Here is a 57,671-nt window from a genome sequence, read left to right as displayed (position 1 = left end):
GCCGACAGCGCCGACAGCAGCGCCGCCGACTGCGCGTGCGAGCGGTACAGCACGGCGATGTCGTGCGGATCGACGTCGCGCTTCATCGAATCGGCGATGGATCGGGCCACGGCCGTGGCCTCGGCTTCGTCATCGTCGAACCCGCGGACGGTGGGGACGACGGCCTCGTCGTCGCGGGCGGCGACCAGTTCGAGGGCGCCCGCGCGGCCGCGCATGAGGTCGTTCGCGACGGCCAGCACCGGCGCACTGGAGCGATAGTTGCGTTCCAGGCGCACCACGCGCGCGTCGTCGTGGGTCCGCTCGAAGTCGAGCAGGTAGCGGGCATCGGCCCCGGTGAACGAATACACCGTCTGACTGGCATCGCCGACGACGCACAGGTCGCGGCGGTCGCCCAGCCACAGCTCGAGCAGGCGGTTCTGCAGGGGCGAGACGTCCTGATACTCGTCGACGGTGAAGTGCCGGTACTGCTCGCGGACGGCGGCGGCCACCCGCGGCTCCGCCTCGATCATGCCCGCGCAGGTGAGCAGCACGTCTTCGAAGTCCATCTGACGCCGCTCGTCCTTGAGCTTCTCGTACGCCCGCTGCAACGCGACCACCTGATCGACCCCGAGTCGACCGACCCCGTCGGGGCGCTCCGCGGCGTACTGCTCGACCGAGCGCAGGGTCACTTTGCGCCACTCGATCGAGGCGGCCACATCCCGCAGGGTCGCCGTGTCGGGCGCCAGCCCCACCCCGTCGGCCGCGTGCGCGAGCATGCGCACCTTGTTGTCGATGATCGAGGGTGCCTGGTCGCCCGCGAGGGTGGGCCAGAAGAAGTTCACCTGAGCCAACGCCGCAGCGTGGAACGTCCGCGCCGAGACGCCCGTCACCCCGAGCGCCCGCAGCCGCCCCCGCATCTCGCCCGCCGCCTTCGAGGTGAAGGTGACCGCCATGACCCGCTGAGGCGAGTAGGCGCCCGTGTCGACGCCGTGCGCGATACGCCGGGTGATGACGCGGGTCTTGCCGGTCCCCGCGCCCGCGAGGACGCACACCGGTCCGCGCAGCGCGCGCGCCGCCTCCAGCTGGTGCTCGTCGAGTCCGTCGAGGGGGCCGGTCACGCGTCGCCCCGAACCCAGCCGTCGATCAGACGCCGGGCGATGGAGGCGGGTCCGGGCAGCTGCACCGATCCCTCGCCGCGCAGGGCGGCGGCGATCTCGCCGCGATCGAACCAGCGCACCTCGACGATCTCGTCGCCGTCGGGTCGGGCCTCGGCGACGTCGACGGCCCGGGCCCGGAAGCCCAGCATGAGCGACCGCGGATACGGCCAGGCCTGGGAGCCGCGATACGCGATGTCGCGCAGGCGCACACCCGATTCCTCGGTGACCTCGCGCTCCACCGTCTCTTCGAGCGACTCCCCCGCCTCGCCGAAGCCCGCGAAGCACGAATACCGGTCCCCACCCCAGGCCGCGTTCGCGCCGAGCAGCACGCGGTCGTCGTTCTCGCCGCCGGTGACCAGCACGATCACCGCCGGGTCGGTGCGGGGGAAGTGCTGGCGGCCGCACGAGGGGCAGTGGCGCGACCATCCGGCCTGTCCGAGCAGGGTGCGGGCGCCGCAGGCCGGGCAGAACGGCGCATCGCGCAGCCAGCCGGCCAGAGCCACGGCCGTCGTGAGCACCTCGGCCTCGGCGGCGGGCAGATCGCCTCCCCCGCTGCGCAGCGCCATCCATGCGGCGTCCGGGATGCCGTCGAGCTCGGCGTCGTCGGCGAGCACGGCCAGGAGCACCCCCGCACCGTCGGCCGTCCTGCCCAGGAACGCCCACTCGAGCGCGTTGACGATTTCGGGCACGCTCACCAGTCGCAGGTGAGCGTCGGCGACGGGCGCCGCATCACGTCGGACGGCCAGCACGCGCGTATCGGCCGCCTCACGGAGGGAGTCGAGCAGATCGACGCGATCCCGCTCGATCGCCGATCGGTCGAAGGCCGAGCCGATCGGGTGGTCGTGCGACGTGTGATCGTGCGGCGAAGACGCGGGAAGCGGCATCGAACACCTCTCTCAAGGGCGTGGCGCGGGCGGGTGGGCGAGGGCCCGACCTACCCTGGGGGCATGGCACGCTCGCCCCTCATTTTAGCCGCGTCGGCGACGGCGGCACTGCCGCGCACCGCCATCACCCGCGTCAGCATCCTGACCGAGAACGCCGGCGGGAGGTTCGACACCGCCCTGGCGCGTACCGACGACGGACGGGAGCTCGTCGTGCGTATGCCGGCCGGCGACGACGACGGCGCCGACCTCGCCGCCGAGGCGCGCGCGCTTCACGCGCTCACCCCTGGTGTGCGTGCCCTGCTGCCCTTCGCGGTCCCCGAGGTCGCCGGCGAGAGCGGATCCGGCGCCCAGCGCGTGCTCGTGGTCGGGCACATCGACGGCTATCGCATCGACCCCGCGCACCTGCCCAAGGGCCCGGGGTACGCACCGGCGATCGGCGCTGCCCTGGCCGCCGTGCACGCCCTGCCCGTGTCGATCGTGCGCACCGACGGCCTGCCCGTGCGCTCCGCCGATCAGACGCGCGACGACGTCCGGCGCCTCCTCGACCGCGCCGATGCCACCGGCCGGGTCAGCGACGGCCTCATGCTGCGCTGGCGCCGCGCTCTCGAGGTCGACGACCTCTGGCGGTTCGAAGCGGCGGTCGTGCTCGGCGGCGCGACGAGCTCGTCGATCCTGCTCACCGACGACGACGACGGCGTGCCGCATGTCGTCGGCCTGCTGGACTGGGCGGGATTGAGCGTGGGCGACCCCGCGGTCGACCTGCGCTGGCTCGCCTCGGCCCCGCTGGCCACCGATGACGTCTACGCCGGTTACGCCTCCGGTGCGGAGCGCTCCCCCGACCCCCTGCTGCGAGAACGCGCGCGCCTGTACGCCGAACTGGAGTTCGCGCGCTGGCTCGTGCACGGCCACGACGCGGGGGAAGCCGACGTCGTCGCCGACGCCGTCGCCCTTCTCGACGCCCTCGCCGAGGGTGTGCGTGGAGACCACATCGTCCCCGACTCGCGCAGCGACATCGACGACGCCCTCGCCCTGGTCGAGAGCGTGCCCCCCCTGTCGGCGCCCGGGTCGGTCGACACCTCGATGCAGACCGACGCCTACGACCCCGAGGCGCTCTCGCTCTACCTCTCGGCCGAACGCGATCGGGCCGCGGCGGCCGAGGCCCTCGCCGACGCACTCGCCGCCGACCAGGATCCGGATGCCGAGACGGGGGCCCTCTCGTTCACCCCGCCCACCCCAAGCTCGACGGACGAGTTCTCCTCACCCGAGCCCGGCGCGACCGAGCCGATCGATCTCGACGGGTGGACCGAGACGCCCGGCACCGCGCCCGGACAGGCGCACGCGGGAGCCGACGAGCAGGCGAACGTCTCACCCGCCGCCGCACACGGCGACGGCGCGCTCCCCGGCTGGGCTCGGCACGACGAGCCGGCGCTGCGGGGCGGTGCCGTCGACACCGACCATGACGACACCGACCACGATGATGAGGAAGACGCTGCGCGCGCCAGCCGTGCGGCCCTCCGCCGTTGGGGGGTTTCGGGCGACGGGGCGTGACGCGCCCGCGCCCGTTTCGCGCGGCCTCAGCCGTCGCGCCGGCCCGCGCCTGCTCGGTGTAGGCGACCCGCTCGCAAGGCGCTCACCGTGATTGACCGGCCGGAGTCGAGCTCGCTGTGAGCGAGCCGCTCGCGCACTCGACACGTCCGCGCCGTAATCGATGAACGCGACCGGCCCGCGCCGCACTGTACGCGCGCCCCTCCCGCGCCGCCGCCTCAGCCGCGCAGCACGAGCTCATCGCCGACGTAGAACAGCGCGACGTCGATGCGGTCGAGGTCGATGCCGTGCTTGGCGTGATACGCCTCGCGGTAGAGCTCGAGCTGCACCATGCGCGCGGTGCGCTCGGCCTCGGTGCGCGGCGGACGACCGGTCTTCCAGTCGACGATCTCGTAGCGGTCCCCACGCCGGTAGACGGCGTCGAGTTTGCAGATGACGACGTGTTCGCGGCCGTCGAGCCGCGTCGTGACGAAGTCGATCTCGGTCTCGACCTCGAGCGGCATCAGCGGCGCCCATTCCGACCGCTCGAAGCACGCGCGCAGGCGCTCGAGTTCGGCCGCGTCGGCGGCCGATGCGCCCGCCTCGTCGTCGACCCACAGCGCGTCGTCGTCGAGGCCGATCCCCGCGCCCACCAACCCCGATCGCTGTTCGACCCAGGCGTGGAACAGGGTGCCCAGGCGCGTCTGACGGTAGGGGCGCTCCGGGAGGGGCCGGCGGAGCGCCTCGACCGCCTCGCCGTAGTCGGCGACGAAATCCTTGAATCGAGATGCGGGGATGCGCGTGGGCGCGGGTGTGTGGGCCGGACGCAACCGGTCGGCACGCTCAGCGAGAAGCAATGCGAGGTCGGGATCGGCATCGACCGGTCCCGACGTACGCGCGGCGTTCACCGCGGCCGCGGCAGCCGAGACGGCCGTGCGACGAGACCCGAGCGGGTCGAGCGGCCAGTGCAGCAGACGGCGCTCCCCGTCATACGGATCGTCGCCCGGATCACCGATCTCGAGGTCGATGCCGAGCGCATCGGTCGCCTCGTCGAGGAACACGCTCGGGCGGCGCGGACGCTTCGTCCCCGACCAGCTCGATCCCGAGAGCATCAGATGGTCGCGGGCACGGGTGAAGGCCACGTAGGCGAGTCGGCGATCCTCGTCGAGTTGCCGCGCCCGGTTGTCGGCGACGAAGGCGTCGATGGCGGCCTTGAGGTCTTGCTGGGTCTCGGCACCCCGCCACCCGAACACGGGAAGCCAGGCGGAATCACCGCGGAACTCCGCGGGAAGGATGCCGAACCCCAGCCATCCCTTCGTGTCGCGTGCCAGCGACGGGAGCTCGTCGGTCACCAGGCGCACCACCGAGACGGCATCCCACTCGAGCCCTTTCGAGCCGTGGATCGTGAGCAGTTGCACCACGTCGTCTTCGGGCGGCTCGGTGCGCGGGGCGAACTCATCGGCCTGCTCGGCGTGATCGAGCCACGCGAGCAGGCTCGACACCGACCCCGACTCGTCGGCGGCGAGGAAGCCGCGGATCTCGTCGACGAACGCGCGCAACTGCGCCGAGGCGATGCGGGCGGGGCCGCGCGATTCGTTCGCGGCGAGCTCGATGTCGAGACGCAACTCGACCTCGATCAGTCGCAGGAGCTCCGGGATCGGTGCGCCGACGCTGCGCCGGAGCGCCGCGAACACGGCGCCGGCGTCGCGCAGCCGCGCGCGCCCCTCGGGGGTGATCTCGGCCAGCCAGCCGTGGCCGTCGGTCTGACGCGTGAGGAAGTCGAGCGCGTCGACGAGTGAGGCCCGGTCGGCCCCCGGCGTGGAGCGCAGTCGGTCGACGACCTCGGGGGCGAGAGGCTGCAGGCCGACGTCGTGCGTGGCGAGGCGTCGTGCCAGCTGCGCCAGGGCGCGAAGATCGGCCAGGCCCACGGCCCACCGCGGGCCCGACAGCAATCGGATGAGCGCCGACCCGGCCTCGGGGTCGCTGATGACCCGCAGGGCCGAGACGACGTCGACGACCTCGGGGGTGGTGAGGAGCCCCCCGAGACCCAGGATGCGATGAGGGATTCCGCGGCGACCGAGCGCGTTGCCGAAGCGCACCATGTGCTTCTTGCTGCGGAAGAGGATCGCGCCCGTCGTGGGGCGTCCCTCGGCCGCGCGGGCGGCGCGGACCCCGACGAACCACGACGCGACGCGATCGGCTTCGGCGTCGAGGTCGTTCTCGAAGACCACGTCGACGACGCCCGCCGGCGCGCCGGGGCGCGGGGCGAGTTCGCCCACCTCGACCGCCGCGCGCGCGGCGAGGGGGGCGAGGACCGCGTTGGCCGCCCGCAGCACCGCCGCGCTGTTGCGCCAACTCGTCAGCAGCGCGAAGTGCCGGCATCCCCCCTCCGGGGCGAATGCCGCGGGGAATCCGCCGAGGTTGCCCGCACTGGCGCCCCGCCACCCGTAGATGGCCTGGTGGGGATCGCCGACGGCCATGACCCCGGTCCCGCCGAACAGCGTCGCGAGCAGGTCGGTCTGCACGACCGAGGTGTCCTGGTACTCGTCGAGGAGCACGACCCGATACCGCGCGCGGAGTTCGGCGACCACCGCCGGGTGCTCCCGGGCGATGCGCAGCGCGCCCGCCACCTGATCGGCGAAATCCATCACCCCGACGCGGGCCTTCTCGCGGTCGTAGTCCGCGGCGAGGGCGGCGAGAAGCGAAAGCGCCGACACTTTCGCCGCGGCGTCGCCCACCTCTTTGTAGACGCTCACGCGGGCCGACGTCGAGGGGCGCTCGACGATGCGCGCGAACTCGTCGGGGAACGCGGCGAGACGCTCGAGGTCGACCAGGTTGTCGACGCCGTCGCGCGCGATGCGCAGGGCGGCGTCGATCAACGTGCGCGGGGATTCCTGTCGCTCCTCGAGTCTCGGGTCGTCGGAGGCGAACACCACGCGCCGCATGAGCAACCAGGCCGCCGACTCCGACAGCACCGCCGATTCGGCGTCGCGACCGATGCGCACGCCGTGCTCGCGCACGATCCCGTCGGCGAAGCTGTTGTAGGTCGAGACGGTCGGCCGGTGCAGCAGCTGGTCGCCGTCGTGGGCGTCGTCGGCGTGCGCACCGACCTCGGCGGCCAGCGCGTCGAGCGCCTCGCGACGAGCGGCATCGCCGCGGGCACCGTCGAGGGGGGCCAGGTCGGCGAACACCGAGAGCCGACCGGACTCGTGCAGGGCCGGGAGGAAGGGCAGCAGCCCGCGCGCCTCGAACTCGGCCAGTCGCTGCAACCGGCGCTGGATGCGCTCGGCGAGCTCACCCGCGGCCTTGCGGGTGAAGGTGAGTCCGAGAATCTCGTCGCGGCGGACGAGGCCGTTCGCGACGAGCCACACCACGCGTCCGGCCATCGTCTCGGTCTTGCCGCTGCCGGCGCCCGCGACCACCAGCGCCGGGGCGAGTGGGGCTTCGATCACCGACGTCTGTTCCGACGTCGGCGGGAACTGCCCGAGGGCGGCGGCGATGACCGCCGCCGAGACGGTGTCGCTCACGAGGCGCTCACCGCCGACACCGTGTGGATGCGGCACAACCCGTACGAGAACTCGTCTCGGCAGTGCACCTCGTAGGGCGCAGCGAAGCTCGTGCCCCGCATCACACCGACGGCGCGCTGCACGCGGCTGACGAAGTCGGCGCGCTGCGCGTCGTCGAAAGGCTTCTGCAAGGGCTCGGCGTACTCTTTCGTCGCCGCCGTCGGGCGCAGCACGAGCAGCTTCGCGCCTCCCGGGGCGAGGCCGGCGACCGGCTCGATGGCACCCGACGAGAACGCCAGCTGGTACGCGGCGAGCTGGGGGTTGTCGGCGACCTTCGCGTCGGTCTGCGGTTCGTTCTTGCCCGTCTTGAGGTCGACGATCACGACCTCGCCGCTCGGCGTCAGTTCGACACGGTCGATGTCGCCGCTGAGTACGGCGCGGTGCTCGGCCGCGTCGTCGAGGGGGATGGGCACCTCGAAGTGCCGCTCGGCGCCGATCAGGCGCCCACCCGCGTCGTCGAACCGGCGGAGGTAGGTCGCGAGCCGTCGCACGAGTTCCCGGGCGCGCGTGCGTTCCGCCCGCTCGCGCCACGCGGCGTCGAAGACCAACTCGCCCCAGCGCTCGTCGACCACGGCCCACAGATCGCCCTCGGAGATGGATGCCGCGGTCTCGAGCGCCGCGTGGATGATCGTGCCGATGCCCGCCGTCGTGCCGCCTCGGTCACCGCCCAGATCGGCGATGACCCAGTCGAGCTCGCACTCTTCGAGGGCGTGCAGGCGCGACGGCGAGACCCGCACGTCTTCGCGGGTGAGGTCTCGAAGCGGCGCGGTCGAGGTCGGTGCGGCGACGCCGTACCACTCGTCGGGGGCCGCACCGGCCACCCCCGCCGCCGCGAGGAGGGCGAGCTGGCCGGCGGCGTGCGCGCGATCGGCCGGCGGGACCCGGGGCACGGTGAGCGCACGCCGATGACGCGCGACGAGTCCCCGCAGCGACAGGGGGTGCTCCGGGATCGCCGCGGCGGGCTCGGGGGTGGGGAGCATCTCGAACAGCACGCTCGGACCGGTGTCGTCGTCGTCGACCGAGGTCACCACGAGCCGCGCGTTCGCTCGACTGATCGCGCGCACGAACAGTCGCAGCTCGTCGTGCATCGCGGCGCGGCGGCGGTCGAGCATGCCCGAGACGGGGAGGTCGGGCTGCTGGACCGCGTCGGCGAGACGCCACGTCTCGAGCAGACCGCCGCGCAGCCGGGTGTTGGGCCAGACACCGTCTTGCACGCCGGCCACGATCACGGTGTCGAACGCGGTGCCGGCTGCGGCGGCGGGCGTGAGCACGCGCACCGTCTCGGTCACGGCGGGCTGCTCGATGCGATCTTCGGCGACGTCGCTGTCGAGCACGGAACGCAGGAACACGGCGGCTTCTCCGTCGGGCTCGCGTTCGGTGAACCGCTTGGCCGCCTGGAAGAGGGCGACGATCGCGTCGAGATCGCGATCGGCCTGCTCGGCGAGCGGACCGTGCCCCCGCGAGGCCTCGCGCCACACCCGCGCCAGAGCGCTGCGCTCCCAGGCGGTCCAGAGCAGTTCGTGCGCCGTGGCCTTCGCCTGCGTCTGCGCCCGCAGGGCCGCCAGTGTCTCGCCCAGTCGAGCCGCACGTCGCCCCTCGCGGGTGTCGACGGTCTCGAGCTCGAGGGGGAAGCGCACGCCCGAGACCAGCAGCTCGCTCGCGGTGCGGGATCCTCCCGACGACAGCTCGTCGTGGCGGAGCGCGGTGCGAAGGCGCCGGAGTTCGATGGGATCGAGGCCGCCGAAGGTTCCCAGCAGCGCATCGGTCACGGCATCGGCCGCCCACCCGTCGGGGTCGCGCATGCCCAGCTCGACGAGCGCGACCAGGTCGCGCACCGGACGCTGCACCCCGAGCGCCAGACCCGGGCCGCTCGAGCGCGCCGGCACCTCGCGCGCCGCGAGCTCGGCCTCGAGCGTGGCCACTTGGCGGGAGTCGTGCGCGATGACCGCGCACTGCGACCAGGGAATCCCGTCGAGCACGTGCCGTTCGCGCAGCAGACGCGCGATCGCGTCGGCCTCTTCGGCGGGAGAGCGCAGCAGGTAGGTGCGCACGGCTCCGGCGGGCGCAGCTCCCACGGGCGCCCGCCGGTGCGCCACGACGCCGGCCGCGCCGATGCGCGCCGCCACCTGCCGCACCAGGTCGATGTGTTCGGGGGTGCCGCGGTGGGGCTCCCCCAGCGCGGCCGTCGCGCCCAGCTCTCGAGCGAGTCGCGCGAAGTTCTCGGGGGTGGCGCCGCGGAAGGCGCCCGAGCCCACGTCGGGGTCACCGAAGGCGACGACACCGATCCCGAGGTCGCGGCAGGCGCGCAACAGGTCGATGCCGCCCGCGGTGAGCTCTTGCGCGTCGTCGACGAGGACGCAGCGCAACGACGAGAACCGCCCGAGCAGATCGCGCTCCCGGCGCGCCTCCCCGAGCACGGAAACGGCCTCGCGGGCCAGGTCGGCGGCGTCGCGGTGCGCTCCGCGCATCGAGGCGCGCACCGCGCGGTACTCGTCGGCGAACGAGGCGAGTGAGGCCCACACCGGGAGCTCGTGCTCTTCGGCCAGTCGCACGAGGGCAGCGGAGTCGACGCCCAGGTCGGTGCACTCCGCGAGGAACGCGCGCAGATCGCCGCGAAAACCGCGCGTCGCGCGAATGGCCGGGCCGAGCCACTCCGGCCATCGCGAGACGCCCTCGGCCTCGTCGAGCGCATCTCCGTCGAGCAGGTCGCGGATGATCTGGTCCTCATCGCCGCCGGTCAGCAGCTGGGGCGGTTCGGCACCGCGACGCACCTCGGCTCCGCGCACCAGGTGGAACGCGAACGACGCCAGCGAGCGCGCCAGCGCGCCCGACGTCGCCCGTTCCACCGCGAGGGCGAGTGGATCGCGCAGCGCCGTCGCCGCCGGCCGCGTGGGGGTGAGCACGAGCAGATCGTCGGGGTCGACACCGGATGCCACGAGCACGCGCACGCGCGACAGCAGGGTCGACGTCTTGCCCGAGCCCGGGGCACCGACCACCACCCCACTGGCCTCGGCCGGCCACTGGACCACCGCGCGCTGCGCGTCGTCGAGCCGGTCGAGGGCGATCGCCGCCGGTGATCCACCCGCGAGACCGTCGCCGCGGGACACCTCGGAGGCGAGCGCGGCGGCGGCGGAGATCTGCATGGCATCCACGCTAACGGCGACCTCCGACATCACCGGCCGCGCCAGGTCTGCCGCGAGGCGCCTCGAGAGACGCCCCTCCCCGAGCGGCGGTCCCGTGCGCCCTGTCACCGCGCCGCTCGCATGAGAGGCCGCCCGCTCCAGAACCATCGCGTTCGCCATCCGCGAAGCGGGGGCCCGCGCGGGACGCGGTGTCGGAGGGCTGCCCTAGAGTCGGAAGCACGCGCCGGGCCGACCGCGGCCCGCGGGGAAAGGACGCATCGTGGAGATCCGTATCGGCATCACCAACACCGGCCGCGAGCTGAACTTCGAGACGAACGAGAGCTCGGACGCCGTCAAGTCGGCGGTCGCCGCCGCCCTCGACAACTCCGCCAGCCACGTCGTCTTCACCGATGTGAAGGGCAACACCTACCTGGTTCCGACCGCGAACCTCGCGTTCGTCGAGTTCGGCACCGAAGAGGCCCGTCGCGTCGGCTTCGTCGCCTGAGAGAGCGCCCCGTGCAGATCCTGCTCGGTCTGATCGTGGGGGCCGTCGTGGGCCTCGCCGCCCACGTCGTGCTCCCGCATCGGCAGCTCCGCGGCGCGGCCCTCGCTCCGTTCGCGGGCGCCGCGTCGGCTGCGATCGTCTGGACCGCCCTCACGTGGGCGGGCCTGGGGATCGACTCCCCCGTGCTGTGGCTGGTCGTCGTCCTCGCTCCCGTGGCGACGACGTTCTCGCTGGTGCCGGTGATCTCGCGTGCGCGGCTGAATCGCGACGCGGCGGACCGCGCCGAGCTCGGCATCTGAGGGCGGTACCGCGCTCCTCGCCCACCCCGATGGCGCGCACCGGCACCGCCGCGCGCCCGTGGCCCGCTTCTTACGCGGCGAGCCCCATGGCATCCATGCGTCGCGCGTGCGCCCCCATCAGGCCGCTGAAGACCGGTTCGACCTTGGCCTCTTCGTCGCGGTCGAGGTGACCGTTGCGCAGGCCGGCGCGAGCCACCAGCAGGGTGTCGCCCACCAAGCGTCGCCCCCACAGTGCGAGCAGCCAACGCCACTCCTCGTCGCTCTGGATCGTGGCGCCGAGGATCTCGACGATGGCCTGGCGGTCGTCGTCGGCCTGCAGAATGCGGGCGACACGTCGCCCGGTCTCTCCGTAGCTCGACGACAGGGCCAGGTAGAAGTCGTCGAGCATGCCGGCGGTGATGTGCACGGTCAGCATCGTCTCTTGCGGACGCACGCCGTGCGTGTTGCGACGGAAGGCGTCGAGCGACTCGCGGAACGGCAGCATGAGCTGGGTGGGGTCGGCGCCGCGCTCGCGGATGAGTCCCACCAGCTCCTGGTGTTTGATGAGCGCCGCTCCGGCCGCGCGTGAGAGGGACTCTTTCTCGGCGAGCTCGGGCGTCGAGGCGATCAGTTCGCTGAGCGTCTCGAAGAAGCCGAGCTGCAGGTACGCGGCCTGCCCGAGAAAGGTCTCGACCTCGGGCGCCAGCTCGGCGAAGTCGACGCGGAGGGCTTCGCCCAGGTCTCCGCGCGAGCGCAGCTGCAGAGTGCGGCCCACGGGGCGCTGACGACGACGGAACCACGCGAACACGCCTACAGCCTAGGCGTCGGGGGCCGTCGAAACACGCCGGGTAGAGTGGAACAGCCCCGGCGATGGATCGGGGCCCCGCGCCTGCGGACGAGTAAGGGCGTGGATTCGACTCCCCAGGCGGTCTCTCACCGCCGGAACAGGCACGCACATGACCACATTCTCCGATCTCGGTGTCGACCAGGACATCGTGGATGCCCTGGCATCCAAGGGCATCATCGATGCCTTCCCCATCCAGGAGCAGACGATCCCCCTCGGCCTTCCGGGGCAGGACATCATCGGCCAGGCCAAGACCGGTACCGGCAAGACGTTCGGTTTCGGCATCCCCGTCGTCCAGCGACTCGGCCTGAATCCCGAGCCCGGGGTGAAGGCGCTCATCGTCGTGCCCACCCGCGAGCTCGCCGTCCAGGTCTACGAAGACATGGACATGCTCACCTCGAACCGCTCCACCAGCGTCGTCGCCATTTACGGCGGCAAGGCCTACGAGGGTCAGATCGACCAGCTCAAAGCCGGCGCGCAGATCGTCGTCGGCACCCCCGGTCGACTGATCGACCTCGCCAACCAGCGTCTGCTCGACCTGTCGAACGCCACCGAGGTCGTGCTCGACGAGGCCGACAAGATGCTCGACCTGGGCTTCCTCGCCGACATCGAGAAGATCTTCTCGAAGGTCCCCCCGGTCCGTCACACGCAGCTCTTCTCGGCGACGATGCCCGGGCCGATCGTCGCGCTGGCCCGCCGGTTCATGTCGAACCCGATCCACATGCGCGCCTCCGACCCCGACGAGGGCCTCACGCAGGCGAACATCAAGCACCTGGTCTACCGCGCGCACTCGCTCGACAAGGACGAGATCATCGCGCGGATCCTGCAGTCCGACGGCCGCGAGAAGGCCGTCATCTTCACGCGCACGAAGCGCGCCGCCCAGAAGCTCGTCGACGAGCTCGGCGACCGCGGCTTCAATGCCGCCGCCGTCCACGGCGACATGAGCCAGGAGGCGCGCGAGCGCTCGATGGCCGCGTTCAAGGCCGGCAAGCGCGACGTGCTGATCGCCACCGACGTCGCCGCGCGCGGTATCGACGTCAACGACGTCACGCACGTGATCAACCACACGATCCCCGACGACGAGAAGACCTACCTGCACCGCGCGGGCCGCACAGGTCGCGCGGGCAAGACCGGCATCGCCGTGACGTTCGTCGACTGGGACGACCTGCACAAGTGGGCGCTCATCAACCGCGCGCTCGAGTTCGGCCAGCCCGAGCCGACCGAGACCTACTCGTCGAGCCCGCACCTGTTCACCGACCTCGACATCCCCGAGGGCACGAAGGGTCGTCTCGTGACCGCCCCGAAGGCCGTCGTCCCCAAGGTCGAGAAGAAGACCGAGGGCCAGGATGCCGAGGGCGAGCGCGGTCCGCGTCGTCGCCGTCGCGGACCCTCGTCGGGCGAGTCCACCGGGGAGAGCACCCCCCGCGCCGAGGGCGGTGCCGGCACGCACGACGGCGCCGGCAAGGAGCACCACGACGGCAACGCGGCCCCGCGTCGCCGCCGTCGTCGTCGCGGCAGCGGAAGCTCGGGAACCCCGACGGCCCCCGTCGCCTGACCCGCACGTCGACACGGCGCCGATCCCTCCGGGGGTCGGCGCCGTTCTCGTTTCCGGGCGCACCAGCTGCCGGGAGACGCCCGCATGCGGTGTGCGCGAGCGACGTCGCCGAGCAGCGGAACGGCGAGAGCGAGGTGACGAGCGGAGGAGATGCAACGAGCGGAGGACGCGAGAGCGCTCCCTCGTGCTCCGCTCGCCCCACGTCCTCCGCTCGTCACCCAGCCCCACCGCAGGGATGCCCGCCACGGCCCCCGCCGCCGACCGCGGTCCCTTACGGGAAGACCGGCGCCGTGCCGTGGCCCATCGCGAAGATGCGCGCGACCATGTCGTCGGCCGTCGTGTTCTCGCCCGGAACGTTGGGCTTGCCGAGGCCGTGGTAGTCGCTCGATCCGGTCACGATGAGACCGTGGCGCGCGGCGAGGTCGGCGAGCAGCGCCGTGGGCTCGGGCAGGTTCTCGCGGTGGCCGAGCTCGAAGCCGGCGAGTCCCGCGTCGAGCATCGCCTGCGTCACCCCGTCGGGCAGCAGCGCGCGTCCCGCCGGGTGCGCGACGATGGGCACGCCGCCGGCACCGACCACCAGCTCCACCGCCGTCACCGGATCGGGAGCGTAGAGGGCGACGTAGTAGTCGCCCGCGGGATGCAGGATGCCGGCGAACGCCTCGGTGCGATCGGTCACGATGCCCCGTGCGACCAGGGCGTCGGCGATGTGCGGGCGTCCCACTGTCGCCCCGTCGGCGGTCTGGGCGACGATGTCGCCCCAGGCGATGTCGTAGTCGTGGGAGATGCGCTCGGCCATGATCTGCGCGCGATCGAGGCGCGAGGAGCGGATCCGGTCGGTCATGGCACGTAGCGCGGTGTCGTCGGGGTCGACCAGGTACGCCAGCAGGTGCACGCTGCGCCACCGGTGGCGGGCCGAGAGCTCCATGCCCGGAACGAACGTCATCCCGAGCGACGTCGCCGCCTCGGCGGCCTCGGCCCAGCCCGACGTCGTGTCGTGGTCGGTGAGGGCGGCCGTTCGCAGGCCGTACCGGTGTGCCGCCGCCATCACCTGGGCGGGCGGTTCGGTGCCGTCGGAGTGCGAGGAGTGCAGGTGCAGATCGCTCGGCCCCTCGAATCGACGATCACGCTGCACCCGTCGAGCGTAGCGCGCGGTCCCAGGCCCAGGGCATGCCCGGTCGGCATCGGTCGATCTCTCAGACGGCTCCCTTAGGGTCGGGTGCGTGCGTCGGTTGTTCGGATTCCTCGTCGCGCTCGTCGTCGCGGCGGGTGCCGCGGTGCTGACGTGGCCGGCGTTCTTCGGCCTGGAGCGCACCTTCCCCCTGGCGCAGATCATTTCGTTCCGCGCCGCGCTGGCCGCCGTTCTGGTGGCCGCGACGCTGCTCATGCTGCTGTTCGCCCTGATCCGTCCGGTGCGGGTGCTCGCTCTCACCTTGGCGCTGGTCCTCGGCCTCGCGGGCGGGATCAATGTCGCCCTGCTCGCGCAGCGCGGCCTCGGCACCGAGGCGCTCCCGGCGAAGACCGACACGAGCCTGCGCATCATGACGTGGAACACCGCGGGCTCGGCCACCTCGGCCGAATCCATCGCCCAGTTCGCCGTCGGCATGCAGGCCGACGTGGTGACCCTGCCCGAGACGACCATCGACACGGGCGCCCGCGTCGCCGAACTCATGCGCGACATGGGTCAGCCCATGTGGGCGCACCACGCCGAGTACGGCGAGTACGGCATCACCGGATGGGATGCCACCTCGACGACCGTGCTGATCAGACCGGAGCTGGGCGACTACTCCGTGATCCAGTCCTCGCTCGACGGTTCCAGCAACACCTCGACGGTGCCGAGCGCGGTGGCGATGCCGACCTCGGGCGACGGCCCCATCATCGTCGCCGCCCACGCCGTGGCACCGCGCGAGGAGTACATGACCGAGTGGCGTAGCGACCTGCAGTGGCTGGCCGATCAATGCGCGAGCGACAACGTGATCCTCGCCGGCGACTTCAACGCGACGCTCGACCACATGACCGGCATGGGCGTCGACGGCGGAACGCTGGGTCGCTGCCACGACACGGCGTCCGCGAGCGGGAACGGCGGTGTCGGCACGTGGCCGACCGACGCCCCGGCCCTGCTCGGCGCCCCGATCGACCACGTCATGGCGACGCCCGACTGGACCGTGTCGGGCTCGGTCGTCATGCGCACCCTCGACGGGTCGGGCAGCGACCACCGCCCCATCGTCGTTCAGCTCGAGCGCACGGGCGGCTGAGCCGCCCCCGGCCCGAGCCCGTCGACGGACTCGACACGCTCCCCGCGCGCCCCCGGCCGCCGCGCTCCCGAGCCCGCTTCACGCTGTCGCCATGCGAGCCGGCCCCAGCGGTGCGAGACTGGAACGATGGATGCCCCCTCCACCAGCGACACGACCGCGCAGACCGCCGAACCGCAGACCGTCGAGAACACGACGCCCGAGCAGACGCCCGCCGCACCGAGCAATCGCAAGGCACCGTTTCCCCGCGGCTTCCTCGACACCATCTCGACGGGCTGGGCTGAGCACCCGGTCGAGCTCCCCGAGGCGCGCGAACAGGCCGCGTGGGCCGCGCGGCGACGCGAGCGCGTGTCGCAGGCCTTCCCGGGCCGCCGCGTGGTGATCCCCGCGGGCGGTCTCAAGCAGCGCAGCAACGACACCGACTACCCGTTCCGCGCGCACTCCGCCTTCGCGCACCTCACCGGGTGGGGCAGCGACGCCGAGCCCGACTCGGTGCTCGTCTTCGAACCGCGCGACGAGGGCCACGAGGCCGTGCTCTACTTCCGCGAGCGTGCCGACCGCACGACCGCGGAGTTCTACTCCGACGCCACCGTCGGCGAGTTCTGGATCGGCCCGCGCCCCGCACTCGACGGCGTCGCGGCCGACCTCGGCATCGCCACGGCCCACCTGCACGACTTCGCCGTCGGCGATGACGACCGCACGCTCGACGACGACGACGAGGTCACCCGTTTCGTGTCGGAGCTGCGCCTGGTCAAAGACGAGTACGAGCTCGCCCAGCTGGCCCTCGCCGTCGAGGTCACGGGCCGCGGCTTCGACGACATCGTCGCGGAGCTCCCCCGCATCGTCGAGCACCCGCGTGGCGAGCGCATCGTCGAGGGCGTGTTCCACCAGCGCGCGCGCTCCGACGGCAACGCGGTCGGGTACGACACGATCGCGGCGTCCGGTCCGCACGCGTGCTACCTGCACTGGACGCGCAACGACGGGGCCGTCAAGCCCGGAGACCTCATCCTCATCGACGCCGGGGCCGAGGTCGACAGCCTCTACACCGCCGACATCACGCGCACGCTTCCCGTCTCGGGCACCTTCACCGACGTGCAGCGCCGCATCTACGAGACCGTGCGCGAAGCGGCCGACGCCTCGTTCGCCGCGGCCGAGGTGGGCGTGCCGTTCCGCCGCCTGCACGAGGCCGCGATGGAGGTCATCGCCGCCCGCGTCGCCGAGTGGGGCCTGCTCCCCGTCACCGCCGACGAGGCGCTGCAGGCCGAGACCGGCGGTCAGCACCGCCGTTACATGGTGCACGGCACGAGCCACCACCTCGGCCTCGACGTGCACGACTGCGCGCAGGCCCGACGCGACATGTACTACGACGGACTGCTCGAGCCGGGGATGGCGTTCACCATCGAGCCGGGGCTCTACTTCCAGATCGACGATCTGACGGTGCCCGAGGAGTACCGCGGCATCGGTGCGCGCATCGAGGACGACGTCGTGATGACCGCCGACGGTCCCGTCAACCTGTCGGCCGACATCCCCCGCACCGCCGACGAGGTCGAGGAGTGGATCGCGCGGTCGTCGCGATGACCTTCACTCCCCCGTCTTCGTTCACCACGCGGCCGACCCTGCGCGGCACGTTCGGCATGTCGGCGTCGACGCACTGGACCGCGACGGCGACCGCTCAGGCCGTCCTCGAGCGCGGGGGCAACGCGTTCGACGCCGCGGTCGCTGCGGCGTTCGTGCTGCACGTCGTCGAACCGCACCTGAACGGCCCCGGCGGCGACCTGGTCGCCCTCGTGCGCCCGGCCGGTGCCGCCGAGCCCCTGGTGCTCATGGGCCAGGGCCCGGCCCCGGCCGCAGCCACCATCGAGCACTTCGAGGGGCGAGGTCTCGACCTCGTACCCGGCGCCGGTGCGCTGGCCGCGACCGTTCCCGGCGCGGTCGACGCGTGGCTGCTGCTGCTGCGCGATCACGGCACGTGGGAAGCCGCCGACGTGCTCTCCTTCGCCATCGGCTACGCGCGCGAGGGACACCCCCTGGTCGCGGGGGCCGCCGCCACCATCGGCCGCGTCGCCGACCTCTTCCGCGCGCAGTGGCCGTCGTCGGCAGAGCTCTGGATGCCGGACGGCGAGGTGCCGTCCGCCGACACGCTCATGCGCAACCCGGCGTGGGCCGGGGTCCTCGACGAGCTGATCGCCGCCGGCGACACCGCCGCCGACCGCGCGGGGCGTATCGACGCGGCGCGCGAGCACTGGATGACCGCCGTCCTCCCCCGGGCGGCGGAGTTCGTGCGCACCCCGCACCGGCACTCCGACGGCGCCGATCACCCCGGCGTCCTGGACGCCGCCGACCTGGCGTCGTGGCGCGCGGGTTACGAACCCGCGGTGACGGCGCGCTTCCGCGGGTGGGACGTGTACAAAGCCGGCACCTGGTCGCAGGGTCCCGCCCTGCTGCAGGTGCTGCGCATGCTCGAGACCGCCGAGGACTCCCAGCTCGACCCGGCCACCGCCGAGGGAGCGCACCTGCTGCTCGAGACGCAGAAGCTCGCGTATGCCGACCGTGACGCCTGGTTCGGCGACGCGGACGGCGTGGTCGAGGTGTCGGCGCTCCTCGCCGACGACTATCTCGCCCAGCGTCGGGAACTCATCGGCGACCGCGCCTCGACCGAGCTGCGCCCGGGAGCGCCCGAGGGGCGCGCCCCGACGCTGCCCCCGTTGCAGGCCGATGTCGTCGCCGCCGCCGGGGCGACCGGCGAACCCACGGTCGACCGGTCGGGTCAGACGCGCGGTGACACCGTGCACATCGACGTGATCGATCGCTGGGGGAACGTCGTCTCGGCCACACCGTCGGGCGGGTGGCTGCAATCGTCGCCGGTCGTCCCCGCGCTCGGTTTCTGCCTGGGCACGCGCCTGCAGATGACGTGGTTGCAGCCCGGGCATCCGGCATCCCTCGTTCCGGGCCGGCGCCCGCGTACCACTCTCACCCCCACCCTGCTCAGCCGCGGCGACGAGGTCACGGCGATGGGCTCCCCCGGCGGCGATCAGCAGGACCAGTGGCAGCTGCCGGTGCTGCTGCGCATGCTGGTGGGCGCGTATTCGCCGCAGCAGGCGATCGACGCCCCCACCCTGCACACCACCGCCGTGGCCGATTCGTTCTGGCCCCGCAGCTGGTCGCCCGCGGGCGCGGTCGTCGAGGACCGCCTCGGCGACGAGGTCATCGCCGAGCTCGAACGGCGCGGGCACCGCGTGCGGCGGGCCGGAGACTGGGCGCTCGGGCGCGTCAGCGCCGTCGGGCGGGATGCCGAGGGAATTCTGTGGGCGGCGGCCAACCCCCGCGGAGCGCAGGGCTACGCCGCGGGGCGCTGACAGGGTCCGAGAAGACCGCCTCGCGGATCACCGGCTGTCGGACGGACAGACGTCAGAGAGCGCGCGCGAAGGCGGCGACGATCGGAGCGAGTCCCGCGCCGATCTGATCGGCCGGCCGCCGCGCGCCCTTCACCTCGAACGAGTGGTTCCCGCCCGCGATCCACTCCACGTGGGCGTTGCGGCACGAGGCGACGGCCGCGTCGAACTGCTCGCGCGGCTGGATGAACGGGTCGTTCTCACCCTCGACGAACAGCTGCGGCACCGCGATCGCGGGCAGGTGGTCGACGCGGGGCCTGTCGGGGCGCCCGGGCGGATGCAGGGGGTAGCCGAGGTAGGCGAGCCCGGCGGGGGCGATCACGCCCTCGGCGGTGGCGACGGATGCCATGCGCCCGCCGTACGACTTGCCCACCGCCGCGTACGGCCCGGGACGTGCGGCGGCCAACCAGGCCTCGACCCCCGCCCAGGTCGCGACGGCGTGCGGGGCGGGTCCCGGCATCCGTCGTCCGGCTTCGACGTAGGGGAAGACGAACCGCAGCACGCTCACTCCCTCGTCGACCAGCGCGGCGGCGAGACCCTCGAGGAACGGGTGGTCCATGCCGGCACCGGCGCCGTGGGCCAACGCGATCGTGGGTCCGGGACCCGGCGCGGGCGACCAGAGACCCGACACCTCGCTCGCGCCCGTCGGCAGCGCGACGGCGAGGCGAACGGCGGTGACGGTCACCGCTCGGTGGGCGCGTCGCCCTCGGGCGGGGCGGGCGAGGGCGTCTGAGCCGGCGGCGCCGAGTTCTCGCGCGGCGGCACGGGCGTGATGCGTTCGCCGTACCGGGGCGGCGCGTCGTCGACGGGGGTCGCACCGGGGACCGGCGGGCGCGGGGGCGCAGCCGGGGCGCCGGCGCCGGGAGCGACACGTTCGCCGTACTGCGGCGGCGCCGTGGGGGCGGCGGTGGGGCGCGACACCGTCGTGCGGGTGGCGCCGGCGCCGAGCACTCCACGCGCCTTCTGGATGCTGGTGGCTTCGACGCAGACGTCGTAGTGGTCGGCGGCGACCTGCATGACCGAGGCGAAGTCGCGGCGGCGGCGCACGATCGAATACGTGCCCAGGCTCAGGATCATGCCGAGGGCCATGCCCACCAGCAGCACGCCGACGAAGGCCGAGATCTGCACGGTCGGCATGCCGAGCACGAAGATGAACGCGAACAGCAGGCCCAGCATCAGGCCGTTCAACGCGCCCGAGCGGGCGGCGGTCGCGTACCCCAGCTTGCCGGTGATGCGTTCGATGGAGCGCAGGCCCGAACCGACGATCGCGATCTCGCGCGCCGGAACCTCGCCCGCGATGAGCGATGACACGGCCTTCTGCGCCTGCTCGTACGTCGGGAAGGAGGCGACCTTCTCGCCGACGTCGTCGCGTCCCGCGCCCGGTCTCCCCGCGAACATGCTCATTTCACCATCTTGTCACGCAGTCCTGACCGTCCCACCGGGTTTGCGCAGCGGTGGCGGACTACGCTGGTCCAGTGAGCACGCAAAGGGTTTTCGTCGCCCGCTTGGCGGGCTGCACGGTGTTCGACCCCGCGGGAGACCGTCTGGGGAAGGTGCGCGACGTCGTGGTGATCTACCGCGCCGCCGCCGCTCCGCGCGTCGTGGGCCTGGTCGTCGAGATCCCCGGCCGGCGACATGTGTTCGTGTCCATCGGACGCGTCACCTCGATTCAGGCCGGTCAGGTCATCACGACCGGCCTCATCAACGTGCGGCGATTCCAGCAGCGCGGCGGCGAGGTGCGCGTGATGGTCGAGATGCTGGGCCGACGCGTGAGCCTCGTCGACGGCTCGGGCACCGCGGTGATCGAAGACGTCGCGATCGAGCGCAACCGCCTCGGCGAGTGGGACGTGGGCCAGCTCTTCCTCCGCCGTCCCCGCACCAGCGCCTCGCCCTTCGCCAAGGGGGCGACGACGTTCGCGAGCTGGACCGAGGTGCGCGAGAACCAGACCCCCGGCGAGGCCCAGTCCGCCGAGCAGCTGGTGGCGACGTACTCCGAGCTGAAGCCCGCCGACCTGGCGAACACGCTGCTCGACCTGCCCGAAGAGCGCTTGATCGAGGTCGCCGAAGAGCTCAGTGACGACCGCCTCGCCGACGCGCTCGAAGAGATGCCCGAAGACGAGCAGGTGCACATCCTCGAGCAGCTCGGCGACGAGCGCGCCGCCGACATCCTCGACGCCATGGAGCCCGACGACGCGGCCGACCTGCTCGGTCAGCTGCCCGAGACGCGACTCGAACAGCTCCTCGATCTCATGGAGCCCGACGAGGCCGAAGACGTCCGCGCGCTGCTGAAGTACGGCCCCGACACCGCCGGCGGCCTCATGACGCCGGAGCCGATCGTGCTCTCGGCCGACGCCACGGTGGCCGAGGCCCTGGCCCTGATCCGTCGGCACGAACTGCACCCCGCCCTCGCGGCATCCGTGTTCATCACCCTCCCGCCGTACGAGACGCCCACGGGGCGACTGCTGGGAACCGTGCACTTCCAGCGCATGCTGCGGTATCCCCCGCACGAGCGTCTGGGTGCGATCATCGACGACACCCTCGAGCCGGTGCCCGCCGACGCGACGGCCGCCGAGGTCGCCCGCATGCTGGCGAGCTACAACCTAGTCTCGCTCCCCGTCGTCGATCAGGCGCACCGCCTCGTCGGCTGCGTGAGCGTCGACGACGTGCTCGACTACCTGCTGCCCGACGACTGGCGCACCCACGACGGCGACGATCCGCGGCCCAAGGTCACCACGAGACCCACCGCCACCACGAGCATTCCCAAGATCGTCCCGCAGACCCGGAGGAGGCGCTGATGGCTCGGAACAACCGCCAGCCCGCACTGGACGCCCCCCGCGGTCGCGCCCGCGTGCTCGCGCCCCGCGCTCCCCAGCCCTCGCGCGACCGGTTCGGCCGCTTCACCGAGTGGGTGGCCCGAGCGATGGGAACCCCCGCGTTCCTGCTGATGCTGAGCCTGTTCTGCGTGGTCTGGATGGCGTGGAACTCGCTCGCCCCCGACGACCTGCGCTTCGACTCGGCGGCGATCGGCTTCACGGCGTTGACGCTCGTGCTGTCGCTGCAGGCCTCGTACGCCGCTCCGCTCATCCTGCTCGCGCAGAACCGTCAAGACGACCGCGACCGCGTGCAGATCGAGCAGGACCGCCAGCGATCCGAGCGCAATCTCGCCGACACCGAGTACCTCGCCCGCGAGATCGTCGCGCTGCGCATGGCGGTGCGTGATCTCACCGACGAGGTGATCACGAAAGACAGCCTGCGCGCCGAGCTGAAGGCCGCGCTCGAACGCCTCGACGATCACGACGAGCCCTCGCGGGCCACGCCGTGACGACAGAGGTCGCCGACCGTGTGCGTGCCGCCGTCGGCGCCGTCACCGACCCCGAGCTGCGCCGTCCGCTCGCGGAGCTCGACATGGTGCGCGGCATCGAGGTGCACGGCGGTGTCGCCGACGTCGGCATCGCGCTGACGATCGTGGGGTGCCCGGCCGCCGATCGCATCGAACGCGAGGTGCGGGATGCCGCGGCCTCGGTCGCCGGCGTCGACGCGGTCGAGGTGCGGGTCGGCGTGATGTCGCCCGACGAGCGTCGCGCGCTCACCGACAAGCTGCGCGGGGGCCGCGCGAAGCGCGAGATGCCTTTCGGCCCCGACTCGCTGACCCGCGTGATCGCGGTCACCAGCGGCAAGGGCGGCGTGGGCAAGTCGACGATCACCGCCAACCTCGCCGTCGCCCTGGCGGCCCGGGGTCTGCGCGTCGGACTCGTCGACGCCGATGTGCACGGTTTCTCGATCCCGGGCCTTCTCGGCCTGGTCGACGCCGACGGGCTGCCGCCCGCGCCCACCCGCCTCGACGATCTGATCCTCCCGCCCGTCGCGTACGGCGTGAAGGTCATCTCGATCGGCATGTTCCTGCGCCGCCCCGGCGAGGAGGCCGCGGGTGCCGTGGCCTGGCGCGGTCCCATGCTGCACCGCACCGTGCAGCAGTTCCTCACCGACGTGTTCTTCGGCGACCTCGACGTGCTGCTGCTCGACATGCCCCCGGGGACCGGCGACGTGGCGATCTCGGTGGGTCAGCTGCTCCCCCACGCCGACGTGCTCGTGGTCACCACCCCCCAGGCGGCCGCGGCCGACGTGGCCGTGCGGTCGGGCCTCGTCGCCCGCCAGACCGGTCAGCGCCCGATCGGCGTCATCGAGAACATGGCCGCCCTGACGCTGCCCGACGGCACGGTGCTCGATCTGTTCGGCTCCGGAGGCGGCGAGGCCGTGGCCCGCGCTCTGTCGAACGAGACCGATGACGTGCCCCTGCTGGCATCCGTCCCCCTCAGCCCGGCTCTGCGCACCGGCGGCGACGAGGGGCGCCCCGTCGTGCTGTCGCAGCCCGACGACCCCGCCGCGCAAGCGATCGACGCCGCGGCCGCCGCGCTCGCGGTGCGGCCCCGGGGTCTGGCGGGCAAGCCGCTGCGTCTCGGCGTCTGACCCGGCGTCCACCGCTGCGGACACAGGGCATGCCGCCCTGTCGTGCGCTCCGGCGGCACGGCCGCGCGGGGACGCGAAGAGGGGCTCAGGTCGCTTCGTCGTCGAACGGGGGGCGCTCGCCGGCGACGAACGGCGGCACCGTCGTCTTCTCGCGCGCCGCGAGGGCGGCCGCACCGGCCGCACGCATCGTGGCCGTCGGAGTGTCGTCGAGCAGTGCCTCGCGGATGATGCGGCGCGGGTCGTACTGACGCGGATCGAGCTTCTTCCAGTCGACGTCGTCGAACTCGGGGCCCATCTCGTCGCGCATGCGCGAGCGCGCCCCTTGCATCGTCTCTTTGGCGCGCTTGGTGAACTTCGCGAGCGCCTCGGCATAGCGGGGAAGGCGCTCGGGGCCGACGAGGACGGCGGCGATCACGCCGATCAGCATCAGCTTCTCGATCGTGAGCCCGAAGAACATGGGACCAGATTACCGGCCGCGCCTGGGGGTGGAGCGCGCTCGGGCCGTCTAGCCTGATCGAGGAGGTCCACGTGAGCGGTTATCAGGCGAACGAGCGGTTCGTGCAGGAGTCGACGGTCGAGCCCGAGCACATCGCTCGGGCGCGCGCGCACGCCCTCGAACTGGGAGCGGCGCCCATCAGCCCCGCGGTGGGCGCGCAGTCGGCGGTGCTGTCGGCCGCGTCTCGGGCCCTCAACATCGTCGAGGTGGGCACCGGCGGCGGTGTGTCGGGCCTGTGGTTGCTGCACGGGTCTCCCCGCGCCACGATCACCACGATCGACAGCGAGCCCGAGCACCTCGGTGCCGCCCGTGCCGCGTTCATCGACGCCCGCGTTCCCGCGGCCCGCGCCCGGTTCATCACGGGCCGCGCGTCGGACGTGCTGCCGCGCATGAACGAGGCCTCGTACGACATCGTCTTCATCGACGCCGACCCCGAGGGTGTCATCGAATACGTCGAGCACGGCCTTCGGCTCGTCCGCGCCGGCGGCACGGTGCTGATTCCGCGGGTCCTGTCGCACGGTGCGGTGGCGGATCCGGTGCGCCGCGACGCCGTCACGACCGCGTACCGCTCGCTCATCCAGGAGGTGCAGTCCTCCCCCGCCGTCATCGGTGCTCTGTCGACCTCGGGAGAGGGCCTTCTGCAGCTGACGACGCGCCTCACCGACGCCTGAGCGTCGCCCGAACGAGTGAAGGCCGGTCCCCGCGGGGACCGGCCTTCACTCGTGGAGATGCGTCACGCCGTGACGACACCGCCGAGTACGTCGTGGAGTTCCTTCGCCTCGGCGTCGTTCACCGAGACGACGAGACGCCCGCCGCCCTCGAGCGGCACGCGCACGATGATCAACCGGCCCTCCTTCACGGCCTCCATCGGTCCGTCGCCGGTACGCGGCTTCATGGCTGCCATCGCGGCCCCCTTTTCGTCGTTGGTCTACCTAGGAGTTTACCGGTACGCCGCGAGTGCCGTCGTCCCGTGCGGCGAAGTACGTCATCCTGCACGGTCACGGAATCTGCCAGAAGGTGTTGGCCAGCCCGTACATGTTGTAGATCCACCACCACTGCCCCAGGAGCGACAGGGCCAGAACGCCGATGCGCCAGGCGCGCGAGGTCGGCACGGCGAACGCCCCCCACAGCGGCGAGACGGGCACGAGCAGACGGAAGATGCTCGACTGGGGGAAGAACACGAGCAGCAGGTAGACGAGGTAGCTCGCCGACCACAGGCGCACCTCGATTCCCAGTCGCTTCACCTGGGGCAACAGCAGCAGCGCGGCCGCGGCGCCGACGATGAGCACGATGAGCGCGACGTATCCGACGACGGGCCCGAGCCCCCACTGCGTGAACCAGAATCCCGCCGCCTGCACCCACCCGTCGACCGGGACGAAGTGCCCCCCGCTATCGCCGAGCCAGTTGCGCCGCCACGCGAGCTCGGTGGCGAGGTAGGCGCCCGGATCGCCCGTGACGATCGTCGCGATGCCCTGCCACGCGAACCCGACGAGGGTCGACAGCGCCCCCAGCGCCACGATGTGCACGACGTCGCGTCTCGGCAGCGGCTCCGTGCGGCGACGGAGGAAGCGGTGGATGCCGAGCAGGGCGAGGAACAGCGCGAAGGCAAGGATGCCCGGGCGCGTGAACCCCATCGCCGGGACGAGCAGGTACAGCCAGCCCCATCGTCGCAGTTGCACGCAGCGCAGGGCGAGGAAGAGCAGAAACAGGAACAGCGCCTCGGCGTACCCCACCTGGAACAGCGCGGCCAGCGGGCCGCACGCGAAGAAGACGACCGCCCACATCGCCGCCGAGGCGCCGATGCGCTCCCGCAGCAGCGCGTGCAGCACGACGCACGCGCCGTAGCCCGAAGCGAGCGAGATGGCCACGGCCCCCGCGCCCCACGACCCGAGCAGCGCGCCGAGGCCCGCCGACAGGTAGGCGTACAGCGGCATGAACGCCCACGCGTTCTCGGCGACGTGACCCCCGGCCGCCAGCGGAAGGTCGGCCGGGTACCCCGACACCGCCGCCAGCCAGTACCACTGGGCGTCCCAGCCCAGCGCGAGCTCGCCCAACGAGGGGGCCACGCCGTAGCGCGACGCCGGTCCCGACAGGGCCGCCGTCACCATGAAGAACCCGGTCGTGATCACGCGCGCGATCACGTAGACGAGGGCGATCCGTGCGGCGACGGGCAGCCGCTCCCATCCGCGGACGGACGGGGATGCCGTGACCTCGGCGGTCACGACCCGCTCAACCACGCCCGCAGACCCCGCTCGACCGCGTCGATCTGCGCGAGCGGAACGCGCTCCTCGTCGTGGTGGGCCAGGTGCGGGTCGCCGGGGCCGTAGTTGACGGCGGGGATGCCCAGGGCCGAGAACCGTGCGACGTCGGTCCAGCCGTACTTGGGCTTCGGGGTCGCCCCCACGGCCGTGACGAAGTCCTGCGCGAGGGCCGCGTCGAGCCCGGGCCGAGCACCCTCCGCCACGTCGACGATCTCGATGTCGAATCCGGTGAACACGTCGCGCACGACGCGCTCGGCAGCCTCGGCATCGCGGCTGGGCGCGAAGCGGTAGTTGACCTCGACCTCGCACGCGTCGGGGATGACGTTGCCGGCGACGCCGCCCGAGATACGCACGGCGTTGAGGCCCTCGCGGTAGACGAGACCCTCGACCTCGATCTCGCGGGCGCGGTACTCGGCGAGGCGGGCGAGGATGGGGGCAGCCTTGTGAATGGCGTTCTCGCCGATCCACGAGCGCGCGCTGTGCGCACGCACGCCGTCGGTACGGACGAGCGCGCGGAGCGTGCCGTTGCACCCTCCCTCGACCTCGCCGTTGCTCGGCTCCCCGAGGATGGCGAAGTCTCCGGCGAACAGGTAGGGACGGTTGCGCGAGAGACGGCCGAGACCGTTCAGAGAGGAGTCCACCTCTTCGTGGTCGTACCACATCCACGTGATGTCGACAGGGGGTGCGACCAGCTCCGCGGCGAGTTTCAGCTGCACGGCGACGCCGGCCTTCATGTCGACCGTGCCGCGACCCCAGAGGAACGCCTCGCCGTCGATCTCGCGGTCCTCCACCGGCAGGTTGCGGTTGATGGGGACCGTGTCGATGTGCCCCGCGATGACGACGCGTCGGTCGCGCCCCAGCTGGGTGCGGGCCACGACGGTGTCGCCGTCCCGGATGATCTCGAGGTGCCCGTAGGCCGAGACGGCGGCCTCGATGGCATCCGCGAGGGTGGTCTCGTCCCCCGACTCGCTGGCGATGTCGCAGATCGCACGGGTGAGGTCGACGGACGAGGAAGTGAGGTCGAGGGCGGCCATGCCCCGATCCTCCCACAGGCGGCACCCCCGCTAGCCTGGACGTGTGAGCAACGAACGACGCATCAGCGCTGCCGGCCTCTCCACCCGCACCCTCGAGGGGACCGTGCTCGACGCGTGGTTCCCCCGGCCGATCCTGGGCGTACCTGATGGCCTGGATGCCGAGCGGGCCGACCTCGAGAAGACGGCCGGGGCCGACGAGCGCCGGGGTGTCGTCGTCGAGGCCGTCGCCCTCACGATCGACGCCGACGCGGCACCGGCGTCGACCGCCGATGCGTACCTGCGTCTGCACGCACTGTCGCACCTGCTGGTGCGTCCCAACGACATCAACCTCGACGGGATCTTCTCCCACCTGCCGAACGTCGCCTGGACCAGCGCCGGCCCGATGCACCCCGACGACGCGGCGCGGCTCCGCCCCTCGCTCCAGCGCCACGGCATCCAGATCCAGGGGCTCGACAAGTTCCCGCGCCTCACCGACTACGTGCTGCCCGCCGGCGTGCGCATCGCCGACGCCTCGCGGGTGCGGCTGGGTGCCCACCTGTCGCCCGGCACGACCGTGATGCACGAGGGCTTCGTCAACTTCAACGCCGGCACGCTCGGCTCCTCGATGATCGAGGGGCGCGTGTCGCAGGGCGTCGTGATCGGCGACGGCACCGACATCGGCGGCGGCGCCTCGATCATGGGCACGCTCTCGGGAGGGGGGACCCACCGCGTCTCGATCGGCGCGCGCACCCTGCTCGGCGCCAACGCGGGCATCGGCATCTCGCTCGGCGACGACTGCGTCGTCGAGGCCGGACTCTACGTCACCGCCGGCACCAAGGTGCGGGTCGGCGACGAGACGGTCAAGGCCGGCGAGCTGTCGGGCCGTGACGGCATCCTGTTCCGCCGCAACTCCCTCACCGGCGCCGTCGAGGTCTCGGCCCGCGCCGGCGTCGGCGTCACGCTGAACGAGGCCCTGCACGCCTGAGGCTGCACGCGTGGCGCTGCACGCGCGGCGCTGCACGCCCGACGCCGCACCGCACCGCGTGTCGCGTCGCCCGCCCCGCGGCATCCGTCCCGCCGCCACGGCCGCGCGGCATCCGTCCGTCCCCCGCGCCCGCACGGCATCCGCGTCATGCCCATAAACGCTCTTCGTGCGCATAAACGCCGCGACACCGCGTTTATCCGCACGATCAGCGTTTATGGGCGAGGCGGCGCCGGGGTCTCGCCGCCGTGCCCCGCCGCACTCACCGGTTGCCTCGGCCACACCCGCACCGACGCGCTTCCGGGCCGCCGAGAGCCAGCACCTCCCTGCCGGCAGACGAAACGCCCCGCCCCTCGCGAGAGGGACGGGGCGTTCGAGGGCCGGTGTCAGCCGATGCCGGGGTAGTCGCGTACCGCGGCACCCGTGTACAGCTGCTGCGGGCGGCCGATCTTCGTCTGCGGGTCGCTGATGGCCTCGCGCCACTGGGCGATCCAGCCGGGCAGGCGTCCGATCGCGAAGAGCACGGTGAACATGCGCGTGGGGAAGCCCATCGCCTTGTAGATGACGCCGGTGTAGAAGTCGACGTTGGGGTACAGGCGACGCTCCTTGAAGTAGTCGTCCTCGAGGGCGATCTGCTCGAGCTCCTTCGCGAGGTCGAGCAGGGGGTCGCTCACGCCGAGGGCTTCGAGCACCTCGTCGGCGGCGCCCTTCACCAGCTTGGCGCGCGGGTCGTAGTTCTTGTAGACCCGGTGGCCGAAGCCCATGAGCTTGGCGCCCTCTTCTTTGTTCTTCACGCGCTCGACGAAGCGTTCGACGCTCTCGCCCGAATCGCGGATGCGGCCGAGCATCTGCAGCACGGCCTCGTTGGCGCCACCGTGCAGCGGGCCCGACAGGGCCTGGATGCCGGCGGACACCGACGCGAACTGGTTGGCGCCGGTGGAACCCACCAGGCGCACCGTCGAGGTCGACGCGTTCTGCTCGTGGTCCTCGTGCAGCATCAGCAGCAGGTCGAGGGCCTTCGTCATGACGGGGTTGATCTCGTACGGCTCGCTCATGACGCCGAAGTTCAGCTTGAGGAAGTTGTCGACGAAGCTCATCGAGTTGTCGGGGTACAGGAACGCCTGCCCGATGCTCTTCTTGTGCGCGTAGGCCGCGATCACGGGGAGCTTCGCGAGCATGCGCACGGTGTTGAGTTCGACGTGCTCGGGGTTGTGCGGGTCGGACTCGGCCTCGTAGTAGGTCGAGAGGGCCGCGGTCGCCGCCGACAGCACCGACATGGGGTGCGCGGTCGGCGGAAGCGACGAGAACAGGCTCTTCAGGTCTTCGTGCAGCAACGTGTGACGGCGGATGCGCTCGTCGAACGATGCGAGTTCGGATGCCGAGGGCAGCTCGCCGTAGATGAGCAGCCACGCGACCTCGAGGTAGGTGCTGTTCTGGGCCAGCTGCTCGATCGGGTATCCGCGGTAGCGCAGAATGCCCTGGTCACCGTCGATGTAGGTGATGTCCGACTTCGTCGACGCGGTGTTGACGAAGCCGTAGTCGAGCGCCGTGTGCCCGGTCTGCTTGGTCAGCGACGCCATGTCGATGCTCGGGATGCCGTCGGTGCCCCGAAGAACCGCGAACTCGGCGGTGGTGCCCCCTACCGTGAGGGTGGCCTTGTCCTGCTGCGTACCCACGTCGCTCACCGCGCCTCCTTGCGATTTCTGGTCGCCCACTTGTCGACCGCGAGGGCGGGAGGCACCCGCGATCTTCCCGAACCGGGGATGCCGCGAGGGGCGGCGTCCTGGTCGGCGCACGCCCGGAGGGTTGCCCGAACGCACTGCTTTTACAGCCTAGTAGGCCGGGGCGCCTACAGATGACATCGCCAAAGGATGCCCCCATCGAAGGGAGGGATCCTCCTCATAGGGGCGGTCGATCGTGATCGACGGCGTGCGGCGACACTCCGGAACGGCGCGCCCGGCGCTCCCGTGGGGAATCGACCCACCGGCGGGGTTCGCACCGACTCGGCTACGGAGCCAGCCGCTCCGCCGCCGCGGCGATCCGCTCGTCGGTCGCCGTGAGCGAGAAGCGCACGTGGTTCGGGAAGTGGGTGCCGTAGAAGTGCCCGGGCCCGACCAGGATGCCCAGGTCGGCCAGCCGACCCACGCTCTCCCACGCGTCGCGGCCCTCGGTCGCCCAGAGGTAGAGCCCGCCTTCGCTGCGGTCGATCGTGAAACCCGCGGCCTCGATCGCGGGCTTGAGGATCGCCCGCCGACGCGCGTACCGCTCGCGCTGCTCGACGACGTGCGCATCGTCGCCCAGGGCGACGGTCATCGCCCGCTGCACGGGGGCCGGAGGAATGAGACCGAGATGCTTGCGACCGGTCAGCAGTCGCTCCACCAGGGCCGCGTCACCGGCGAGGAAGGCCGCGCGGTATCCGGCGAGGTTCGACTGCTTGCTCAGCGAGTACACCGACAGCACACCGGTGAGGTCGTCGCCGACGACAGCCGGGTCGAGCACGCTGGGCACCCGCTCTCGGTCCCACGGCGCGTCCCAGCCGAGTTCGGCGTAGCACTCGTCGGACGCGAGGACCGCGCCGAGCTCGCGCGCCCGGGTCGCGGCATCCGTCAACTCCGCCGCGGAGAGCACACGACCGTCGGGGTTGCCCGGCGAGTTGATCCACACCAGACGCGTGTGGGCGGGCCACTCGGAGGGATCATCGGATGCCACGGTCTCGGCCCCGACGAGACGGGCACCCACCTCGTAGGTCGGGTACGCGGCGCGCGGGTGCACGACGGCATCGCCAGGACCGAGGCCCAGCAGCAGCGGCAACAGCGCCACGAGTTCTTTCGATCCGACCGTCGGAAGGGCGTTCGCGGCCGTCAGGCCCGGGACTCCGCGGCGACGGACGTACCAGTCGACGATCGCCTCGCGCAGCGCCGGCGTGCCGGCCGTCTGCGGGTACGCGTGCGCGTCGGTCGCGTCGGCGAGGGCCGTGGCGATGACGTCGGGCGTCGGGTCGACGGGCGAACCGATCGACATGTCGACGATGCCGGCAGGGTGTCGCCGCGCGCGCTCCGCGTACGGTGCGACGGCGTCCCAGGGGTAGTCGGCGAGGTCGGCGACGCCCACGGCTCAGTGGGCCTGCGGGGGGAGCGCGGTGATGACGGGGTGGTCCTTGGCGATCACGCCGACCTTCGCCGCTCCACCGGGCGAGCCGATGTCGTCGAAGAATTCGACGTTGGCCTTGTAGTAATCGGACCACTCTTCGGGCAGGTCGTCTTCGTAGTAGATCGCCTCGACGGGGCAGACCGGCTCGCACGCACCGCAGTCGACGCATTCGTCGGGGTGGATGTACAGCGATCGTTCACCCTCGTAGATGCAGTCGACGGGGCATTCGTCGATGCAGGCACGGTCCTTCACATCGACGCACGGGAGGGCGATCACGTAAGTCACGACCCCAGTCTAATCGCGCGGGAGCGACCGGCCTCGCCGCGCGGCCGCCGATGACCCCCGAGGCGTCACCGCGCGGTCGTCGCCGGGGCCGCGTTCGCGCCCGTGCCGACCGCGGACTGCTGCTTCAGGTGCGAGAAGTCGGGCCAGAAGGCCACGAAGACCATCAGCGCCGGGCCCACGATCGTCCACACCACGGGGATCCATTCGGTGCCCGGGGTGGGGGCTGAGACGATGGCCGACCCGCCGGGCCCCACCTGCGAGAACAGATACGTCGCCGCCGAGATGCCGAACCCGCCGGCCAGCGCGTTGATCCGGTCCCCCGTCAGCACCCGCAACGCGATCAACAGCGCCGCACTGCCGACCGTGGCCAGGATCAGTCCCAGCGGCACGGGTCCGAGGCGGTACGCCTGCGCGACCGTGCCGGCCGCCCCGTAGAAGGCGCCGACCAGCAGCGCCACGACCCAACCGACGATGCGCAGGATCCCAGAGTTCATTGCGTCAGTTTAGGCGCGACACCTTTGCGCCGAGAGAACCCCCGGTCACGCCGCCCACCCCCACAGGCGCAGCAGCGCCGCGGTGACCGCGGCCGCCACGACCACGATGAGGAACGGGGCGCGCGCCCACAGCAGCAGCGCCGCGACCGCGACGGCCGGCAGTCGCGCGTCGAGGACGATCTCCGAGCCCGCCGCCACCGTCTGCACGATCACCAGCGCCGACAGCAGTGCCACGGTCAGCAGATCGGCGATGCGCGCCGGGCGGGGTGCCTCGAGCCAGTGCGCGGGAGTGAGGTAGCCGACGCCCTTCAGGGCGACGCAGATCACCGAGGCCAGGAGCACGGCGGTCCACAGGGTCATGGCATCCCCTTCTCTTCGGCGACGACTCCGGGAGCGGACGTGGGGCGGCGCGGATCGAACAGCCCCACCGCGACCGCGACGCCCGCGGCGGCGATGACGGGGATGCCCGGCATGAGCACGGGAGTGAGGGCGGCGGCGACGACCGCCGCCCCCGCGGCCACCGCGAGCGGCTCGCGCCCCCGCAGCCGGGGCCACAGCAGCGCGAGGAACGCCGCCGCCGCGGCCGCATCGAGGCCGTATGTGCGCGGGTCGCCCAGCACGTCGCCCAGCAGCGCGCCCAGGAGGGTCGAGATGTTCCAGCCGATCCAGATCGCGACGCCGGTGACCCAGAACCCCCACTGGCGTGCGCGCGGCGTGGACTGCGCAAGGCCCACGGCCACCGATTCGTCGATCGTGAACTGCGTCGCGCCGGCCTTGCGCCAAAATCCCCCCGCCACGACGGGAGCCATCCGCATCGCGTACGCGGCGTTGCGCACGCCCAGCAGCACCGACGACGCGATCGCGGCGGGAGCGGCGGCCGCGCCGCCGGCGGCGATGACACCGACGAACGCGAACTGCGACCCGCCCGTGAACATCAGCAGGCTCAGCACGCACGTCTGCCAGACGTCGAGTCCGGAGGCCACCGACAGGGCGCCGAACGACACGCCGTAGGCGCTCGTAGCCAGCGCGACGGCGAGCCCCTGGCGAGCGGCGACACCCTCGGGTGTTCGGTAGAACGAACGCATGGTCAACATCGTGAACGCTTGAGAGGCGTTCGTCAAGTCGAACGATCGTTGAGCATAATGAACGCATGACAGATCTGAGCGACCGCATCGCCGCGACCCTGCGTCGCGAGCGCGAACGACGCGATCTGAGCGTCTCGGAGCTCGCCCGCCGCGCGGGCGTCGCGAAAGCGACGGTCTCGCAGCTCGAGAACGGCGGGGGCAATCCCAGCGTCGAAACGCTCTGGGCGCTCGCCACCGCCCTCGAGGTGCCCTTCGCGGTGCTCGTCGACGAGGGCGTGCGCTCCCCCACGCTCATCCGCGCCGGTGAGGCCACCGCGGCCGTGTCGTCCTCGGCATCCGACTATCTCGCCGTGCTCCTGTCGGCGAGCCCGCCGCACGCCCGCCGCGACATCTACCTGCTCAGCGCCGAACCCGGCACGCCACGCCTGTCGGAGCCCCACCCCCGCGGCACGATCGAGCACGTCGTGCTCGTGACCGGTCGCGGCCTCGTCGGCCCGGTCGACGCCCCCTACGAGCTGTCCCCCGGCGACTACCTCTCGTACCCCGGCGACGCTCCGCACGTGTTCGAGGCGCTGGAGCCGGGCATGAGCGTCGTCTGCGTCGTCGAGTCGCGCTGAGCCCACCGCTCGCGCCGCAGCACCCGTCGAGCCCCCCCCGCGCCACGCCCACGCCGAGCCCCCAGCGCCACAACCCCGTTGAGTGTCCAGGACACGCCGCCACGGCGCGGGTACGCGCGGCGCGTCTTGGACACTCAACGGGAAACGAGCGCCGCGCGCGCAAAACGGCCCCGCGCCACCGCCCCGCCCAGCCACTCGCGTCGCACCCACGCCGAGCCGCAAGCGCCGCAACCACGCCGAGCCCCCCAGCGCCACAACCCCGTTGAGTGTCCACGACACGCCGCCCCCGCACCGGCACACACGGCGCGTCTTGGACACTCAACGGGGAATCCACTCCGCGGAAACGCGAATGGGCCCGCGCCAGCGCTCAGGCCGCATCCGCGCCCGGCCCAGCCGAGCCCTGCCCGGCCCCGCCCCAGCGCCACAACCCGTCGAGTGTCCAGAACACGCCGCCACCGCCCGAGGCACAGCGGCGTGNCGCTTACGCGTTGGCATCCTGACGCTTCAGGCGCGAGGCTGAGCGTCCGCGCTCGGTCGCGTCGAGCACGACCTTGCGGATACGCACGGCCTCGGGGGTGACCTCGACGCATTCGTCGTCGCGGGCGAACTCGAGGCTCTCCTCGAGCGTCAGCAGGCGCGGGGGCGTCATCGACTCGAACGAGTCGGAGCTGGCCGCACGCATGTTGGTCAGCTTCTTCTCTTTGGTGATGTTGACGTCCATGTCGTCGGCGCGCGAGTTCTCGCCGATGACCATGCCCTCGTAGACCTCCTGCGTCGGCTGCACGAAGAACGACATGCGCTCCTGCAGACCGATCATCGCGAAGGGGGTGACGACGCCCATGCGGTCGGCGACGATCGAGCCGTTCTGACGGGTCGAGATGTGACCGGCCCAGGGCTCGTAGCCGTGCGAGATCGCGTTGGCGATACCGGTGCCGCGCGTGGTGGTGAGGAACTCGGTGCGGAAGCCGATCAGGCCGCGCGAGGGGACGACGAACTCCATGCGCACCCAGCCGGTGCCGTGGTTCGTCATGTTGTCCATGCGACCCTTGCGGCCGGCGAGCAGCTGCGTGATCGCACCGAGGTACTCCTCGGGCGAGTCGATGGTGAGGTGCTCGAACGGCTCGTAGGTCTTGCCGTCGATCTTCTTCGTGACCACCTGCGGCTTGCCGACGGTGAGCTCGAAGCCCTCGCGGCGCATGTTCTCGACGAGGATCGCGAGGGCGAGCTCTCCGCGGCCCTGCACCTCCCACGCGTCGGGGCGTCCGATATCGACGACCTTCAGCGAGACGTTACCGATCAGCTCGCGGTCGAGGCGGTCCTTGACCATGCGGGCGGTGAGCTTGTGGCCCTTGACCTTGCCCATGAGGGGCGAGGTGTTCGTGCCGATGGTCATCGAGATGGCCGGGTCGTCGACCGTGATGGCCTTGAGGGGCCGCACGTCTTCGGGGTCGGCGATGGTCTCGCCGATGGTGATGTCGGGGAAACCGGCGATGGCGACGATGTCGCCGGGGCCGGCGTCGTCGGCCGGGTAGCGCTCGAGCGCGCGGGTCTTCAGTAGCTCGGTGATCCGGGCGTTGCTGGTGCTGCCGTCGGCACGGACCCACGCGACCGTCTGACCCTTCTTCAGGGTGCCGTTGAACACGCGCAGCAGCGCGAGGCGACCGAGGAAGGGGCTCGAGTCGAGGTTGGTGACCCACGCCTGCAGCGGCGCCTCATCGTCGTACGACGGGGCCGGAACGTGCTCGAGGATCGCGCCGAAGAGCGGCTCGAGGTCGTCGTTGTCGGGCAGCGAGCCGTCGGCGGGACGGTTCAGCGACGCAGCTCCCGCACGACCCGAGGCGTACACGACGGGGACGTCGAGCAGGGCGTCGACGTCGAGGTCGGGAACGTCGTCGACCAGGTCGGATGCGAGACCCAGCAGCAGGTCGTGCGCTTCTTCTTCGACCTCGCCGATACGCGCGTCGGGTCGGTCGGTCTTGTTCACCAACAGGATGACGGGGAGCTTGGCCTCGAGGGCCTTGCGCAGCACGAAGCGGGTCTGGGGCAGCGGGCCCTCGGACGCGTCGACGAGCAGCACGACACCGTCGACCATCGACAGGCCGCGCTCGACCTCGCCACCGAAGTCGGCGTGGCCCGGGGTGTCGATCACGTTGATCGTGACCGGCACGTCGCTGTGGACGCCGTTGTAGGTGATCGCCGTGTTCTTGGCGAGGATCGTGATGCCCTTTTCGCGCTCGAGGTCGTTCGAGTCCATCGCGCGTTCTTCGATGTGCGCGTGGTCGCCGAACGAGCCGGTCTGGCGGAGCATGGCGTCGACGAGAGTCGTCTTGCCGTGGTCGACGTGCGCGACGATCGCGACGTTGCGGAGGTCAGGACGAAGGGCGTGCGCCATGGAGGGTCTCCAGGAAAATTCGGGGTGGCGCCCGGAATCGGGCTCCCTTAGTCTACCGGGCGCCCGCCGCGCAGCCTGGCAGACAGCAGAAAGGGGCGGGATTCCTCGGAATCCCCCCCTTTCCGGCACCTCAGGAGGCCGGGTTGTCCTTCAGCAGCTCGTGGCGAAGCTCGCGGCGAGCGGCCTGGACCTCGACATCGGGCACCGGGATCGCGGCGATGAGTCGCTGCGTGTACTGCTGCTTCGGTGCGCGCAGGATCTGATCGCGGGTGCCCTGCTCGGCGATCTTGCCGCGGTTGAGCACCACGATGCGATCGGCCATGGCATCCACGACGGCGAGGTCGTGGCTGATGAACAGGCACGCGAAACGGTGCTCCTTCTGCAGCTCGCTGAGAAGTTCGAGCACGCGGGCCTGCACCGACACGTCGAGCGCGCTCGTGGGCTCGTCGGCGACCAGCAGACGCGGCTGCAGCGAGAGGGCGCGCGCAATGCCCACGCGCTGCTTCTGCCCGCCCGACAGCTCGTGCGGGTAGCGGTTGCGGTAGCTGCGCGGAAGACGCACCTCGTCGAGCAGCTTCTCGATACGCGCGTCGAGCTCGGCGCCCTTGGCCTCGCCGGCGAGGAACAGCGGCTCGCCGATGGACTCGCCGATCGGCAGGCGCGGGTTCAGCGACGACGACGGGTCCTGGAACACGATGCCCACGCGGCGGCGCAGCGACTTGATGAGCTTGCGCGAGCCGCTCGAGATATCGACGCCGTCGACCACCAGACGACCGTCGGCGATGGGCTGCAGACCGATGGCGGCGCGGCCGATGGTCGACTTGCCCGACCCCGACTCTCCGACCAGTCCGACGATCTCGCCCTCGGCGATGCCCAGCGTGACGTCGTCGACGGCGCGGAAGGCGGCGACGCGTCCTTTCTTGCCGTACTCGATCGAGACGTTGTCGAGCTGCAGCACCGGGTGGGCGATCTCGGGGGCGGCGACGGCGAGGGCGATCGTCTCGGTGCGGGCGGGACCACTGGCCACCGCGGTGGCCAATGCCTCGACGACGTCGACCGTGGCTTCGCCCTCGAGGGTCTCGCCCAGGCGCGGGACCGAGGCCAGCAGTTCCTTCGTGTAGGCGTCCTGCGGGTCGCCCAGCACCTTCGCGGCGGGGCCCTGCTCGACGATGTCGCCGGACTTCATCACGACGATCCAGTCCGCGAGGTCGGCGACGACGCCCATGTCGTGCGTGATGAGCAGCACGGCCGAGTCGAGGCGGTCGCGCAGGTCGCGGATGAGATCGAGGATCTCGGCCTGCACGGTCACGTCGAGCGCGGTCGTGGGCTCATCGGCGATGAGCAGCGCCGGCTCCAGGCTGATCGACTGCGCGATCATGGCGCGCTGGCGCTGGCCGCCCGACAGCTGGTGCGGGTACGAGGCGAAGGCTTTGGCCGGGTCGGGGAGCCCGACCATCTCGAGCAGTTCCATCGCGCGGGCCTTGGCCTGCGTGGGAGCGATGGGGGTGTGCGCGCGCAGCGCCTCGATGATCTGCGACCCCACCGTCAGCACAGGGTTCAGGGCCGTCATCGGCTCCTGGAAGATCGCCGCGACCTCGGGACCGCGCAGCTGCCGCATCTGCGATGCCGACAGGCCGGTGACCTCGCGGCCGTTGACCTTGATGCTGCCGGTGACGCGGCTGTTGCGCGGCAGCAGGTCGAGCACGGCCATCGAGCTGACGCTCTTGCCCGAGCCCGACTCGCCGACCACCGCGACGACCTGGCCGCGCGCGATCGAGTAGGTGAGGTGCTTCGCGGCGGGAACCCACACGTCGTCGACCGCGAAGTCGACGCTGACGTCGGTCATCTCGAGGGCGGGGATGGCCGCCTTCTCGGTCGTGCTCATGAGAATGTCCTCTCGGTCCCGCCGAGCGGGAGTGAGTGATCGGGGAATGAAAGAATCGGAGGATGCCACGCCAGACGTTCCGTTCGACGTTCACCCGAGTCCTGTGCGGCATCGTCTGGGCGATCATCGCCGTCGTGGCGATCGGTCTGCTCGTCACGCCCGGGGCGAGCGAGGCGCCCGCCCTCGTGATCGTGGGCGCGCTGGGAGCGGCGGCCCTGGTCACCGGCATCCTGTGGTCGCCCTCGGTGTCCGTCGACGACGACGGCGTGCAGGTCGACAACATCGCCCTGCGCTACCTCGTGCCGTGGGCGGCGCTCATCCACGTCGACACGCGGTACTCGCTGCAGCTGCACACGCCCGGACGTCGCATCGGCGTCACCGCCGCACCGGCGCCCGGCGCGACCGGATCGCTCCGCGCCGCTCGCGCCCACCGCCGCAGCGACAGCCCGTCGACGCCGCAGACGCGCCCCGGCGAGCTGCCGAACACCGACTCCGGACGCGCCGCCGAGATGGTGCGAACCCGCTGGCACGCGCTGCGCGAAGCCGGACGCATCGAGGCGGGTGTCGCCGAGAGCGTCCGCGTGCACGTGGGCGTCCGCACGGGCAACCTCGTGCTGCTCGTGGCCGGCGCGGCCGGTCTCGTCGCGGCGGTCGCCCTGGGCTGACACCCGCGCGAAGGCGAGCGTCATGACGACGGGGTCTCCGGGTGCACCCGCGCCTGCGTGCTCGCGGGAGCGGTGGTCGACGACGCCGACGTCTCTTTCGTGCGACGCAGCGAGAAGCGCTTCTGACGGGGGTCGAAGGCGTCGCGCAGGCCGTCGCCGACGAAGTTGACCAGCACCGCCAGCAGCACGATGAACACCGCGGGCCACCAGAACAGCCAGGGTCGCGTCGAGAACGCGGACTGGTTGTCGGAGATGATCAGACCCAGCGACACGTCGGGCGGGCGCACGCCGAGCTGCAGGTAGCTCAACGCGGTCTCGAGCAGGATCGCCGAGGCGGCGAGGAGCGTCGCCGCCACGATGACCACGCCGATGGCGTTGGGCAGGATGTGCTTGAAGATGATGCGCGCGTCGCTGGCACCCGCCACGCGGGCGGCCTCGACGAACTCGCGCTCGCGCAGCGACAGGAACTCGGCGCGCACCAGGCGGGCGATCGTCGTCCACGACACCATCGCGAGGAAGAACGCCAGCGGGATCACACCGAGGCCGCCCGTCGCTCGACCGACGACGGCGCCGATGACGATGATCGGGATGACGATGAACACGTCGGTGATGCGCATGAGGACGGCATCTACCCAGCCGCGGTAGTACCCGGCGAGGGCGCCGATGACGGTGCCGACCGTGGTGCCCACGAAGCTGATGATGATCATCACGAGGATCGAGTTCTGGATGCCGCGCATCGTCATCGCGAAGTAGTCGATGCCGATGCGGTCCTGACCGAACGGGTGCTCGCCCAGCGAGAAGGGGAAGACCGACAGCGTCGGCGCCCCGCCGTCGTTCTGCGGGTTCAGCGACGTGTAGTCGTATTTCCACCAGCCGGGGATGGGCCCCAGGCCGATCGCCGAGATCGAGAAGATCGCCAGCAGCACGAACAGGATGCCGGAGACGACGGAGATCTTGTTCGACAGGAAGCGACGCAGGACGAGCCGTCCCTGGCTCACCCCGACGGTGTCGCGCTCATCGGCCGGGACCGGCGCATCGACGTTCGCGGGTTCGGGAAGCATCTGAGTCATCGGGAGACCTCCGGGAATCGGACGGCGGCGATCATGCGACCACTCGCACTCGGGGGTCGAGCGCCGCGTAGGCGAGATCGGCCAGGAAGTTGAAGACGATGGCGGTGATCGCGATGACGATGAAGTAGCCCATCACCGGGTTCACGTCCACACGCTGGATGGAGGTCACGAACAGCTGGCCCATGCCCGAGATCGCGAAGACCTTCTCGGTGATGACCGCGCCACCCAGAAGGGCTCCGACGTCGGTCGCGACGAGCGTCACGATCGGGATGAGCATGTTGCGCAGGCCGTGGCGCAGGATGACCGTCCGCTCCGGCAGACCCTTGGCGCGGGCCGTGCGGATGAAGTCCTGGTTCATCACCTCGAGCATGCCCGCGCGGGCGTAGCGCGTGTATCCCGCGAACGAGATCAGCAGCAGCGAGATCGTCGGGAGCAGCAGGTGCGTGAAGCTGTCGATGCCCGTGATCCACATGTCGCCGTTGAACCCGGGGGTGACGGCACCGACCGTCGCGATGGGGCGACCGTTGATGCGCGGGTTGTTGACGTATGCCGGCCACGACTGCATGTAGCGGTCGAGGATCACGAGCGCGAACGACAGGAACGCCACGAGGCCGCCGATGCGCGCGGTCATGCCGCGGTCGGGGGCGCCGAGCAGGTAGCCCGTGGCGAGGCCGACGACCACGGCGACCAGGCCGATGATGATGATCGTCGCGGTCGTGGAGATGTCGAACAGTCCCTGCAGCAGGAAGAAGCAGAGGTACGAGATCGCGCCGTTGAGCGCCGCGACGATGAGGGCGCGACGGTTGGTGAGCCCGGCGATCAGGGCCGTGACGATGACGACCACACCGGCGATGATCAGCAGCAGGCCCACGGGACCGAACCCGGGGTTGCGGAACCAGTCGGTGACGTTGAAGTACACCAGCAGCGCCACGGTCGCCGCGGCGGCGGTGGCGCCGACGATCAGGCGGCGACGCGCCTCGCCGCCGATCATGGCCTGCCAGACGACGGCGGACACGACCGCCAGGAGGACGATCACCCAGATCGGGATCGAGGTGGCCGACTCGAGGAAACTGTTGAAGCCGAGGGCCAGGAACTCCTTCAGCAGCACCGCCACGAGGAACGACGGCAGCGAGAAGAGGAAGAAGCTCAGCAGCGTGATGCCGAAGTCGAAGCCGCTGTACTGGCGCAGAGCCGAGACGACACCGACCACGATGCCCAGCACGATCGCCAGCACGAACGACGCCGTCACGAGCTGGAGGGTGGAGCCGACCGCGGTGGGCAGGATGTCGAGGACGGGGGCATTGCTGATCGTCAGACCCAGGTTGCAGGTTCCGGCGAAGGGGATGAGGCAGCCGGCGGCGCCGCCCAGCCAGAGGAAGTAACGCAGCGGCGCGGGCACGTTCAGATCGAGCGCGGCGACGCGGGCGGCGATCAGCTGGTCGCGGTTGGCGGCGGTGCTGTCGCGGAGGTCCTGGAGGGGGTCGCCGGCGTTGGCGGCGAGCACGTACATGATGAACGATGCTGCAAGCAGAACCAGGATCGAGACGGCGATGCGCCTGAGAATGAATCCGACCATCGCGGGAGGTCTTCTTTCGATCGGGTGACGGACGCGGAGACGGCGCCCTGGAAAGGATAGTCGCGGGCGCGGCGCACAGAGCGCGCCGCGCGCAGACGAAGTGAGGCGCCGGAGCCGAGCGACTCCGGCGCCTCACGAGGGATCAACGGGTCATCAACCCGCGAGCGTCCACTCCTGTGCGTTCCAGACGATGCCGGTCTGGCCGCCGAAGTAGTCGACGCCCGTCACGGAACCGTTGTCAGCGAACAGACCGGGCGACTGGAACAGCGGCAGACCGTAGAAGTCCTTCGCCGTGGCCGTGTCGATCTGCACCTTGAGGTCGGCCAGCTTGGTCGTGTCGACCGTGACCTGGGTCTCGTCGACGAGGGTGTCGACCGCCGAGTTGCTGTAGTTGTTGTAGTTACCGCCGCCGCCGCTCTTGAAGATCTGCGGGAGCGCGGCGTTACCGGCACCGGGCGAGACCCAACCGAAGATCGACGCGTCGTAGCTGCCGCTGCCGAGGAGCTTGCTCCAGTCGGGCGAACCGGCGTCCTCGATCACGAAGCCGGCCTGCTGCGCCGACTGCTGGATGGCGCGGAAGCTGTCGACACGGTTCGGGTTGTTGGTGTTGTAAAGGATGCGAACGGTCGGGGTGGCACCGTTGAGCAGCGCCTTGGCGCCCTCGATGTCGGGCTCGGTGAACGCGTCGTATCCGCTCGAGGAGACGGCGGTGGTGTACTGGTCGCCGTCGGTCGGCAGGAAGATCTGCGAGTTGAGCACCTCGGCGTCGGGGTTGACCGGCTTGATGATCGAGTCGAGGATCTGCTGGCGCGGGATCGTCTTGAGGAAGGCCTCACGGACGTTGGCGTCGGCGAAGACACCGCCGAAGGTCAGGTCGACGTGGTCGTACGCGAGCTGGCTGCCCGAGTGGACCGTGGCGTTCGCGTTCTCGAGCGCGGTCAGCGTGTCGGCGGAGGCCTGCGGCTGGATGGCCTGGACCTCACCGTTCTGGAGCGCCGTGACCTGAGCGTTCGAGTCGCCGATGAAGCGGATGATCAGCTGGTCGTACGCGGGCGACATCTCGCCCTTGTAGTTGGGGTTCTTGCCCAGCGTGATGCTCTGCTCGGGCGTGAAGTCGGTCACGATGAACGGACCGCTCGCGACGAGCAGGCTCTGGTCGGTCGGCATGGCGGTGACGTCGTAGCCGGTGTTCCAGAAGTCGGCCGCGGCCTTGAGCGTCGCGTTGGGGGCGACGGGCGCGTCGGGGTTGCCCTCGGGCAGCGACTTGAGCAGGTCGACGAACTCGGACTCCGACACGCCCGCCTTCTCGGCCAGCACGTGGGCCGGCTTGCCGATCGGGTTGACGAGCTCGTAGTCCACGAAGGGCTTCGAGTACACGAGCGTCATCGACATGTTGTCGTCGCTGATCGTGGGGAACGCGGTGGTGTCGAGACCCGCGGTGCTGCCGGCGAGGCTGAAGTACTGCGTGCCGCCGTTGGTGACCTCGCTGGTGGCGGGGTCGAGCTTGGCGTCGTCGAAGTAGCCCGAGTTGATGGCCCAGTTGACGAGCATGTCATCGGCGTTGATGGGCTCGCCATCCGACCAGGTGAGACCCTCGTTGATCGTGTACTTGACCGTGAGGGGGTCCTCGGAGACCGTCTCGTACGTGCCGAAGTCGGTGTTGTCGAGGATCGAGAAGTCCTTGTCGAGGCGCTGGAAGCCACCGAGGCCCAGGCCGCCGCTGACACCGGTCAGGTAACCGACCATGCCGTTGGTGTCGAGGTTGGCCTCGGGGGTGTCGCCGTTGAACGAGGTGAACGCGTTCGTCGTGGCGATGGTGACGGTGCCGCCGGTGGACGACGCACCGCCCTCGGGGGTGGCGGTGGTGGTGCAACCGGCAAGGGCCAGAGCCGCGACCGCGACTCCTGCTCCCGCCGTAAGGGCGCGCATGCGCCGAGTCTTTTCAGACACTTTGCCTCCAGTGCAGAGTGGACGGGCACCCCCGACACGCGAGTGGCAGGGGGAAGCCGTGGATACCGAAACGATAGATAAAGGCTTCCGGATGGTCAAAACTCCTGGGCAATTCGTTACAGACCTTTAACTTGAGCGCGGTTGCGTAGAGCATTCTGACAACCCCGTTCTGTGTCATACCCGGAAGCGGCCGAGCATCCCCCACCGATGCTCGTGCGCGCACCCATCGGTCATCGCCCGCCGGTGTTAGATACACGGTGTGACCCGGCATCCGTTCTCCGACCCGCCCTCCCTCGGCGAGGGCGACGCGACGTATCGACGACGACGACTGATCTGGGAGATCGCCCTCGTCCTGCTCATCACCGTGGGCCAGTCCGCGATCTACTCGGTGGTGTCGTTCGTGCGCACCGTGACCCGGGCGCCCATCTCGCAGCAGCAGACGCAGTTGAATCCGTCGCGCAGCGCCGAACCGCTCTGGGACGCCGTCTACCAGTTCCTGAACATCGCGTTCTCGCTGGCTCTGGTCGCGCTCGTGGTCTTCCTCTTGTGGGAGCCGGCGAACAACGCGCTGCACCGGATCGGTCTGGATTTCCGGCGGTTCGGCAGCGACATTCTGCGCGGGGTGCTGCTGCTTTTGCTGATCGGCGTTCCGGGGATCGGGGTGTACGCGATCGGACGCGCGCTCGGCCAGAGCATCGCCGTCGTTCCGGCCCCCCTGGACTCGTCGTGGTGGGTCATCGCCCTGCTGGTGCTCGCGGCCCTTCGGGCGGGGCTCACCGAGGAGGTCATCTTCCTCGGGTACCTCTTCGACCGCCTGCGACGCCTCGGCTGGTCGTGGACGGGGATCATCGTGTCGACGGCCTTGCTGCGCGGCAGCTATCACCTCTACCAGGGGTGGCCCTCGGCGCTGGGCAACGTCGTCATGGGACTCGTGTTCGGCTGGTGCTACAAGCGCTGGGGCCGCGTCATGCCGCTCGTCGTGGCGCACACGATCATCGACATCGTGGCCTTCGTGGGCTACCCGCTGGCAGCGGCGTGGTGGCCCGCGATCTTCGCCCCGCCGACCCCCGCGGTCACGCCCACACCGTCGCCGACCGTCACCCCGTGACGCCCCGCGGGCGGCACGAATCGCGCTGAATCGGCGGCGGTCGGGCCGCCACGGCGGACCTCGCGATCAGGGCTGCGGCGGCGTCCAGGTCCAGAATGCGGGCGGCAGGCCGTTCGGTTGCGACGTGTAGGCCACTCCCCCGACGCCGGCGGCGGTCACGACCGCGCCCGTGCGCTCGAGCAGGGGCACCCCGGCGTACGCGGTGAACAGCGACTGATCGATCTTCTTCGCCGCGGCGAGCACGTCGACCGGGTCGGTGTCGTTCGTGAGTCCGGCGAACAGGCGCGCGGTGTCGGGCCCGTCGACCCCCTCGGCGATCCGATCGCGGGCCGAGCGGTACAGGCTCTCGTCTTCTCCGACCCAGGCGAGGGTGGCATCCGGAGTCTCGGTCTCGGTCGCGACGCGCACGGCGATGCCCGCGGTCGCCCCCATCGTCACCATGCGCGTGAAGACCTGCGCCGAGATCTCGTCGGTGGCGTCGTACCCCACCCGCAGCACCGCGGCGCGGTCGTCGAGCGCCTCGCGCGCACCGTCGACGTCGCTCCCCGTTCCCGGCGCACCGTTGCCCGAGGTGAGGTCGCGATAGAGCTGACCGGCCGCGGGCGACGACAGGAACGACTGCAGCGGCTGCGCGTCGGGCCGCACGGTGCCCAGCGCGTCCTTCACGATCACCGAGCGGTCGAGCGAACGCGAGGTGGCCTCTCGCAGGGCGGGGGCGGTGCCGTTGGCGAACCGCAGCTGCAGGGTCTCGGTGGTGGGCCCGGTGACCACCTGCAGACCGGCGTCGGTGAGCGTCTTCAGCTCGTCCTCGTCGAGGTCGCCGATGTTCGCCACGTCGACCATTCCCGCCTCGATCGCCGAGAGCTGCGCCGCACGATCCGCGAAGAAGCGCACCGTGAGCCCCTCGAGGCCGGGGAAGTGCGCGCCCTGATAGCTGTCGCGCCGGGCCAGGGTGAGGGTGTCGGTCGTGGCCGAAGCGACGGTCCAGGGGCCAGCGGCCACGATGGATGCCGGATCGGGGGCCGTTCCGGCGGGCACGTCGAAGCCCGTGTTCCAGGCCTGCGCGGCGGCCGCCAGCACGGGGTTGGGGGCGACCGGCGCCGTCGGGTCGCCCTCGGGGACCGTGAGAATGGCGGTGAGCAGGTCTTTCACACTGACCCCGGCGCGCTGCGCGACGACGTGGACCGGCCGATCGAGCAGCCACTGGCGGTTCCAGTCGGCGAACGGCTCGTCGTAGGTGAGGGTCAGGGTGTCGGCGGCACGGTCGATGCTCGGGCGCGCCGTGCGCGCGTTGGGGTCGGCGGGGGCTGCGGTGTCGAAGTACCGCGTGCCCGAGACGATCTGCCCGGTGGCGTCGTACGTGGCGTCGTCGAAGAAGTGCGACGACACCGCCCAGCCGAACAGCAGGTCGTCGAGGGTGACGGGCGTGCCGTCCGACCACGTGCGGTCGGTGAACAGCTCGTAGCTGACCTTCAGGGGGTCGCCCTCGACGCGGGTGATGCGTCCGAGGCCGTCGTTCGGAACGACCTGCAGGTCGCCGTCGAGCGAACCGAGTTGCTCGTCGAGCAGCTCGGACACCGCACGATTGGCCGCCGTGTCGCCGGTGCGACTCTCGGCGTTGAAGCTCGTGAGGCTGCCGACGACGCCGACCGTGAGGCTGGTGCGCGCCTCCGGCTCGGGCGCGGGTGCCGCGTCGGGCGCAGCGCACCCGGCGAGCACGATGGCGCAGGCGGCGAGCAGGGCGATCGACCGCCCCCGTCCGCGTCGTCGCCGAGTCGGTCGTGAGTGGTGAGTCAGCCCGTGGTGCACACCCGAACTGTACTAAACGCCTCCTGTGCGAACCCCCCGTCCGGGCCGTGGGCGAACGATCCGGCGGCGATCCCGGAACCCGGCCGGGATCGCCGCCGCACTCACGCGGCGCTCAGGCGAACGCCTCCGGCGGAGGGCACGAGCACACGAGGTTGCGATCGCCGTACGCCTGGTCGATGCGGCGTACCGGGGGCCAGTACTTGCCGCGGATCAGAGAACGCACGGGGTACACCGCGGTCTCGCGCGAGTACGCGTGCTCCCACTCGCCCACGACCACCGTCTCGGCGGTGTGCGGCGCGTTCACGAGCGGGTTGTCGTCGGCGGGCCACTCCCCCGCGGCGACGGCGTCGGCCTCGTGCTTGATCGCGATCATGGCATCCACGAACCGGTCGAGCTCGGCGAGGTCCTCACTCTCGGTCGGTTCCACCATGAGGGTGCCGGCGACCGGGAACGACATCGTCGGGGCGTGGAAGCCGTAGTCGATCAGACGCTTGGCCACGTCGTCGACGGTGACCCCGGTCTGCTCCTTGAGGGGACGCAGGTCGAGGATGCACTCGTGCGCGACCAGACCGCCCTCGCCCGCGTACAGCACCGGGTAGTGCTCGCGCAGGCGCACGGCGATGTAGTTGGCCGACAGCACGGCCGCGGCCGTGGCCTGGCGAAGCCCCTCGGCCCCCATCATGCGCACGTACGCCCACGAGATGGGCAGGATCCCCGCCGACCCGTGCGGCGCGGCCGACACCGGTCCCCCGTCGAACACGCCGCCGGCGTGGTCGGCGCGCTGCGAGAACGGATGCGAGGGCAGGAACGGCGCGAGGTGCGCCTTCGCGGCGACCGGGCCGACGCCCGGGCCCCCACCGCCGTGCGGGATCGCGAACGTCTTGTGGAGGTTCAGGTGCGACACGTCGCCGCCCAGGTCGCCGAAGCGGGCGAAGCCGAGCAGCGCGTTGAGGTTCGCCCCGTCGACGTACACCTGTCCACCGGCGTCGTGCACGGCCTGGGTGATCTCGAGCACGTCGTGCTCGTACACGCCGTGGGTCGAGGGGTACGTGATCATCAGCGCCGAGAGGGACTCGGCGTGCTGGGCGATCTTGGCCCGCAGATCGTCGAGGTCGACGTTCCCGGCCTCGTCGCAGGCGACGACGACGACCTTCATGCCCGCCAGGATCGCCGATGCCGCGTTCGTGCCGTGCGCCGACGAGGGGATGAGGCACACCGTGCGCTCGGTGTCGCCGTTCGCGAGGTGGTAGCCGCGGATGGCGAGGAGTCCCGCGAGCTCGCCCTGCGAGCCGGCGTTCGGCTGCAGCGAGACGGCGTCGTAGCCGGTGACCTCGGCGAGCCAGCGCTCGAGCTGCTCGATCATCTCGAGGTAGCCGTGCACGTCGGCCTCGGGGGCGAACGGGTGCACCCGTGAGAACTCGGGCCACGACACGGCGGCCATCTCGGTCGCCGCGTTGAGCTTCATCGTGCAGGACCCCAGCGGGATCATGCCGCGATCGAGCGCGTAGTCGCGATCGGCGAGGCTCTTGAGGTACCGCATCATGGCCGTCTCGCTGCGGTGCGTGTGGAAGACGGGGTGCGTGAGGTACTCGTCGTCGCGGTGCAGCGCCTCGTCCACGCCGCGGAGGGCCACGCCCTCGGGCAGGTCGTCGCTCGCGAGGCCGAACGCGTCGAGGACGGCCGCGAGGTCGGCATCCGTCGTCGTCTCGTCCACCGAGACCCCCACGGTCGCATCGTCGACCCACAGCAGCTGATAGCCGCGCTCGCGCGCCCGGTCGACCACGTCTTGCGCGCGCCCCGGAACGTGCACGCGCACGGTGTCGAAGAACGCGTCGCTCGCCAGCGTCAGGTCGTACGAACGCAGGGCGGATGCCAGGATGTCGGCCTTCCGCGCGACGCGCGTCGCGATCCCCCGCAGCCCCTGCGGGCCGTGGTATACCGCGTACATCGCCGCCATCACGGCCAGCAGCACCTGGGCGGTGCAGATGTTCGAGGTCGCCTTCTCGCGACGGATGTGCTGTTCGCGCGTCTGCAGCGACAGGCGGTACGCGGGGGCTCCCACGGCATCCTGCGACACGCCCACGAGGCGCCCGGGGAGCTGGCGTTCGAGGCCCGCGCGCACGGCCATGTAGCCCGCGTGCGGTCCGCCGAAGCCGAGCGGAACGCCGAAGCGCTGGGTCGTCCCGACCGCGACGTCGGCGCCGAGGGCGCCGGGCGAACGCAGCAGGGTCAGCGCGAGCAGGTCGGCGGCGGCCACGACCAGGCCACCGGCGGCGTGGACCGTCTCGGCGACGGCCGAGAAGTCCCACACGCGCCCCGTGGCGCCGGGGTACTGCACGAACGCGCCGAACGCCTCGGGCAGCTCCCCCGCGAACGAGGTCTCCTCGATGCGGATGCCGACGGCCGCGGCGCGGTGGTGCAGCAGCGCCTTGGTCTGCGGCAGGGCATCGACGTCGACGAGGAAGACGTCGGTCTTCGCCTTCGACGCCCGGCGCGCGACGAGCATGCCCTCGACGACCGCGGTCGACTCGTCGAGCATCGAGGCGTTCGCCGTGGCAAGGCCCGTCAAGTCGGTCACCATCGTCTGGAAGTTGATGAGAGCTTCGAGCCGACCCTGCGAGATCTCGGGCTGGTAGGGCGTGTACGCGGTGTACCACGAGGGGTTCTCGAGCACGTTGCGGGCGATCACCGAGGGGGTGAAGGTGTCGTAGTACCCCAGCCCGATCAGCGGTCGCGCCGAGCGGTTCGCGGAGGCGAGCTCTCGCAGCTCCGCGAGCGCCTCGGCCTCGGTGGCCGCGGTCGGGATCGAGCTGGTCGCACGCTGCTGCACGTGGATGGATGCCGGGACGGCGGTCTCGACGAGCGCCTCGACGCTGTCGTACCCGACGACCTCGAGCATGCGGGCCTGGGCGTCGGCGTCGATGCCGATGTGGCGATCGACGAAGACGGCGGGCGCGGCGGCATCCGTCCGGGGAGGCAGAAGAGTGCTCATGCGGTGAGGCCCTCGTAGGCGGCGCGGTCGAGGAGGTCGCCGGGCAGCTCGCCCTCGACGCGGATCTTGATGAGCCAGCCCCCGGCGAAGGGTTCGGCGTTCACGAGGGAGGGGTCGTCGACCACGGCGTCGTTCACCTCGACGACTGTGCCGGTCAGGGGTGCGTAGAGCTCGCCGACCGACTTGGTCGATTCGATCTCGCCGCAGACGTCGCCGGCCGAGACCGCGGAGTCGGCGCCGGGCAGCTCGACGAAGACGACGTCGCCGAGCTTGTCGGCGGCGAAGTCGGTGATGCCGACGGTCGCGATGTCCCCCTCGAGGGAGATCCACTCGTGCTCGGACGTGTAGCTGAGGGCGGTGAGGTCGGTCATGCGTTTCTCCGATAGAAGGGAAGGGCGGTGACGATGGCGGGGATGCGGGTTCCGCGCACGTCGATGGTCAGTTCGGTTCCGGGCTCGCTCGCCGACGGCGCGACGAAAGCCATGGCCACGGGGTGGCCGAGGGTGGGGCTGAGGGCACCGCTGGTGATCTCGCCGACGGTGTCGTCGCCGCGGAGCACGGAGTAACCGGCGCGGCCCGCGCGACGGCCCTCCGACACGAGCCCGACGAGCACGGGGGCGTCGGCGGGGCTCGACGCCACGCCGTCCTTGCCGACGAACGCCTCTTTGTCGACGGCGACGACGCGGCCGAGGCCGGCCTGCGCGGGAACGATCTCGCGCGAGAGCTCGTGGCCGTACAGCGGCATGCCCGCCTCGAGGCGCAGCGTGTCGCGCGCGGCGAGGCCGCAGGGGACGAGTCCGCGATCGGCGCCCGCGGCGAGCGCGGCGTCCCAGAGGGCGCCGGCCTGGGCGGTGGGGATGAGCAGCTCGTAGCCGTCCTCGCCGGTGTACCCGGTGCGGGCCACGAACAGCGAGGCACCCTGGAAGGTGCCGTCGGTCCAGGCGTAGTAGCCCAACTCGTCCAGGGCCGTGCCGGTGATCTCGACCCCCGGGGTGGAACTCAGGATGCCGAGGGCCTCGGGGCCTTGGAGGGCGATGAGCGCGAGCTGGTCGGTGACGTCTTCGACCCGCGGGATCGCCCCACCGGACGTCACGGCGTAATCGGTGCCCTCGAGGGGGCCGTCGAGGAACGCCTGCGCCGACGACCACGTGGCACGGGCACCGTCGAACGCCGCGGCCACGGCATCCCGATTTCCGGCGTTCGCGATCACCAGGAAGTAGTCCTCACCGGTGCGGTAGACGATGACGTCGTCCACGATTCCGCCGTCGTCGGCCAGAACGAGGGAGTACTTGGCCTTGCCGATGCGCATCGTGGAGATGCGGCCGGCGAGCACGAAGTCGAGGAAGTCCGCGGCGCGGCCGCCCTGCACCCAGAACTCGGCCATGTGCGAGATGTCGAACAGGCCCGCGGCCGTGCGCACCGCGTGGTGCTCGGCGAGGTCGGAGGTGTAGCGCACGGGCATGTTCCAGCCGCCGAAGTCGGTGAACGAGGCGCCGAGGGCCTCGTGCCGATCGTGCAGCGGCGACGAGCGTGGAGGTGCGGGGGTGTCGGTCATGAGTTCTGCCGTTCGCGATGACGGACAGACGCCGGTCGGCGCCTGGAGAACTCCCCCTCTGTCATGGGCCTGAGAGTTTCGCCACGGCATCCGTTCGACGAACGGGATGGCGGGCTTTCACCGTCGGCGGATCCGGCGCGGTGCACCCGGATCACTTTCCAGAGTGGCCCGATCGACGCGGTACGCGTACCTGAGAGATTGGCGGGGAGGCTTGCTCCTTCGGTGCCCGGCTGCGTTCGCCGGAGCTCTCCCGCATCGATCATGGGGCCGGTGTGGACTTGTGGGGTCAGCCTAGCGGAGGCCCGCGGCGCTCTGTCCAGCCCCGCGGTGCACGACGCCGGATGCCGCAGCCTCGATCGCCCCCGTCGCCCTCACCGCCGCGGGCCCCGGGCTCCCCTCACCCGGTGTACAGGGGCGTGGTGCTGGTGCGCCAGACGTCGATGTCGTCGCTGACCCTCCAGGCGACGGTGAGGGGCTGGACGTCGGCCGAGGGCACGACACTGTCGAGGGCGATGTCCCACCGGCGCTGCGACTCGGAGGCCGCGGCCGAGGCGGTGACCTCCGTCGTGCCGATGTAGGCGACGATCTGATCCGGATCACCCACGAGGCTGGCACCGTCCTCGGTGCCGTCTCCCCGATCGGCGAAGACGATCGCGGCGGGTGCCGTGGGGTCCACGGGCGTCACGTCGCGGATGTCTTCGGGCCCGGAGGCGGGATTCACCCACTCGTACGGGCTCTGTCCGGTGAGGGGAACGCCGGCATCGTCGATGCGGGGGCCTTCCGGCGTGTCCCGCACGATCCACGCATCGGCGTGGCGGTCGGCGACGGCCGTGACGAGGACCGCATCGTCGACCGGCCCCGGCCCCGCGGTGATCACGCCGTCCGTTCCGAGATATCCGGTGGCGTCGTCGACGCGGACGAACCCGCCGACGGCCGTGTCGGCGAACCGTTCGGCGGGCCCCGCGATCGACTGCGCCCCCTCGGACAGCAGCGTGTAGGCGTCGGCGAAACGCTCCTCCTGGAACGCCGTCAGGTAGTCCTCGACGAGGCTCACGGCCTCCGATTCGCTCACCCCGTCGGCGGAGGGCGAAGCCGGGGCCGAAGACGTGATGGACGGGCTGCTCGGAGATGCGGGCGGGGTCGAGGCGGAGGGTTCGGAGCTGCTCTGTCCGACGCAGCCCGCGAGGAGCAGGACGACCGTCGAGGCGGCGAGGGCGGTGGACACCGTGCGAAGCGTTGTCTTCTGGCTCATCCCTCCACGGTAGGAAACGGCGACGGCCGCCGGCTGCCCGGTTGTCCGCGAGCACCGGATGTGGAAGGGTCCGCCCCCGGCGCGGGGCCGTCGCCCCGGCACCCCGTTCAGCGGCGCGTGCACCTTCCCGAGGCGACGGGCGCCGACAGGGCGTCCATCTGCGCCACCACGGGGAGCAGCTCGGCGGGGGTCATCGCGTAGCCGACGTTGTCGTCGGTGTCGCTACGGGCGAAGACGATGCCCGCGATCTCACCCGTCGTCGTCAGCAGAGGTCCCCCCGAGTTCCCCGGCCGGACCACCGCGGCCAGCGCGTAGATGTCTCGCGGCACCGAGGAGGTGTCGTAGATGTCGGGAACGGGGACGGTGCCCGACGACAGCACCTGGGCGCTGCCCGAGGTGAACGGTCCCCCGCCCGGGTACCCCTGCACCACGGCGGAAGCCCCCACCTCGAGGGTCGGTGAGATCGGCAGGGGCGCGGCATCGAGACCGTCGACCGAGACCACGGCGATGTCGTCGGTCGGGTCGAAGTAGACCACCCGCCCCTCGCGCGCCGGACGGCCGGGCAGCTCGACGAGGGGCGTGTCGACGCCGGCGACGACGTGCGCGTTGGTGACGATGCGGTCGGCCGCCACGACGAAGCCCGAGCCGCTCGAGGTGATGCCGCAGGCGTAGGCGGTGCCCGAGATCCGCGCGACCGACTGCGCGGCCTGCGTCAGCGCGGGGTCGTCGAGGGCGACCGCCGGGGCGCTCGGCACGGGCCCGATCTGGATGAGCTCGCCGAGGCGGGGGATCCCCTCGGCGAAGACCGTTCCGCGCAACTCGGCGAGCGCGCCGCGCACGGGGGCGGGGGTGAGGTCGTCGATCGTCCGGATGACCGCCGACGAGCCCAGCGCCGCCGACACGACGGGAACCCCGACCGGGGTGAGCGATCCGGCGACGAACGACACGGCGAGCGCCGCCGCGGCGACGTTGACGACCCCACCGAGCAGACGCTCGGGGACGCGGAGCTTGATGCGGTCGGCGCCCCGACGGAAGAAGCCGCCCAGGGCGCTGCCGAGACCCGAGCCGATGAGCAGCAGCAGGATGCCGGCGCCGATCATCGCGGGGCCCCGCCAGGCCGGCTCGGTGATCCACTGGCCGACGAACGGCGTCACCCAGTACGCAGCGACGGCGCCGACCGCGAGGCCCGCGAAGAAGCCGATCGTGGCGAGGAAACCTCGCGAGAGGCCCGTGATGAGCGCGATCGCCAGAAGGGCGATCAGAACGATGTCGATGATCGGCATCCGACCTCCCCAATCCGACTCTCACGCTAAGCCGCGCGTCTGAGAGAACCCTTTCGACGCGGCCGGGGCGGGCGGGCGCGGTTCCGGGGCGAAGAACCCCGCGCCCGCTCCTCCATCCCGCGGTCGCCGCGGTTCGGGGCGCGATTGGCGCATTGGGGCGGATATCGCCCGCCCCAGTGCGCCAATCGTGCCCCGGACCGCCCACTCGGCCATGACCCGCCGCCCGGTCACCGCGGACGGCGGGCACCGATTCGCCCTTCGGGTCGGGATGACACTAAGATCGATCCCGGAGATATGGTCACCATGACACGAACCCCTGAGCCCGAGTCCCGCGACGCCGACGTGCGCGTCGCGGTGTCGACCGTGATCTTCAGCGTGCGCCGCGGCGCCGACGACGAACCCGTCCTGTCGCTCCCGCTGGTGCGCCGCACCCGCGACCCCTTCGACGGGCGGTGGGCGCTGCCGGGCGGCTGGCTCGACGCGACCGAAGAGCTCGACACGGCGGCATCCCGGACCCTCGCCGAGACCACCGGGCTGACCCCCAGCTACCTCGAGCAGCTGTACGCGTTCGGCGCCGTCGACCGCTCCCCCACCCGCGTGGTATCGATCGTGTACTGGGCGCTGCTGCGCTCCGACGAGGTCGACGCGCAGGTCGCCGCCCACGCCCGCCAGGGCGACGCCCCCGAGAACGTCGAGTGGTTCGACGCGACCGCCCTGCCCGCTCTGGCCTTCGACCACGACGACATCGTGGAGTACACGCTGTGGCGCCTGCGCAACAAGGTCGGCTACAGCCGCATCGCGCACGGGCTGCTCCCCGACGAGTTCACGCTCGCCGACCTCCGCGAGGTCAACGAGACCATCCTCGGCAAACGCCTCGACCCGGCGAACTTCCGCCGCCAGGTCGACACGTCCGACACCCTCATTCCCACCGAGCGCTTCCGCACCGGAAGCCACCGCCCCGCCCGCCTGTACCGCTACAACCGCGACGTGGAGCTGGCCGACCGCGGCCCCCTCCCGTCCCGTCACTGATCGGAACGCCCATGTCCGCCACGCCCCTCACCCTGCAGCCGCGTCCCGCGATCGACCCGAGCGTCGACCACGCGATCCAGGCCATCGTCTCCGGCGCCTCGATCGACGCCACCTGCACCACCGACCTCGCGGTCGGCCCGTGGGACTTCGACACCCGCCCGGGCTACGGTCCGGGCTCGTCGATGGGAGACGTCATCCCCACCGGCGCTCCCCGCCAGGGCGAACTGCCGCAGGCGTACCGCGACGCCTCCGACGACGAGCTCGACGCCCGCATCCGCGCGGCGAAAGCGACGCTCGGCGACCGGGTCGTCGTGCTCGGGCACTTCTACCAGCGCGAAGAGGTCGTGCGCCACGCCGACTACGTGGGCGACTCGTTCCAGCTGGCGAATGCCGCGAAGGACCGGCCCGAGGCCGAGGCCATCGTGTTCTGCGGCGTGCACTTCATGGCCGAGACCGCCGACCTGCTCTCGCGGCCCGAGCAGGCCGTGATCCTGCCGAACCTCGCTGCCGGGTGCTCCATGGCCGACATGGCCGACATCGATCAGGTCGAGGAGTGCTGGGAGCAGCTCGCCGACGTGCTGGGCGATCTCGACACCCCGGATGCCGAGGGCCTCGTGCCGGTGATCCCGGTGACGTACATGAACTCCAGCGCCGCCATCAAGGGCTTCGTCGGGCGCCACGGCGGCATCGTCTGCACCTCCTCCAACGCCCGGACGGTGCTGGAGTGGGCGTTCGCGCGCGGGCGCCGCGTGCTGTTCTTCCCCGACCAGCACTTGGGCCGCAACACCGCCAAGGCCATGGGGGTGCCGCTCGAGCAGATGCCGATGTGGAACCCCCGCAAGCCCCTGGGCGGGTCGTCGGACGCGCAGATCGTCGACAGCCGCGTCATCCTGTGGCACGGCTTCTGCTCGGTGCACCGACGCTTCACCGTCGAGCAGATCGAGCGCGCCCGCGTGGAGCACCCCGGAGTGCGCGTCATCGTGCACCCCGAGTGCCCGATGGACGTCGTCGACGCGGCCGATGAGGCGGGGTCGACCGACCTCATCCGCAAGGCCATCGCCGCGGCCACAGAACCCACCACCTTCGCGATCGGCACCGAGATCAACCTCGTGCAGCGCCTGGCCGCGCAGTATCCGCAGCACGAGATCTTCTGCCTCGACCCCGTCGTCTGCCCCTGCTCGACGATGTACCGCATCCACCCCGGCTACCTCGCGTGGGTGCTCGAGTCGCTCGTCGCGGGCGAGGTCGTCAACCGCATCACCGTGCCGGGCGAGGTCGCGGCCCCGGCCACCGTCGCCCTCGAGCGCATGCTCGCGGCCAAGCCCAGCGGCGCCGTGAAATGACCACGGTCGTCGTCGTCGGCAGCGGCATCGCCGGCCTGACGGCAGCGCTCCACGCGGCCGAGAACGGATGCGCGGTGACCGTCGTGACCAAGGGCGCGGTGGCCGACACCAACACGCGCTGGGCCCAGGGCGGCATCGCCGCGGTGACCTCTCCCCTCGATGACGTCGCCTCGCACGCGGCCGACACGCTCACCGCCGGCGTGGGGATGAACGATCCCTCCGCGGTCGACGTGCTGGTGGGCGAGGGGCCGACGCGCATCGTCGAGCTCGTCGCGCGCGGCGTCGCGTTCGACCGGGGCGTCGACGGCGACTTCGCCCGCGGCCTCGAGGCCGCCCACGCCCGTCCCCGCGTGCTGCACGCCGGCGGCGACGCCACGGGAGCCGCGATCCAGGCGGCGCTCGGGGCCGCCGTGCGCGCGGCGGGTGTCGCGGTGCGCGAGCACGCGCTGCTGCGCGACCTGATCCTCGACGACGGTCGCGTCACGGGCGTGGAGCTCGCCGACGGCGAGCGCCTCACCGCCGACGCGGTGATCCTCGCGACCGGCGGCGCGGGCCAGCTCTACGCCCACACGACCAACCCCCTCGGCGCGACCGGTGACGGCATCGCCGCCGCCATCCGGGCCGGCGCCGCCGTCGCCGACCTCGAGTTCGTGCAGTTCCACCCCACCGCGCTCGCGGTGGGCGCGCCGTTCCTCGTCTCCGAGGCCGTGCGCGGCGAGGGGGCCGTGCTCGTCGACGAGGCGGGTCGGCGCTTCTCTTTCGACGCGCACCCCGACGGCGAGCTCGCTCCGCGGGACGTGGTCGCCCGCGCGAACGCCCGGGCCATGGCCGCGCAGGACGGCCGACCCGTGCGGCTGGATGCCACCGCCCTCGGCGCCGCGCGTCTCGCCGAGCGCTTCCCCACGATCGACGCCGCCGTGCGCGAGCGCGGGCTCGACTGGGCGCGCGACCCGATCGCCGTGACCCCCGCAGCGCACTACCTGATGGGCGGCGTGGTGACCGACCTCGACGGACGCAGCAGCGTGCCGGGTCTGTACGCGGTGGGCGAGACGGCGCGCACCGGAGTGCACGGCGCGAACCGCCTGGCATCCAACTCCCTGCTCGAGGGGGCCGTGTTCGGCGCCCGCGCCGGAGACGCGGTCGCGCGCGACGAGGCGTGGCCCGAGGCCTCCCCCGCGCTGCCGCTGCAGACGTCCGCCCCCACCGATGCCCCGCCGTTCTCGCGTGAAGCCCTGCAGAAGCTCCTCTGGGCCGAGGCCGGACTCGTGCGCGACGGCGCCGGCCTCGCGCGCGCCGCCGGCGTGCTCGCCGCGTGGAGCGCCGAGACCGCATCCCGGTCGATCGAGGACGCCAACCTGCTGCTGGTGGCCACGCACGTCGTCGCTGCCGCCCGTGCCCGCTCGGGCTCGATCGGAGCGCACTTCCGCTCCGACGCCCCGGATGCCGGGACCCCGGCCGCCGCAACACAGGGCACAGTGACACCGGGCACAGTGACACCGGGCGCCCGCACGCGGGATGCCTCGCCGCCGCGAGCCGACGCCTCGCCCACCGCCCCGGCATCCCGTCCCCGTCCCCAGGAGGTCTCCGCATGCTGACCCGCACCGCCATCGACCGCGTCGTCTCGGCCGCGCTCGACGAAGACGCCCCGTGGGGCGACCTCACCAGCGAAACGCTGATCCCCGAGCACGCCACCGCGCGGGCCGAGCTGGTCGCCCGGGTGCCCGGCGTCTTCAGCGGCGGTGCGGTGTTCACGGCCGCGTTCACGCTGACCGACCCCTCGGTCGTCGTCGAGATGCGCGTGACCGACGGCGCCGCCTTCGCGCCCGGCGACACGCTCGCCGTCGTCACGGGCCCCGC

48 protein-coding genes and 2 riboswitches (2 of these 50 only partly in view) are annotated in these 57,671 nt (G+C 71.6%); of the genes, 19 read left to right on the top strand and 29 right to left on the bottom strand.

Annotated elements, in window-relative coordinates:
* Positions 1-1,097: the 5' portion of a UvrD-helicase domain-containing protein gene (locus IFR11_RS00525; RefSeq protein ID WP_191914885.1), read on the bottom strand. Its footprint begins 655 nt before the window's first position; only the first 1,097 of its 1,752 coding nucleotides appear in the window; it begins with the start codon at positions 1,095-1,097; its stop codon lies beyond the left edge, outside the window.
* Positions 1,094-2,020 (bottom strand): NAD(+) diphosphatase, encoded by a 927-nt coding sequence (gene nudC / locus IFR11_RS00520; RefSeq protein ID WP_191914884.1) that lies wholly within the window; start codon positions 2,018-2,020, stop codon positions 1,094-1,096. The genes IFR11_RS00525 and nudC overlap by 4 nt, the downstream gene beginning before the upstream one ends.
* 63 nt (positions 2,021-2,083) lie before the next feature.
* On the opposite strand from nudC, the gene IFR11_RS00515 reads away from it, so the two are divergent.
* Positions 2,084-3,568: a phosphotransferase gene (locus IFR11_RS00515; protein WP_191914883.1), complete on the top strand. Its 1,485-nt coding sequence runs from the start codon at positions 2,084-2,086 to the stop codon at positions 3,566-3,568.
* 215 nt (positions 3,569-3,783) lie between these two features.
* On the opposite strand, the gene IFR11_RS00510 is transcribed toward IFR11_RS00515, so the two are convergent.
* Together IFR11_RS00510 and IFR11_RS00505 are read right to left on the bottom strand one after the other, a co-directional pair.
* Complete coding sequence (locus IFR11_RS00510; protein WP_191914882.1) at positions 3,784-7,071, bottom strand: UvrD-helicase domain-containing protein; 3,288 nt, start codon at positions 7,069-7,071, stop codon at positions 3,784-3,786.
* Entirely contained in the window at positions 7,068-10,253 is a 3,186-nt protein-coding gene (locus tag IFR11_RS00505; protein ID WP_191914881.1) for an ATP-dependent helicase, read from the bottom strand. The genes IFR11_RS00510 and IFR11_RS00505 overlap by 4 nt, the downstream gene beginning before the upstream one ends.
* A 259-nt stretch (positions 10,254-10,512) precedes the next feature.
* Here IFR11_RS00505 and IFR11_RS00500 point away from each other — a divergent pair, with 259 nt between their 5' ends.
* Both IFR11_RS00500 and IFR11_RS00495 read left to right on the top strand, forming a co-directional pair.
* The gene (locus tag IFR11_RS00500) at positions 10,513-10,737 is read left to right on the top strand and encodes a DUF3107 domain-containing protein (RefSeq protein ID WP_055836269.1); all 225 of its coding nucleotides are present in this window, start codon (positions 10,513-10,515) and stop codon (positions 10,735-10,737) included.
* Positions 10,738-10,748: 11 nt separating this feature from the next.
* Entirely contained in the window at positions 10,749-11,036 is a 288-nt protein-coding gene (locus tag IFR11_RS00495; protein WP_055836266.1) for a hypothetical protein, read from the top strand.
* A 70-nt stretch (positions 11,037-11,106) separates the two neighbouring features.
* Here IFR11_RS00495 and IFR11_RS00490 read toward each other — a convergent pair whose 3' ends face one another.
* On the bottom strand, positions 11,107-11,823 hold the full coding sequence (locus IFR11_RS00490; RefSeq protein ID WP_055836262.1) for a ferritin-like fold-containing protein: 717 nt from the start codon (positions 11,821-11,823) through the stop codon (positions 11,107-11,109).
* A gap of 148 nt (positions 11,824-11,971) precedes the next feature.
* Here IFR11_RS00490 and IFR11_RS00485 point away from each other — a divergent pair, with 148 nt between their 5' ends.
* Complete coding sequence (locus tag IFR11_RS00485; protein ID WP_191914880.1) at positions 11,972-13,414, top strand: DEAD/DEAH box helicase; 1,443 nt, start codon at positions 11,972-11,974, stop codon at positions 13,412-13,414.
* 271 nt (positions 13,415-13,685) lie between these two features.
* Here the strand turns inward: IFR11_RS00485 and IFR11_RS00480 are convergent, their stop codons facing one another.
* Positions 13,686-14,546 carry a PHP domain-containing protein gene (locus IFR11_RS00480; protein WP_191914879.1) on the bottom strand — a complete coding sequence of 287 codons (861 nt, stop codon included), beginning with the start codon at positions 14,544-14,546 and terminating at the stop codon, positions 13,686-13,688.
* 88 nt (positions 14,547-14,634) lie between these two features.
* On the opposite strand from IFR11_RS00480, the gene IFR11_RS00475 reads away from it, so the two are divergent.
* The 3 genes from IFR11_RS00475 to IFR11_RS00465 all read left to right on the top strand — a co-directional run bounded on the left by IFR11_RS00475 (position 14,635) and on the right by IFR11_RS00465 (position 19,019).
* Positions 14,635-15,666 carry an endonuclease/exonuclease/phosphatase family protein gene (locus IFR11_RS00475; protein WP_055837825.1) on the top strand — a complete coding sequence of 344 codons (1,032 nt, stop codon included), beginning with the start codon at positions 14,635-14,637 and terminating at the stop codon, positions 15,664-15,666.
* A 126-nt stretch (positions 15,667-15,792) separates the two neighbouring features.
* Positions 15,793-17,241, top strand: coding sequence for an aminopeptidase P family protein (locus IFR11_RS00470; RefSeq protein ID WP_191914878.1), 1,449 nt, complete (start codon positions 15,793-15,795; stop codon positions 17,239-17,241).
* The gene (locus IFR11_RS00465) at positions 17,238-19,019 is read left to right on the top strand and encodes a gamma-glutamyltransferase family protein (RefSeq protein ID WP_191915155.1); all 1,782 of its coding nucleotides are present in this window, start codon (positions 17,238-17,240) and stop codon (positions 19,017-19,019) included. Before IFR11_RS00470 ends, IFR11_RS00465 begins: the two co-directional genes overlap by 4 nt.
* A 52-nt stretch (positions 19,020-19,071) precedes the next feature.
* On the opposite strand, the gene IFR11_RS00460 is transcribed toward IFR11_RS00465, so the two are convergent.
* Together IFR11_RS00460 and IFR11_RS00455 are read right to left on the bottom strand one after the other, a co-directional pair.
* The gene (locus IFR11_RS00460; protein WP_191914877.1) at positions 19,072-19,740 is read right to left on the bottom strand and encodes an alpha/beta family hydrolase; all 669 of its coding nucleotides are present in this window, start codon (positions 19,738-19,740) and stop codon (positions 19,072-19,074) included.
* Entirely contained in the window at positions 19,737-20,459 is a 723-nt protein-coding gene (locus tag IFR11_RS00455) for a general stress protein (protein ID WP_191914876.1), read from the bottom strand. Before IFR11_RS00455 ends, IFR11_RS00460 begins: the two co-directional genes overlap by 4 nt.
* A 71-nt stretch (positions 20,460-20,530) precedes the next feature.
* Here IFR11_RS00455 and IFR11_RS00450 point away from each other — a divergent pair, with 71 nt between their 5' ends.
* The 3 genes from IFR11_RS00450 to IFR11_RS00440 are packed head-to-tail and all read left to right on the top strand — an operon-like array spanning position 20,531 to position 23,522.
* Positions 20,531-21,850, top strand: a complete 1,320-nt coding sequence (locus IFR11_RS00450; protein ID WP_191914875.1) for a magnesium transporter MgtE N-terminal domain-containing protein — start codon at positions 20,531-20,533, stop codon at positions 21,848-21,850.
* Positions 21,850-22,377: a DUF1003 domain-containing protein gene (locus IFR11_RS00445; RefSeq protein WP_055836243.1), complete on the top strand. Its 528-nt coding sequence runs from the start codon at positions 21,850-21,852 to the stop codon at positions 22,375-22,377. The genes IFR11_RS00450 and IFR11_RS00445 overlap by 1 nt, the downstream gene beginning before the upstream one ends.
* Positions 22,374-23,522 carry a P-loop NTPase gene (locus IFR11_RS00440; RefSeq protein WP_191914874.1) on the top strand — a complete coding sequence of 383 codons (1,149 nt, stop codon included), beginning with the start codon at positions 22,374-22,376 and terminating at the stop codon, positions 23,520-23,522. Before IFR11_RS00445 ends, IFR11_RS00440 begins: the two co-directional genes overlap by 4 nt.
* 85 nt (positions 23,523-23,607) lie before the next feature.
* Here the strand turns inward: IFR11_RS00440 and IFR11_RS00435 are convergent, their stop codons facing one another.
* On the bottom strand, positions 23,608-23,979 hold the full coding sequence (locus IFR11_RS00435; protein ID WP_055836236.1) for a hypothetical protein: 372 nt from the start codon (positions 23,977-23,979) through the stop codon (positions 23,608-23,610).
* Positions 23,980-24,050: 71 nt separating this feature from the next.
* On the opposite strand from IFR11_RS00435, the gene IFR11_RS00430 reads away from it, so the two are divergent.
* On the top strand, positions 24,051-24,689 hold the full coding sequence (locus IFR11_RS00430; protein WP_055836233.1) for an O-methyltransferase: 639 nt from the start codon (positions 24,051-24,053) through the stop codon (positions 24,687-24,689).
* Between the two features lie 62 nt (positions 24,690-24,751).
* Here IFR11_RS00430 and IFR11_RS00425 read toward each other — a convergent pair whose 3' ends face one another.
* The 3 genes from IFR11_RS00425 to dapE all read right to left on the bottom strand — a co-directional run bounded on the left by IFR11_RS00425 (position 24,752) and on the right by dapE (position 27,313).
* Positions 24,752-24,922, bottom strand: coding sequence for a DUF3117 domain-containing protein (locus IFR11_RS00425; RefSeq protein ID WP_070409703.1), 171 nt, complete (start codon positions 24,920-24,922; stop codon positions 24,752-24,754).
* A gap of 94 nt (positions 24,923-25,016) precedes the next feature.
* Complete coding sequence (locus IFR11_RS00420) at positions 25,017-26,255, bottom strand: hypothetical protein (protein WP_342030227.1); 1,239 nt, start codon at positions 26,253-26,255, stop codon at positions 25,017-25,019.
* On the bottom strand, positions 26,237-27,313 hold the full coding sequence (gene dapE / locus IFR11_RS00415; RefSeq protein WP_191914872.1) for a succinyl-diaminopimelate desuccinylase: 1,077 nt from the start codon (positions 27,311-27,313) through the stop codon (positions 26,237-26,239). The genes IFR11_RS00420 and dapE overlap by 19 nt, the downstream gene beginning before the upstream one ends.
* 43 nt (positions 27,314-27,356) lie before the next feature.
* Between dapE and dapD the strand changes: the two genes are divergently transcribed.
* Complete coding sequence (dapD, locus tag IFR11_RS00410; RefSeq protein ID WP_055836224.1) at positions 27,357-28,277, top strand: 2,3,4,5-tetrahydropyridine-2,6-dicarboxylate N-succinyltransferase; 921 nt, start codon at positions 27,357-27,359, stop codon at positions 28,275-28,277.
* A 383-nt stretch (positions 28,278-28,660) separates the two neighbouring features.
* On the opposite strand, the gene IFR11_RS00405 is transcribed toward dapD, so the two are convergent.
* The 6 genes from IFR11_RS00405 to IFR11_RS00380 form a co-directional block, all read right to left on the bottom strand.
* Positions 28,661-29,959, bottom strand: coding sequence for a citrate synthase (locus IFR11_RS00405; protein ID WP_191914871.1), 1,299 nt, complete (start codon positions 29,957-29,959; stop codon positions 28,661-28,663).
* A gap of 322 nt (positions 29,960-30,281) precedes the next feature.
* Complete coding sequence (gene dapC / locus IFR11_RS00400; RefSeq protein WP_191914870.1) at positions 30,282-31,385, bottom strand: succinyldiaminopimelate transaminase; 1,104 nt, start codon at positions 31,383-31,385, stop codon at positions 30,282-30,284.
* 3 nt (positions 31,386-31,388) lie between these two features.
* A complete protein-coding gene (gene fdxA / locus IFR11_RS00395; protein ID WP_055836218.1) occupies positions 31,389-31,709 on the bottom strand; it encodes a ferredoxin in 321 nt (106 codons plus the stop codon).
* A 65-nt stretch (positions 31,710-31,774) separates the two neighbouring features.
* Positions 31,775-32,203, bottom strand: a complete 429-nt coding sequence (locus IFR11_RS00390) for a DUF6113 family protein (RefSeq protein WP_191914869.1) — start codon at positions 32,201-32,203, stop codon at positions 31,775-31,777.
* A 45-nt stretch (positions 32,204-32,248) separates the two neighbouring features.
* Positions 32,249-32,563, bottom strand: a complete 315-nt coding sequence (locus IFR11_RS00385; RefSeq protein ID WP_055836212.1) for an AzlD domain-containing protein — start codon at positions 32,561-32,563, stop codon at positions 32,249-32,251.
* The gene (locus IFR11_RS00380; RefSeq protein WP_191915154.1) at positions 32,560-33,288 is read right to left on the bottom strand and encodes an AzlC family ABC transporter permease; all 729 of its coding nucleotides are present in this window, start codon (positions 33,286-33,288) and stop codon (positions 32,560-32,562) included. Before IFR11_RS00380 ends, IFR11_RS00385 begins: the two co-directional genes overlap by 4 nt.
* Before the next feature lie 65 nt (positions 33,289-33,353).
* Here IFR11_RS00380 and IFR11_RS00375 point away from each other — a divergent pair, with 65 nt between their 5' ends.
* Complete coding sequence (locus IFR11_RS00375; RefSeq protein WP_055836207.1) at positions 33,354-33,905, top strand: helix-turn-helix domain-containing protein; 552 nt, start codon at positions 33,354-33,356, stop codon at positions 33,903-33,905.
* 481 nt (positions 33,906-34,386) lie between these two features.
* Here the strand turns inward: IFR11_RS00375 and typA are convergent, their stop codons facing one another.
* Both typA and IFR11_RS00365 read right to left on the bottom strand, forming a co-directional pair.
* Positions 34,387-36,297, bottom strand: coding sequence for a translational GTPase TypA (gene typA, locus IFR11_RS00370; protein ID WP_191914868.1), 1,911 nt, complete (start codon positions 36,295-36,297; stop codon positions 34,387-34,389).
* 130 nt (positions 36,298-36,427) lie between these two features.
* Positions 36,428-38,182 (bottom strand): dipeptide ABC transporter ATP-binding protein, encoded by a 1,755-nt coding sequence (locus IFR11_RS00365; protein WP_055836202.1) that lies wholly within the window; start codon positions 38,180-38,182, stop codon positions 36,428-36,430.
* Positions 38,183-38,244: 62 nt separating this feature from the next.
* On the opposite strand from IFR11_RS00365, the gene IFR11_RS00360 reads away from it, so the two are divergent.
* Positions 38,245-38,847 carry a PH domain-containing protein gene (locus tag IFR11_RS00360; RefSeq protein ID WP_055836199.1) on the top strand — a complete coding sequence of 201 codons (603 nt, stop codon included), beginning with the start codon at positions 38,245-38,247 and terminating at the stop codon, positions 38,845-38,847.
* Positions 38,848-38,867: 20 nt separating this feature from the next.
* On the opposite strand, the gene IFR11_RS00355 is transcribed toward IFR11_RS00360, so the two are convergent.
* The 3 genes from IFR11_RS00355 to IFR11_RS00345 all read right to left on the bottom strand — a co-directional run bounded on the left by IFR11_RS00355 (position 38,868) and on the right by IFR11_RS00345 (position 43,422).
* Positions 38,868-39,917 carry an ABC transporter permease gene (locus IFR11_RS00355; RefSeq protein WP_055836196.1) on the bottom strand — a complete coding sequence of 350 codons (1,050 nt, stop codon included), beginning with the start codon at positions 39,915-39,917 and terminating at the stop codon, positions 38,868-38,870.
* A 31-nt stretch (positions 39,918-39,948) separates the two neighbouring features.
* Entirely contained in the window at positions 39,949-41,493 is a 1,545-nt protein-coding gene (locus IFR11_RS00350) for an ABC transporter permease (protein ID WP_191914867.1), read from the bottom strand.
* Positions 41,494-41,646: 153 nt separating this feature from the next.
* Positions 41,647-43,422: an ABC transporter family substrate-binding protein gene (locus tag IFR11_RS00345; protein WP_055836189.1), complete on the bottom strand. Its 1,776-nt coding sequence runs from the start codon at positions 43,420-43,422 to the stop codon at positions 41,647-41,649.
* A 280-nt stretch (positions 43,423-43,702) separates the two neighbouring features.
* Here IFR11_RS00345 and IFR11_RS00340 point away from each other — a divergent pair, with 280 nt between their 5' ends.
* Positions 43,703-44,551 (top strand): CPBP family intramembrane glutamic endopeptidase, encoded by an 849-nt coding sequence (locus IFR11_RS00340; protein ID WP_191914866.1) that lies wholly within the window; start codon positions 43,703-43,705, stop codon positions 44,549-44,551.
* A 66-nt stretch (positions 44,552-44,617) separates the two neighbouring features.
* Here IFR11_RS00340 and IFR11_RS00335 read toward each other — a convergent pair whose 3' ends face one another.
* The 6 genes from IFR11_RS00335 to IFR11_RS00310 form a co-directional block, all read right to left on the bottom strand.
* Positions 44,618-46,360, bottom strand: a complete 1,743-nt coding sequence (locus IFR11_RS00335) for an ABC transporter substrate-binding protein (RefSeq protein WP_191914865.1) — start codon at positions 46,358-46,360, stop codon at positions 44,618-44,620.
* A gap of 112 nt (positions 46,361-46,472) precedes the next feature.
* Entirely contained in the window at positions 46,473-49,352 is a 2,880-nt protein-coding gene (gcvP, locus tag IFR11_RS00330; RefSeq protein WP_191914864.1) for an aminomethyl-transferring glycine dehydrogenase, read from the bottom strand.
* Positions 49,349-49,723: a glycine cleavage system protein GcvH gene (gene gcvH / locus IFR11_RS00325; RefSeq protein WP_191914863.1), complete on the bottom strand. Its 375-nt coding sequence runs from the start codon at positions 49,721-49,723 to the stop codon at positions 49,349-49,351. The genes gcvP and gcvH overlap by 4 nt, the downstream gene beginning before the upstream one ends.
* Entirely contained in the window at positions 49,720-50,907 is a 1,188-nt protein-coding gene (locus tag IFR11_RS00320; RefSeq protein ID WP_191914862.1) for a glycine cleavage system aminomethyltransferase GcvT, read from the bottom strand. Before IFR11_RS00320 ends, gcvH begins: the two co-directional genes overlap by 4 nt.
* Positions 50,908-50,955: 48 nt before the next feature.
* Positions 50,956-51,075: riboswitch (glycine riboswitch) on the bottom strand.
* Positions 51,076-51,170: riboswitch (glycine riboswitch) on the bottom strand.
* 134 nt (positions 51,171-51,304) lie between these two features.
* Positions 51,305-52,159, bottom strand: a complete 855-nt coding sequence (locus IFR11_RS00315) for a hypothetical protein (protein ID WP_191914861.1) — start codon at positions 52,157-52,159, stop codon at positions 51,305-51,307.
* Positions 52,160-52,266: 107 nt separating this feature from the next.
* Entirely contained in the window at positions 52,267-53,442 is a 1,176-nt protein-coding gene (locus tag IFR11_RS00310) for a MarP family serine protease (RefSeq protein ID WP_191914860.1), read from the bottom strand.
* A 303-nt stretch (positions 53,443-53,745) separates the two neighbouring features.
* Between IFR11_RS00310 and IFR11_RS00305 the strand changes: the two genes are divergently transcribed.
* The 4 genes in view from IFR11_RS00305 to nadC are tightly spaced (at most 11 nt apart) and all read left to right on the top strand, a layout consistent with a single transcriptional unit that may run on beyond the window.
* Positions 53,746-54,471 carry an NUDIX hydrolase gene (locus IFR11_RS00305; protein WP_441005402.1) on the top strand — a complete coding sequence of 242 codons (726 nt, stop codon included), beginning with the start codon at positions 53,746-53,748 and terminating at the stop codon, positions 54,469-54,471.
* 11 nt (positions 54,472-54,482) lie between these two features.
* Complete coding sequence (nadA, locus tag IFR11_RS00300; protein WP_191914858.1) at positions 54,483-55,814, top strand: quinolinate synthase NadA; 1,332 nt, start codon at positions 54,483-54,485, stop codon at positions 55,812-55,814.
* Positions 55,811-57,409: an L-aspartate oxidase gene (nadB, locus tag IFR11_RS00295; RefSeq protein ID WP_191914857.1), complete on the top strand. Its 1,599-nt coding sequence runs from the start codon at positions 55,811-55,813 to the stop codon at positions 57,407-57,409. Before nadA ends, nadB begins: the two co-directional genes overlap by 4 nt.
* Positions 57,403-57,671 carry the beginning of a carboxylating nicotinate-nucleotide diphosphorylase gene (nadC, locus tag IFR11_RS00290; RefSeq protein WP_191914856.1) on the top strand. Its footprint extends 589 nt past the window's final position, so only the first 269 of its 858 coding nucleotides appear in the window; it begins with the start codon at positions 57,403-57,405; its stop codon lies beyond the right edge, outside the window. The genes nadB and nadC overlap by 7 nt, the downstream gene beginning before the upstream one ends.

Source organism: Microbacterium sp. CFBP 8801 (assembly GCF_014839455.1).
Lineage (GTDB): Bacteria > Actinomycetota > Actinomycetes > Actinomycetales > Microbacteriaceae > Microbacterium.
Note: the sequence above shows the minus strand (reverse complement) of the source record. Positions and strands in the feature narration are given on the sequence as shown.

Coding starts and splice junctions, on each gene's coding strand:
- nudC (WP_191914884.1), bottom strand. CDS start 2,020: ATGCCGCTTCCCGCGTCTTCGCCGCACGATCACACGTCGCACGACCAC.
- IFR11_RS00515 (WP_191914883.1), top strand. CDS start 2,084: ATGGCACGCTCGCCCCTCATTTTAGCCGCGTCGGCGACGGCGGCACTG.
- IFR11_RS00505 (WP_191914881.1), bottom strand. CDS start 10,253: ATGCAGATCTCCGCCGCCGCCGCGCTCGCCTCCGAGGTGTCCCGCGGC.
- IFR11_RS00485 (WP_191914880.1), top strand. CDS start 11,972: ATGACCACATTCTCCGATCTCGGTGTCGACCAGGACATCGTGGATGCC.
- IFR11_RS00470 (WP_191914878.1), top strand. CDS start 15,793: ATGGATGCCCCCTCCACCAGCGACACGACCGCGCAGACCGCCGAACCG.
- IFR11_RS00465 (WP_191915155.1), top strand. CDS start 17,238: ATGACCTTCACTCCCCCGTCTTCGTTCACCACGCGGCCGACCCTGCGC.
- IFR11_RS00455 (WP_191914876.1), bottom strand. CDS start 20,459: ATGAGCATGTTCGCGGGGAGACCGGGCGCGGGACGCGACGACGTCGGC.
- IFR11_RS00445 (WP_055836243.1), top strand. CDS start 21,850: ATGGCTCGGAACAACCGCCAGCCCGCACTGGACGCCCCCCGCGGTCGC.
- IFR11_RS00435 (WP_055836236.1), bottom strand. CDS start 23,979: ATGTTCTTCGGGCTCACGATCGAGAAGCTGATGCTGATCGGCGTGATC.
- IFR11_RS00425 (WP_070409703.1), bottom strand. CDS start 24,922: ATGGCAGCCATGAAGCCGCGTACCGGCGACGGACCGATGGAGGCCGTG.
- dapE (WP_191914872.1), bottom strand. CDS start 27,313: ATGGCCGCCCTCGACCTCACTTCCTCGTCCGTCGACCTCACCCGTGCG.
- IFR11_RS00390 (WP_191914869.1), bottom strand. CDS start 32,203: ATGAACTCTGGGATCCTGCGCATCGTCGGTTGGGTCGTGGCGCTGCTG.
- IFR11_RS00385 (WP_055836212.1), bottom strand. CDS start 32,563: ATGACCCTGTGGACCGCCGTGCTCCTGGCCTCGGTGATCTGCGTCGCC.
- IFR11_RS00380 (WP_191915154.1), bottom strand. CDS start 33,288: ATGCGTTCGTTCTACCGAACACCCGAGGGTGTCGCCGCTCGCCAGGGG.
- IFR11_RS00375 (WP_055836207.1), top strand. CDS start 33,354: ATGACAGATCTGAGCGACCGCATCGCCGCGACCCTGCGTCGCGAGCGC.
- typA (WP_191914868.1), bottom strand. CDS start 36,297: ATGGCGCACGCCCTTCGTCCTGACCTCCGCAACGTCGCGATCGTCGCG.
- IFR11_RS00365 (WP_055836202.1), bottom strand. CDS start 38,182: ATGAGCACGACCGAGAAGGCGGCCATCCCCGCCCTCGAGATGACCGAC.
- IFR11_RS00360 (WP_055836199.1), top strand. CDS start 38,245: ATGCCACGCCAGACGTTCCGTTCGACGTTCACCCGAGTCCTGTGCGGC.
- IFR11_RS00355 (WP_055836196.1), bottom strand. CDS start 39,917: ATGACTCAGATGCTTCCCGAACCCGCGAACGTCGATGCGCCGGTCCCG.
- IFR11_RS00350 (WP_191914867.1), bottom strand. CDS start 41,493: ATGGTCGGATTCATTCTCAGGCGCATCGCCGTCTCGATCCTGGTTCTG.
- IFR11_RS00345 (WP_055836189.1), bottom strand. CDS start 43,422: ATGCGCGCCCTTACGGCGGGAGCAGGAGTCGCGGTCGCGGCTCTGGCC.
- gcvP (WP_191914864.1), bottom strand. CDS start 49,352: ATGAGCACTCTTCTGCCTCCCCGGACGGATGCCGCCGCGCCCGCCGTC.
- gcvH (WP_191914863.1), bottom strand. CDS start 49,723: ATGACCGACCTCACCGCCCTCAGCTACACGTCCGAGCACGAGTGGATC.
- IFR11_RS00320 (WP_191914862.1), bottom strand. CDS start 50,907: ATGACCGACACCCCCGCACCTCCACGCTCGTCGCCGCTGCACGATCGG.
- IFR11_RS00315 (WP_191914861.1), bottom strand. CDS start 52,159: ATGAGCCAGAAGACAACGCTTCGCACGGTGTCCACCGCCCTCGCCGCC.
- IFR11_RS00310 (WP_191914860.1), bottom strand. CDS start 53,442: ATGCCGATCATCGACATCGTTCTGATCGCCCTTCTGGCGATCGCGCTC.
- IFR11_RS00305 (WP_441005402.1), top strand. CDS start 53,746: ATGACACGAACCCCTGAGCCCGAGTCCCGCGACGCCGACGTGCGCGTC.
- nadA (WP_191914858.1), top strand. CDS start 54,483: ATGTCCGCCACGCCCCTCACCCTGCAGCCGCGTCCCGCGATCGACCCG.
- nadB (WP_191914857.1), top strand. CDS start 55,811: ATGACCACGGTCGTCGTCGTCGGCAGCGGCATCGCCGGCCTGACGGCA.